This is a genomic window from Nocardia sp. alder85J (assembly GCF_020176955.2).
Taxonomy (GTDB): domain Bacteria; phylum Actinomycetota; class Actinomycetes; order Mycobacteriales; family Mycobacteriaceae; genus Nocardia.
The window spans coordinates 343,322-398,895 of the sequence record NZ_JAIUCZ020000001.1 but is presented as its reverse complement, the minus strand read 5'-3'; the positions used below and the strand labels follow the sequence as shown (position 1 = coordinate 398,895).

At 67.7% G+C, this 55,574-nt stretch carries 57 protein-coding genes, 4 tRNA genes and 3 pseudogenes (2 of these 64 running past the window's edge); 30 read left to right on the top strand and 34 right to left on the bottom strand.

The window, feature by feature from the left end; all coding sequences use genetic code 11:
• Positions 1-168 (top strand): annotated as a pseudogene (locus LBW94_RS44345) (ATP-binding cassette domain-containing protein) (its annotated part extends 174 nt beyond the left edge of the window); the annotation flags it as partial.
• Between the two features lie 15 nt (positions 169-183).
• Complete coding sequence (locus LBW94_RS01885; RefSeq protein WP_255635146.1) at positions 184-456, top strand: hypothetical protein; 273 nt, start codon at positions 184-186, stop codon at positions 454-456.
• A gap of 15 nt (positions 457-471) precedes the next feature.
• Here the strand turns inward: LBW94_RS01885 and LBW94_RS01880 are convergent, their stop codons facing one another.
• A complete protein-coding gene (locus tag LBW94_RS01880) occupies positions 472-2,895 on the bottom strand; it encodes a glycoside hydrolase family 2 TIM barrel-domain containing protein (RefSeq protein ID WP_225061812.1) in 2,424 nt (807 codons plus the stop codon).
• A 148-nt stretch (positions 2,896-3,043) separates the two neighbouring features.
• On the opposite strand from LBW94_RS01880, the gene LBW94_RS01875 reads away from it, so the two are divergent.
• The 4 genes from LBW94_RS01875 to LBW94_RS01860 all read left to right on the top strand — a co-directional run bounded on the left by LBW94_RS01875 (position 3,044) and on the right by LBW94_RS01860 (position 6,371).
• Complete coding sequence (locus LBW94_RS01875) at positions 3,044-3,646, top strand: TetR/AcrR family transcriptional regulator (RefSeq protein ID WP_225061813.1); 603 nt, start codon at positions 3,044-3,046, stop codon at positions 3,644-3,646.
• Between the two features lie 272 nt (positions 3,647-3,918).
• Entirely contained in the window at positions 3,919-4,146 is a 228-nt protein-coding gene (locus LBW94_RS01870) for a deoxyribodipyrimidine photolyase (RefSeq protein WP_225061814.1), read from the top strand.
• 87 nt (positions 4,147-4,233) lie between these two features.
• On the top strand, positions 4,234-4,872 hold the full coding sequence (locus tag LBW94_RS01865; protein WP_225061815.1) for a carbonic anhydrase: 639 nt from the start codon (positions 4,234-4,236) through the stop codon (positions 4,870-4,872).
• Positions 4,873-5,204: 332 nt separating this feature from the next.
• Positions 5,205-6,371 carry a PucR family transcriptional regulator gene (locus LBW94_RS01860; protein ID WP_225061816.1) on the top strand — a complete coding sequence of 389 codons (1,167 nt, stop codon included), beginning with the start codon at positions 5,205-5,207 and terminating at the stop codon, positions 6,369-6,371.
• On the opposite strand, the gene LBW94_RS01855 is transcribed toward LBW94_RS01860, so the two are convergent.
• Positions 6,364-7,956: a GMC oxidoreductase gene (locus LBW94_RS01855; protein ID WP_225061817.1), complete on the bottom strand. Its 1,593-nt coding sequence runs from the start codon at positions 7,954-7,956 to the stop codon at positions 6,364-6,366. The genes LBW94_RS01860 and LBW94_RS01855 overlap by 8 nt on opposite strands.
• A 1,303-nt stretch (positions 7,957-9,259) precedes the next feature.
• Between LBW94_RS01855 and LBW94_RS01850 the strand changes: the two genes are divergently transcribed.
• Entirely contained in the window at positions 9,260-10,399 is a 1,140-nt protein-coding gene (locus LBW94_RS01850) for a glutathione-independent formaldehyde dehydrogenase (protein WP_225061818.1), read from the top strand.
• A gap of 132 nt (positions 10,400-10,531) precedes the next feature.
• Positions 10,532-10,945: a GlcG/HbpS family heme-binding protein gene (locus LBW94_RS01845; protein ID WP_225061819.1), complete on the top strand. Its 414-nt coding sequence runs from the start codon at positions 10,532-10,534 to the stop codon at positions 10,943-10,945.
• A 21-nt stretch (positions 10,946-10,966) separates the two neighbouring features.
• Here the strand turns inward: LBW94_RS01845 and LBW94_RS01840 are convergent, their stop codons facing one another.
• Together LBW94_RS01840 and LBW94_RS44340 are read right to left on the bottom strand one after the other, a co-directional pair.
• Positions 10,967-11,788, bottom strand: a complete 822-nt coding sequence (locus LBW94_RS01840; RefSeq protein ID WP_225061820.1) for a PucR family transcriptional regulator — start codon at positions 11,786-11,788, stop codon at positions 10,967-10,969.
• A gap of 128 nt (positions 11,789-11,916) precedes the next feature.
• Positions 11,917-12,174 (bottom strand): annotated as a pseudogene (locus tag LBW94_RS44340) (TipAS antibiotic-recognition domain-containing protein); the annotation flags it as partial.
• On the opposite strand from LBW94_RS44340, the gene LBW94_RS01835 reads away from it, so the two are divergent.
• The gene (locus tag LBW94_RS01835) at positions 12,085-12,510 is read left to right on the top strand and encodes a hypothetical protein (protein WP_225061831.1); all 426 of its coding nucleotides are present in this window, start codon (positions 12,085-12,087) and stop codon (positions 12,508-12,510) included. The pseudogene LBW94_RS44340 and the gene LBW94_RS01835 overlap by 90 nt on opposite strands.
• A 7-nt stretch (positions 12,511-12,517) precedes the next feature.
• Here LBW94_RS01835 and LBW94_RS01830 read toward each other — a convergent pair whose 3' ends face one another.
• Entirely contained in the window at positions 12,518-14,230 is a 1,713-nt protein-coding gene (locus tag LBW94_RS01830; RefSeq protein ID WP_416276839.1) for an AMP-binding protein, read from the bottom strand.
• Positions 14,170-14,325 (bottom strand): hypothetical protein, encoded by a 156-nt coding sequence (locus tag LBW94_RS01825; protein WP_225061822.1) that lies wholly within the window; start codon positions 14,323-14,325, stop codon positions 14,170-14,172. The genes LBW94_RS01830 and LBW94_RS01825 overlap by 61 nt, the downstream gene beginning before the upstream one ends.
• A gap of 137 nt (positions 14,326-14,462) precedes the next feature.
• On the opposite strand from LBW94_RS01825, the gene LBW94_RS01820 reads away from it, so the two are divergent.
• Together LBW94_RS01820 and LBW94_RS01815 are read left to right on the top strand one after the other, a co-directional pair.
• A complete protein-coding gene (locus LBW94_RS01820; RefSeq protein WP_225061823.1) occupies positions 14,463-15,566 on the top strand; it encodes a GAF domain-containing sensor histidine kinase in 1,104 nt (367 codons plus the stop codon).
• 14 nt (positions 15,567-15,580) lie between these two features.
• Positions 15,581-16,153 carry a response regulator transcription factor gene (locus tag LBW94_RS01815; protein WP_225061824.1) on the top strand — a complete coding sequence of 191 codons (573 nt, stop codon included), beginning with the start codon at positions 15,581-15,583 and terminating at the stop codon, positions 16,151-16,153.
• A 162-nt stretch (positions 16,154-16,315) separates the two neighbouring features.
• On the opposite strand, the pseudogene LBW94_RS44335 reads toward LBW94_RS01815, so the two are convergent.
• Positions 16,316-16,458 (bottom strand): annotated as a pseudogene (locus tag LBW94_RS44335) (AMP-binding enzyme); the annotation flags it as partial.
• 167 nt (positions 16,459-16,625) lie between these two features.
• Here LBW94_RS44335 and LBW94_RS01810 point away from each other — a divergent pair.
• Positions 16,626-16,925, top strand: a complete 300-nt coding sequence (locus LBW94_RS01810) for a transposase (RefSeq protein ID WP_323137782.1) — start codon at positions 16,626-16,628, stop codon at positions 16,923-16,925.
• The gene (locus LBW94_RS01805) at positions 16,901-17,809 is read left to right on the top strand and encodes an IS3 family transposase (protein ID WP_225061830.1); all 909 of its coding nucleotides are present in this window, start codon (positions 16,901-16,903) and stop codon (positions 17,807-17,809) included. The genes LBW94_RS01810 and LBW94_RS01805 overlap by 25 nt, the downstream gene beginning before the upstream one ends.
• A 12-nt stretch (positions 17,810-17,821) precedes the next feature.
• Here LBW94_RS01805 and LBW94_RS01800 read toward each other — a convergent pair whose 3' ends face one another.
• Complete coding sequence (locus tag LBW94_RS01800; protein WP_225061826.1) at positions 17,822-18,013, bottom strand: hypothetical protein; 192 nt, start codon at positions 18,011-18,013, stop codon at positions 17,822-17,824.
• A gap of 195 nt (positions 18,014-18,208) precedes the next feature.
• On the opposite strand from LBW94_RS01800, the gene LBW94_RS01795 reads away from it, so the two are divergent.
• From LBW94_RS01795 to LBW94_RS01785, 3 genes are all read left to right on the top strand, one after another.
• Entirely contained in the window at positions 18,209-20,107 is a 1,899-nt protein-coding gene (locus tag LBW94_RS01795; RefSeq protein WP_225061827.1) for an alkyl/aryl-sulfatase, read from the top strand.
• Between the two features lie 149 nt (positions 20,108-20,256).
• Positions 20,257-20,430: a hypothetical protein gene (locus LBW94_RS01790; RefSeq protein ID WP_225061828.1), complete on the top strand. Its 174-nt coding sequence runs from the start codon at positions 20,257-20,259 to the stop codon at positions 20,428-20,430.
• Between the two features lie 37 nt (positions 20,431-20,467).
• Positions 20,468-21,386 (top strand): IS5 family transposase gene (locus tag LBW94_RS01785; RefSeq protein ID WP_266269559.1). Its coding sequence is split into 2 segments (ribosomal slippage): positions 20,468-20,835 and positions 20,834-21,386, totalling 921 coding nucleotides; the frame shifts between segments, so codons are not numbered across the junction.
• Between the two features lie 817 nt (positions 21,387-22,203).
• Here LBW94_RS01785 and LBW94_RS01780 read toward each other — a convergent pair.
• Both LBW94_RS01780 and LBW94_RS01775 read right to left on the bottom strand, forming a co-directional pair.
• Entirely contained in the window at positions 22,204-22,791 is a 588-nt protein-coding gene (locus LBW94_RS01780; protein WP_225062754.1) for a DoxX family protein, read from the bottom strand.
• A gap of 69 nt (positions 22,792-22,860) precedes the next feature.
• A complete protein-coding gene (locus LBW94_RS01775; protein ID WP_225062753.1) occupies positions 22,861-23,730 on the bottom strand; it encodes a sigma-70 family RNA polymerase sigma factor in 870 nt (289 codons plus the stop codon).
• Positions 23,731-24,137: 407 nt separating this feature from the next.
• Between LBW94_RS01775 and LBW94_RS01770 the strand changes: the two genes are divergently transcribed.
• From LBW94_RS01770 to LBW94_RS01760, 3 genes are all read left to right on the top strand, one after another.
• The gene (locus LBW94_RS01770; RefSeq protein ID WP_225062805.1) at positions 24,138-25,415 is read left to right on the top strand and encodes an IS4 family transposase; all 1,278 of its coding nucleotides are present in this window, start codon (positions 24,138-24,140) and stop codon (positions 25,413-25,415) included.
• Between the two features lie 317 nt (positions 25,416-25,732).
• Positions 25,733-26,194 carry a hypothetical protein gene (locus tag LBW94_RS01765; RefSeq protein ID WP_225062796.1) on the top strand — a complete coding sequence of 154 codons (462 nt, stop codon included), beginning with the start codon at positions 25,733-25,735 and terminating at the stop codon, positions 26,192-26,194.
• 29 nt (positions 26,195-26,223) lie between these two features.
• Positions 26,224-27,231 (top strand): IS3 family transposase, encoded by a 1,008-nt coding sequence (locus LBW94_RS01760; RefSeq protein ID WP_225062797.1) that lies wholly within the window; start codon positions 26,224-26,226, stop codon positions 27,229-27,231.
• A 314-nt stretch (positions 27,232-27,545) separates the two neighbouring features.
• On the opposite strand, the gene LBW94_RS01755 is transcribed toward LBW94_RS01760, so the two are convergent.
• From LBW94_RS01755 to LBW94_RS01740, 4 genes are all read right to left on the bottom strand, one after another.
• Positions 27,546-27,935, bottom strand: a complete 390-nt coding sequence (locus LBW94_RS01755) for a hypothetical protein (RefSeq protein ID WP_225055624.1) — start codon at positions 27,933-27,935, stop codon at positions 27,546-27,548.
• Positions 27,936-28,056: 121 nt separating this feature from the next.
• Positions 28,057-29,157: an IS630 family transposase gene (locus LBW94_RS01750; RefSeq protein WP_225055626.1), complete on the bottom strand. Its 1,101-nt coding sequence runs from the start codon at positions 29,155-29,157 to the stop codon at positions 28,057-28,059.
• Positions 29,158-29,241: 84 nt separating this feature from the next.
• Positions 29,242-30,132, bottom strand: a complete 891-nt coding sequence (locus LBW94_RS01745; RefSeq protein WP_225055641.1) for an IS5 family transposase — start codon at positions 30,130-30,132, stop codon at positions 29,242-29,244.
• A 551-nt stretch (positions 30,133-30,683) separates the two neighbouring features.
• A tRNA-Val gene (locus LBW94_RS01740) sits at positions 30,684-30,755 on the bottom strand.
• A gap of 320 nt (positions 30,756-31,075) precedes the next feature.
• Here LBW94_RS01740 and LBW94_RS01735 point away from each other — a divergent pair.
• The 3 genes from LBW94_RS01735 to LBW94_RS01725 all read left to right on the top strand — a co-directional run bounded on the left by LBW94_RS01735 (position 31,076) and on the right by LBW94_RS01725 (position 31,332).
• Positions 31,076-31,148 (top strand) — tRNA-Gly (locus LBW94_RS01735).
• Positions 31,149-31,172: 24 nt separating this feature from the next.
• Positions 31,173-31,243: transfer RNA gene (locus tag LBW94_RS01730), tRNA-Cys, on the top strand.
• 17 nt (positions 31,244-31,260) lie between these two features.
• Positions 31,261-31,332, top strand: a tRNA-Val gene (locus LBW94_RS01725).
• 183 nt (positions 31,333-31,515) lie between these two features.
• On the opposite strand, the gene LBW94_RS01720 is transcribed toward LBW94_RS01725, so the two are convergent.
• The gene (locus tag LBW94_RS01720; protein WP_225055643.1) at positions 31,516-32,139 is read right to left on the bottom strand and encodes a helix-turn-helix domain-containing protein; all 624 of its coding nucleotides are present in this window, start codon (positions 32,137-32,139) and stop codon (positions 31,516-31,518) included.
• A 237-nt stretch (positions 32,140-32,376) separates the two neighbouring features.
• Between LBW94_RS01720 and LBW94_RS01715 the strand changes: the two genes are divergently transcribed.
• Entirely contained in the window at positions 32,377-33,159 is a 783-nt protein-coding gene (locus tag LBW94_RS01715) for an IclR family transcriptional regulator (protein ID WP_225055645.1), read from the top strand.
• Positions 33,160-33,230: 71 nt separating this feature from the next.
• Here LBW94_RS01715 and LBW94_RS01710 read toward each other — a convergent pair whose 3' ends face one another.
• The 8 genes from LBW94_RS01710 to LBW94_RS01675 form a co-directional block, all read right to left on the bottom strand.
• Positions 33,231-33,650 (bottom strand): hypothetical protein, encoded by a 420-nt coding sequence (locus LBW94_RS01710; protein ID WP_266269548.1) that lies wholly within the window; start codon positions 33,648-33,650, stop codon positions 33,231-33,233.
• A 97-nt stretch (positions 33,651-33,747) separates the two neighbouring features.
• The gene (locus tag LBW94_RS01705) at positions 33,748-35,334 is read right to left on the bottom strand and encodes an acyl-CoA synthetase (protein ID WP_225055649.1); all 1,587 of its coding nucleotides are present in this window, start codon (positions 35,332-35,334) and stop codon (positions 33,748-33,750) included.
• Positions 35,335-35,365: 31 nt separating this feature from the next.
• Entirely contained in the window at positions 35,366-36,199 is an 834-nt protein-coding gene (locus LBW94_RS01700) for an SDR family NAD(P)-dependent oxidoreductase (protein ID WP_225055650.1), read from the bottom strand.
• Positions 36,196-37,077: an alpha/beta fold hydrolase gene (locus LBW94_RS01695; RefSeq protein WP_225055652.1), complete on the bottom strand. Its 882-nt coding sequence runs from the start codon at positions 37,075-37,077 to the stop codon at positions 36,196-36,198. Before LBW94_RS01695 ends, LBW94_RS01700 begins: the two co-directional genes overlap by 4 nt.
• Positions 37,078-37,105: 28 nt before the next feature.
• Positions 37,106-37,657 (bottom strand): 3-phenylpropionate/cinnamic acid dioxygenase subunit beta, encoded by a 552-nt coding sequence (locus tag LBW94_RS01690; protein ID WP_225056192.1) that lies wholly within the window; start codon positions 37,655-37,657, stop codon positions 37,106-37,108.
• Between the two features lie 74 nt (positions 37,658-37,731).
• A complete protein-coding gene (locus LBW94_RS01685; RefSeq protein ID WP_225055654.1) occupies positions 37,732-39,024 on the bottom strand; it encodes an NAD(P)/FAD-dependent oxidoreductase in 1,293 nt (430 codons plus the stop codon).
• Complete coding sequence (locus LBW94_RS01680) at positions 39,021-39,356, bottom strand: non-heme iron oxygenase ferredoxin subunit (protein WP_225056194.1); 336 nt, start codon at positions 39,354-39,356, stop codon at positions 39,021-39,023. Before LBW94_RS01680 ends, LBW94_RS01685 begins: the two co-directional genes overlap by 4 nt.
• A complete protein-coding gene (locus tag LBW94_RS01675; protein WP_225055655.1) occupies positions 39,356-40,714 on the bottom strand; it encodes an aromatic ring-hydroxylating dioxygenase subunit alpha in 1,359 nt (452 codons plus the stop codon). Before LBW94_RS01675 ends, LBW94_RS01680 begins: the two co-directional genes overlap by 1 nt.
• Positions 40,715-40,815: 101 nt before the next feature.
• Here LBW94_RS01675 and LBW94_RS01670 point away from each other — a divergent pair, with 101 nt between their 5' ends.
• Genes LBW94_RS01670 through LBW94_RS01660 form a run of 3 tightly spaced genes read left to right on the top strand, consistent with a single transcriptional unit; the run spans position 40,816 to position 42,939 of the window.
• The gene (locus LBW94_RS01670) at positions 40,816-41,802 is read left to right on the top strand and encodes a zinc-binding dehydrogenase (protein ID WP_225055657.1); all 987 of its coding nucleotides are present in this window, start codon (positions 40,816-40,818) and stop codon (positions 41,800-41,802) included.
• 28 nt (positions 41,803-41,830) lie between these two features.
• The gene (locus LBW94_RS01665) at positions 41,831-42,769 is read left to right on the top strand and encodes a 3-carboxyethylcatechol 2,3-dioxygenase (protein ID WP_225055659.1); all 939 of its coding nucleotides are present in this window, start codon (positions 41,831-41,833) and stop codon (positions 42,767-42,769) included.
• Between the two features lie 32 nt (positions 42,770-42,801).
• Positions 42,802-42,939 (top strand): hypothetical protein, encoded by a 138-nt coding sequence (locus LBW94_RS01660; RefSeq protein WP_225055661.1) that lies wholly within the window; start codon positions 42,802-42,804, stop codon positions 42,937-42,939.
• 641 nt (positions 42,940-43,580) lie between these two features.
• Here the strand turns inward: LBW94_RS01660 and LBW94_RS01655 are convergent.
• Both LBW94_RS01655 and LBW94_RS01650 read right to left on the bottom strand, forming a co-directional pair.
• Positions 43,581-44,981, bottom strand: coding sequence for a lipase family protein (locus LBW94_RS01655; protein ID WP_225055663.1), 1,401 nt, complete (start codon positions 44,979-44,981; stop codon positions 43,581-43,583).
• Between the two features lie 122 nt (positions 44,982-45,103).
• On the bottom strand, positions 45,104-45,496 hold the full coding sequence (locus LBW94_RS01650) for a CocE/NonD family hydrolase (RefSeq protein ID WP_225055664.1): 393 nt from the start codon (positions 45,494-45,496) through the stop codon (positions 45,104-45,106).
• 615 nt (positions 45,497-46,111) lie between these two features.
• Here LBW94_RS01650 and LBW94_RS01645 point away from each other — a divergent pair.
• Positions 46,112-47,287, top strand: a complete 1,176-nt coding sequence (locus tag LBW94_RS01645; protein WP_225055666.1) for an AbrB family transcriptional regulator — start codon at positions 46,112-46,114, stop codon at positions 47,285-47,287.
• 9 nt (positions 47,288-47,296) lie between these two features.
• On the opposite strand, the gene LBW94_RS01640 is transcribed toward LBW94_RS01645, so the two are convergent.
• From LBW94_RS01640 to LBW94_RS01620, 5 genes are all read right to left on the bottom strand, one after another.
• Positions 47,297-48,277, bottom strand: coding sequence for an aldo/keto reductase (locus LBW94_RS01640; protein ID WP_225055668.1), 981 nt, complete (start codon positions 48,275-48,277; stop codon positions 47,297-47,299).
• A gap of 114 nt (positions 48,278-48,391) precedes the next feature.
• Positions 48,392-49,456, bottom strand: coding sequence for a hypothetical protein (locus LBW94_RS01635; RefSeq protein WP_225055670.1), 1,065 nt, complete (start codon positions 49,454-49,456; stop codon positions 48,392-48,394).
• A 628-nt stretch (positions 49,457-50,084) separates the two neighbouring features.
• Positions 50,085-50,474: a histone-like nucleoid-structuring protein Lsr2 gene (locus tag LBW94_RS01630; protein WP_225055672.1), complete on the bottom strand. Its 390-nt coding sequence runs from the start codon at positions 50,472-50,474 to the stop codon at positions 50,085-50,087.
• Positions 50,475-50,566: 92 nt separating this feature from the next.
• Positions 50,567-50,791: a hypothetical protein gene (locus tag LBW94_RS01625; protein ID WP_225055674.1), complete on the bottom strand. Its 225-nt coding sequence runs from the start codon at positions 50,789-50,791 to the stop codon at positions 50,567-50,569.
• A 19-nt stretch (positions 50,792-50,810) separates the two neighbouring features.
• Positions 50,811-51,179 (bottom strand): hypothetical protein, encoded by a 369-nt coding sequence (locus LBW94_RS01620; protein ID WP_225055676.1) that lies wholly within the window; start codon positions 51,177-51,179, stop codon positions 50,811-50,813.
• 180 nt (positions 51,180-51,359) lie between these two features.
• Here LBW94_RS01620 and LBW94_RS01615 point away from each other — a divergent pair, with 180 nt between their 5' ends.
• Positions 51,360-52,526: a sensor histidine kinase gene (locus LBW94_RS01615; protein WP_225055678.1), complete on the top strand. Its 1,167-nt coding sequence runs from the start codon at positions 51,360-51,362 to the stop codon at positions 52,524-52,526.
• A complete protein-coding gene (locus LBW94_RS01610) occupies positions 52,514-53,158 on the top strand; it encodes a response regulator transcription factor (RefSeq protein WP_225055680.1) in 645 nt (214 codons plus the stop codon). The genes LBW94_RS01615 and LBW94_RS01610 overlap by 13 nt, the downstream gene beginning before the upstream one ends.
• Before the next feature lie 152 nt (positions 53,159-53,310).
• On the opposite strand, the gene LBW94_RS01605 is transcribed toward LBW94_RS01610, so the two are convergent.
• The 3 genes from LBW94_RS01605 to LBW94_RS01595 all read right to left on the bottom strand — a co-directional run bounded on the left by LBW94_RS01605 (position 53,311) and on the right by LBW94_RS01595 (position 54,431).
• Complete coding sequence (locus LBW94_RS01605) at positions 53,311-53,439, bottom strand: hypothetical protein (RefSeq protein ID WP_255633888.1); 129 nt, start codon at positions 53,437-53,439, stop codon at positions 53,311-53,313.
• 25 nt (positions 53,440-53,464) lie between these two features.
• On the bottom strand, positions 53,465-53,803 hold the full coding sequence (locus tag LBW94_RS01600) for a cold-shock protein (protein ID WP_225055682.1): 339 nt from the start codon (positions 53,801-53,803) through the stop codon (positions 53,465-53,467).
• Positions 53,804-53,927: 124 nt separating this feature from the next.
• Positions 53,928-54,431, bottom strand: coding sequence for a hypothetical protein (locus LBW94_RS01595; protein WP_225055684.1), 504 nt, complete (start codon positions 54,429-54,431; stop codon positions 53,928-53,930).
• Positions 54,432-54,591: 160 nt separating this feature from the next.
• Here LBW94_RS01595 and LBW94_RS01590 point away from each other — a divergent pair, with 160 nt between their 5' ends.
• Entirely contained in the window at positions 54,592-55,071 is a 480-nt protein-coding gene (locus LBW94_RS01590; RefSeq protein WP_225055686.1) for a hypothetical protein, read from the top strand.
• Positions 55,072-55,089: 18 nt separating this feature from the next.
• Here the strand turns inward: LBW94_RS01590 and LBW94_RS01585 are convergent, their stop codons facing one another.
• Positions 55,090-55,574, bottom strand: partial view of an LppP/LprE family lipoprotein gene (locus LBW94_RS01585; RefSeq protein WP_225055687.1) — the 3' portion only. 136 nt of this gene lie beyond the right edge of the window; the window shows 485 of its 621 coding nt (coding positions 137-621); its start codon lies beyond the right edge, outside the window; its stop codon occupies positions 55,090-55,092.

Below are 55,574 nucleotides of genomic sequence, written 5' to 3'. Positions count from 1 at the left end.
CTGGCCGACAACCTCCGGCTCGGCAAACCCACCGCCACCGACGACGAGATCCGCGCCGCGCTCGAAGCGGCGAACGCCTGGGAGTTCGTACGCGGCTGGGAGCACGGAATCCACACCGAGATCGGCGAACGCGGCCGCACCGTCTCCGGCGGGCAACGCCAGCGCCTCGCCATCGCCCGGGTGATGCTCAAGGATCCGGCCGTCGTCGTCCTGGACGAAGCGACCAGCGCGCTCGACGCCGCCGGTGAACGTCTCGTCCTCACCGCACTGGATCGGCTGCTGACCGGCCGGACCGCGCTGATCATCGCCCACCGCATCGCCACCGTCCGCGACTGCGACCGCATCGTCGTCGTCGACCACGGCCGCGCCGACACCGTCGGCACGCACGCGTCGCTGCTGCGGACCTCACCGACCTACCGCGGGTACTGCCACGAGCAGTCCATCGCATCCTCCTGACGACGGAGCCGCATGTCACTGTCCCGGTGTCACGGTGATGGTGACCTCGGCCGGGTCGTAGCCCACGGCGGTGGCACGCAATCCGATTTCCCCGGCGCCGCAGGGCCGTACGATCGCGAGCACCCGCCCCTGATACGCACGCCGGGTGGCGGTGTCGAAACGTTCCTCCGTGGCCGGGTCGGCGCTGCCCAGCGCGAGCAGGGTCCCCGCGCCGGTGACCTCGACGGTGATCGGGATATCGGCCGCGGTGTCCACGGCCGCGTCGCGATCGGTCACGGTCAGCGCGACATACGCGAGATCACCGGGAGTGTCGGTCACCACCGGACGCTCGGGCTCGGCCCACAGCGATCGGTCACCGGTCGCGCTGCGCAGCGTGCAGCTACCCACCGCGACGCCGTCCCGATAGGCGAGGGCGACGAGTTCGCCGGGCCGGTAGACGGTTTCGAAGGTCGCGCGGTAGCGATGCCCCGGACCGGCGGGCCGGAACCCCAGGCTGCGACCGTCCAGCCGGAGTTCGACATCGTCGGCGTCGCAATAGATCTCGATGGTGATCGGCGCATCCTCGAAGCCGGGCCAGGTCCAGCTCGCGAGGCTGTCGCTCCACGCCCACGGGGTTCCGGTGAAGGTATCCCCGTGATGTTGCGGCCGCTGCACGGCGATGTACGGGTCGGCCCGAAGCCCGAACACGATCTCCCGGTAGTAGGAGACCGGCCGCCGGTGGCCGGTGATGTCGATGTCCCCGCACCCGGCAACGAGATACGGGTAGGGCGCGGCGAACGACGGCCGCTCACCGGCCTCGCCGGCGTACTGGGGTCTGCCGATACCGACCTCGCCCAGATAGTCCCAGCCCGTCCAGGTGAAATCGCCGATCACGTGCGGGTGGCGGCGTACCAACTCCCAGTTGCCGTCGATATGGGTCGGAAAGGTCTCGGTGCCGAGAATGATCCGGCCGGGGAACAGCTCCGCGTCCAGGGCATAACGACTTTCGGAGTAGTTCATACCGGCCACATCGAGCACCGAGTACGCCTCGGCGGTCCGCTCGCCGACCAGCTCGGAGGCCGCGACCAGGTTCATCAGCTCGCCCGGATCCGCCATCAGGGTGTTGATCCCGGCACTTTCCGACAGTGTCCGCCCGGCGCGCTTCTTCAGCTCGTCCATCACGGCGAGCATGTTGTTGACCGCGTTGGTGACGAAGCGGGTGCCGTCGAGGGCCCGCAGCTGCTCGGCCAGCCGGCGCGACCAGGCCGCCCCGGCGGGGCTTCCCACCTCGGGAATCTCGTTGCCTATCGAGTACAGGACGACGCTGGGATGGTTGAAGTCCTTGTCCACCAAGGATTCCAGATCGCGTTCCCACCACTGCGCGAAACTCAGACTGTAGTCGAACGGATTCTTCGCCGAGGTCCACATGTCGAAGGCCTCGTCGACCACCAGCATGCCGAGCCGGTCGCAGGCGTCGAGCATCGCGGGGCTCATCGGGTGGTGCGACATCCGGATCGCGTTGAACCCGGCCGTTTTCAGGATCTCGACCCGGCGCCGCTCGGCGCGCGCGTAGGTCGCCGCACCCAGCGGCCCGTTGTCGTGATGGATGCAGGCGCCGCGCAGTTCGACGGTGTCCCCGTTGATCCGCAGCCCGTGCACCGGGTCCAGCCGCAGTGTCCTGATCCCGAATCCGGCACTGTCCCGGTCGATCTCGGCCCCCTCGTCGACCAGCGTGACGACACATTCGTAGAGATCGGGAGTGTCGGGGTGCCAGAGCAGCGGCGTGCCCACGTACAGCCGCCGGCGCGCGGTGGCGGGCTCGTGCGGCGCGATGGTCACCGGGGTGGTGTCGGAGGCGACCAGCGTCCCGTCCCGGTCACGGATCTCGGTGACCAGCCGGACCGTACGCAGGGTCTCGGTGTCGTTGGCGACCGCGACGGTCACCTCGACGACCGCTCGTTCGGCATCGATGTCGGGAGTGGCGACGCGCAACCCGTGCGGAGCGATCCGCACCGGCCCGCCGGTCAGCAGCCAGGTGTCGCGGTAGATCCCACCGCCGCTGTACCAGCGCGAGTCCTGACGATTGCGGGTCTCCACCCGAATCTCGTTGTCCCCGACGGGATTCAGCAGCGCGGTCACATCGATGTGGAACTGCGAATACCCGTAGGGCCGCTGACCGGCGTAGGCGCCGTTGAGGTAGACCATCGCATCTCGGTACACACCGTCGAACTCGATCAGCACCCGTTGCTCCGGCGGCACCGTGAAGGTCTTGCGGTACTCGAACACCCCACTCGGAAAGTAGCCGACGCCCCCCTCCTCACCGCCGTCGCGCGACAGCTCGGCCACCGCATCGTGCGGCACCGTCACACCACGGAACGGCACGGCCTCCCCCGCCAGCTCCGCGAACGGGTTGGGCTTCGACCTGACCTGCCAGCCGTCGTTGAAAGACGTGCGGAACACGGGACCTCACTCTCCGACATTTTCCTACCGACGGTTTATTATACCGATGGTACAGAACGTAGCGGTGCAACTGCCACGAAATTAGTCTGGTGGTAGCTTTCATTCGGGGTCGGGAGCCGTTCGGCCGGCCATCAGGCGAGGAGCAACGATGAGTGCGTCGACCACCTCGGGAACCGCGCGCCAGAGGTTCACTCCGCCACCCCCGCCACGGACCCCGAAAGCGGCCGGCACCCGGCGCCGCCTGCTGGATCTGGCCGCGCAGCTGTTCATCGAACGCGGATACAGCGCGGTGTCGATGAACGACATCGCCACCGCGGCCGACCTCACCAAAGGCGCTCTCTACGGCCACTTCCGGTCCAAGGGCCAGCTGCTGATCGAGGTGATCCGCTGGAAGCACAGCGAACGGGAACAGGAACCCGATTTCACCGCCGCACTGGCCGATCCGGAACTCGGGCTGGATCTGATGTACGACGAGCGGAGCCGCGACATCCGGCTGCTCGACGTCGACGCCGCCGCGGCCGCCCGCCACGATCCGGACATCGCCGCGGGCCTGGAGGAGATCCATCGCGAACGGCACACCTGGATCAGGGACGCGATCGCCGCGACCGCCGATCCCGACACCGGCACCTGGCTGATCTTCGCGCTCTCCCTCGGCATCGGCATGCAGGAGGCCGCCGGCACCTCGCTACCCGACCCCGACCGGTTGCACGCCGCGCTGCGCGCGATGCTGGACGCGCTGAGCGAGGACTAGCCGGAAGCACTGGGCCACCAGATTCCGAACCCCGCGCGAACCGGGACAGATGCCCGTTCACGGTAACCACTGATCACGGCACGAGGGGGGCAGCAGTTGGCTGCACGCCATGTGGTAAGCCGTCCGCGTGTGCACGGTCCGGTCCCGGCCGGTCACCGTCCCGCGAAGCTTTTCGCCGCCACCACCGACGGCAACCAGTGCCGCCGGGGTGCGTGGCGTCGATTCTGGGTACTACCTCGCAGACCACACCGTCCAGCAGAAGGAGCCGAGCCATGAACGCCTTGATGCTCGCCGCGCAGACCCACCCCGAAGCGGCCGGATTCATCCTGCGCGGAATCAAAGGGATCTTCGTCGCGATCGGCAGCATCATCGCGGCATTCGTGTGCGGCGGCATCGCCGCGGCCAAAGGCCGCAACCCGCTCGGATGGGGCATTCTGGGCCTGTTCTTCAGCATCCTCACCCTCATCGTGGTCATCGTCATCCCCAGCAAGAAATCGTGACCCGCGCACTCGCGTGACCGCTGCGGCATCGGCTGTGGGCACGCCTCCGACCATCAGTACGAACATCGCATGTGATAGATCGGACATATGCCTCGAACCAACCCGATCACCGCCTGGAAATCACTGCGCGACGGCAACGACCGGTTCGTCGCCGGCACCCTGCAACACCCCGGCCAAGGCGCCGCCGACCGCGCCGCCCTCGTCGACGGACAGCAACCCCACGTGATCCTGTTCGGCTGCGGCGACTCCCGAGTCGCCGCCGAGATCATCTTCGACCAGGGCCTCGGCGACATGTTCGTCGTCCGCACCGCCGGACACGTCCTGGACGCCTCGGTGCTCGGCTCCATCGAATACGGCGTCGCGGTCCTGGGCGTGCCACTGATCGTGGTCCTCGGCCACGACAGCTGCGGCGCCGTCCGCGCCACGATCGACGCCCTCGACGGCGGCGCGGTCCCCGGCGGATTCATCCGCAGCCTCGTCGAGCGCGTCACCCCCTCGATCCTCATGGGCCGACGTGAAGGACTCACCGGCGTCGACGAACTCGAAGCCCGCCACGTCGCCGAAACCTGCGCACTGCTGATGCAACGCTCCACGATCATCGCCACCGCCGTCACCGACGGCACCTGCGCCATCGCCGGAGTCACCTACGCCCTCGCCGACGGCCGCGCCCACCTGCGCGGCGTCATCGGCGACATCGGCGAGACCGCCACCGACATCCAGCACTGACCCACCGGCCGCGACACCGAACCGGCACAGCCCCCGCTCCGGCCTCGGGGCTGTGCCGCGCCGTGTGATCGCGCTTCGATCGCCTCGGACATCCGCACAGTCGGATCACCGGCGCCCCACCGTCCTCCTCGGCGAATGAGCCGGATCCGGCGGCGCGGCAACGACATCTGCCTGTATGCGCCGATGCGCCGGGTAATGCTTGACAGTTGGAGCCAGGATGGGGAGCGTTGAGTTTGTGCATTTGCTCAATAACGGCTCGCTCCACGGCCGTGTGCACCACGGCCGACTGCAAGAGTCGGCAGACTCCCAGCGCAGAAACCATCCGGTGCAGTATGGATTTCACGGCAGCACACAACGATTCGCGCCGGACCCCGGCACACCGGCCGCCCACACAGCCGGTACTCGACGCTCGTACGGAGGCCCGCCTGTTGTGCGAACGCTTCGTCGCCTCGATCCGGGAGGACACCACCGCCGATGAACTCGGCGAAATCGTGTACGAGGCGGCGAACCGGTGGGCCAACGCGGGCCTGACCCATCTGGAGGCGCATCGGGCATTGCAGGACGGCCTGCGTGCGGTGATCGAACAGCTCTCCGCGCAGCCGACGACGGCGCTGCTGCGGCAGTTGCGGATGATCGTGGCCGCCGCCGCGGGCTTGCCGCGCTCGGTGCTGCGCGCCTACTACCCATGGCTACAGACATATTTCGCGGCCCCGCCGGCAACGGACCGGGCGCTGGCCTGTTCGGTACTCGGCATCGGCGCGGCGCCACTGGATGCCGGTACGGCCGCGACCGAGGTCCGGACCACCACCGCCGACACCTACGAGGTCGTCGCCGTCCAACTCGCACCGGTGGCGGCCGCACCCGCCCGCGTCGCGCCGATGCGACGCCTGCTGCGGGAGTTGCGGGCCCGCCGCGGCGCGGTGCTGTCGATCGCCGCCGAATCCGGTGGCACCGTGCTGATTCCCGCCGCCGCGTACGAACCGGAGCACCACCTCGACCAGGTGCTGGGGTCGGCGGCCGCGGCCGCCGACCTCACCTTCACCGCGGCAGCGGTCCGCGCGCCGGTACCCGAACTGCCCGCCGCACGCCGGCACGCGCACGAACTCCTGGATCTCGTCGAACAATTGGACCTCGGCCCCGGGTTGTACCGCTTCGCCGACCTGGCCCTCGAACACCAACTCGCACAGGACGGGTCGGCCCGCGAGGCGATCGCCGCGGTTCTCGATCCGCTCGAGGCCGAGCCCGAACTGCTCGCCACCCTCGCCCAGCACATCGGCAGCGGCGGAATCCGCACCCAGACCGCACAGGCGCTGGGACTACACCTGGCGACGGTGACCCGCCGTATGCGGCGCATCCACGAACTCACCGGGCTCGAGCCCACGGATGTGTTCGGACTCTGGCGGCTGCGCGCCGCGCTGCTGGCCCGCACGACCCGCGCCATCCAGCCCGAACGGGATGCCCCGGCCCGGCCCCTGCCACCCGGCGGTCGCGTCAAATAACGGTGCCGACATCGGTTTTCACGATCTCGTCCAGGGCACGCTCGGCGACGGCGGCGATGGTCATCGAGGGGTTGCAGGCCGCGCAATTGCCCGGGATCAGGGCGCCGTCGAGGACATACAGCCCGCGTTGTCCGTGCACCCGGCCCACCGGATCGCACACCGGACCCATGTTCGCTCCGCCGAGTGGATGCCAGGTCGACGGCGCGACCGCGGTGGTGTCGAACAGCAGACCGGTCGGCCCCGCCGCCCGCCGCACCAGCGGACCGATCCAGCCGTTCTGCCCCACGGCGTCACCCTCGTGCGCCCACTGCAAGGTGGCGTCGTCGGCGGCGGAATCGTAGACGAAGCGGCCTCGAGCGTCGCTCACGCCGTAGCCGACGAGCATGGTGGTGCGGGCATCCAGCCCCATCGGCGGAATCGACGCCTGGATGACCGTCGCCGCCGTCCGCGGATCGTCCCAGTTCAGACTGCCGTACACGACCGGGCCGCCCTGCACGGCGCCGAAATCGGAATCCAGGCAGGTCCAGGTGTAGATGCGGTCGGCATTGGTGCCCCAGCCACCACCCAGCTCGTCCGGCAGATCCGGAATCCGGCCCTTGGCGGCGGCCCGCATCAGCAATCGGGTGGTGTTGAGGCTGCCGGCGGCAAGCACCAGCGCCGGGGTGGTGAGTACTTTGTTCTCCACGACCGTGCCCGCGATGTCGATGCGCTCGACGTGGACGATCCAGCGGCCGTCCGGCGCGCGCTCGATATCGGTCACGTGGTGCAGGGCCTCGACCCGCGCCAGGCCGGTGGCCTCGGCTGCCGCCAGATACGTCACGTCGACGGAATGCTTGCCACCGTTGTTGACTCCCAGCGCACCGTCGCCGTTGGTGTAGGACGGCTTCATCCGGCCGCGGATCTCGTCGAGCGCGTAGTTCCAGTCGATCGGCATCGGGATCTTCGACAGCGGCAGCCCGGCCCGGCGCACGTGGTCGGCGAAGACCCGGACCGCCGTGTAATTCGGGGTGCCGATCAATTCGTCGGGGGCGACCGCGATCCCGAGCATGCGCGCCACCCGCGGATAGTGCACGCGATTCATCGTTTCCCAATCCAATTCCGCCGGGAGCTGCGATTCGAATGCCTCCTTCGCGGGTTGCAGGGTCATGCCCTGATAGATCAGCGAGCCACCACCGACACCGGCCGCGCACAATGCCGTCATATTGTCGCCCAGCACGGTTTCGAGCAGGCCCGGATAGGGATCGAACCCCACGGACCGGCCGAACAGTTCCGGCGCCGACTTGTACCAGAGCATGCGTTTGTCGGGAGCCGAGGCGTGCGGAAAGGTCTCCGAATTCGGCCCGGTCGGCCAGCGCCGCCCGCGTTCGAGGACCAGCACGGGCACTCCGGCCTCGGCCAGCCGCAGGGCGGTGACGCCACCGCCGAAGCCCGAGCCGATCACGATCACCCGATGGTCCTCCCGGACCACGCGTATTCGCCCGACCCGGGCCGCGATCCCCTCGGCGGCGGCGCGTCCCGCGCCCGGCACGGCCAGTCCCGTGGCCAGGGCTGCGCCCAGGAAGGAACGACGGGTGATGACAGACATGATTCTCGACCTCCGGTACCACACTCGAGCAGATATCCGCGTGCGGCAACGGAAATGCCGCCGCACGGGACATCGTCCGCAGGGTGGAGCACACGAACGACGGTCGGGCAATTCGAACCTAGACACCTCCGATATACGTGTCAACCAGGCGAACCTACCCGGGTATGTTCCGGTGCGAGGTACCGGAAATAACGATCACCGTTTCATCACGACGCGATGTGCCCGAGTGCGCAGCGGCAGCGAAACGGATTGTCGCAACTCCCAACTCACAGAATATTTCTGTTTCCGATCGGGATCTGCCGCTAATCTCGTGACGGAGCCGGACGCGGGTGGAGATCGCCCGGTTCCGCCGATATCGTTGCGGTCCACCGTCGCCCGACGCGCACCCAGCGCCGGACCTGCCGGGCCGGGCACCCGGATACGTTGGACCGCAACATGATTCGCCGAACAACGCCGACGGGAGGATCTCGGTGACACTGCAACCGGTGACCGGCTTACCGTCGGTCGTGCGACTTACGAATATGACTGTCGGAGTGGTCCCAGCCGGGATCGAACCAGCGACATCAACGGCGTCGATATCCCGGATGGGCCGGCAGGCCGCCGGGGGGGTCGAACGGATCCATCAAACCGTGCTCGTGCGTGCCGATGCGGCCCGATTGATCGACGCCGACTCGCGCGTGCGGGCGAAAAAAGGTGCGCCGCAACAGGTCCCAGCCCGGTCGACCGCGCCGAGACCGGGTCCGAACACCGCGACATGATCTGCGCGAACGGCTTCCCGCTCGCCGTCGCGCTGTCCGCGGCCAATGTCGACGATCACCTGGTGTCACCCACACTGCTCGGCCGGGGCCGCCCCGCCACCGGCTCACCACCCTGATCACGGACGAGGGATACGACTACCCCAGCGTGTACACCGAACCGGCCATCCGATGGGAATGACGCACCGACATCCATCACGGATTCCTCGACCTCGCCGCAGCACTGATCTGCTGGCGACGACTCGGCAACCGTTGCAGGAAAGGAGCCGATCGAGCCCCGCAAATCAATAGAAAAATATCGACCCCCCTAGCGATCGTGGAGCCGAAAGAGGAGACTCCTTGGTGGAGGGAATCCCACGCCGGGAACGCGCCCACTGCTGATCGGCCGTATTGTGAAACATGGCGGTGTGCCAACGTCCCGATATGGTCGCCAATTCCGCGCGCAGTCGCGTTGTCTGCCCCGGCAGCAATGTTCATTCGGTCGGTCGCTCGCATGTCACCGCCTGCCGGGCATCAACCGGAAACGCCGCATGTGAGGGAGTGTCGAGATGAAAGCGCTGGTGTACGACGGGCCACGTGAGGTCCATGTGAAAAATGTGCCCGATGCGAGGATCGAAGAGCCGACCGATGTGCTGGTGAAGATCACCAGCACCAATATTTGCGGATCGGATCTACACATGTACGAGGGCCGCACCGATCTGGAGCCCGGGATGGTCCTCGGTCACGAGAATTTGGGGATCGTGGCAGGGGTGGGCAATGCGGTGGTCAAGGTCTCACCTGGGGATCGGGTGTGCCTGCCGTTCAACATCGGCTGCGGTTTCTGCCGAAACTGCGAGGAAGGTCTGACCGCGTTCTGCCTGACGGTACATCCGGATCCGAAGATGGCCGGCGCCGCATTCGGTTTCGCGGGGATGGGACCGTTCTGGGGCGGACAGGCGGAGTATCTGCGGGTGCCGTTCGGCGACTTCAACTGTCTGCGGCTGCCCGAGGATGCCGCGGACAAGGAAACCGACTACGTGATGCTCTCCGACATCTTTCCCACCGGATGGCACTGCACTCGCCTGGCCGACATGCAACCCGGCGATTCGATGGTGATCTACGGAGCCGGGCCGGTCGGTCTGATGGCGGCGTACTCGGCGATGATCCAGGGCGCGAGCAAGGTGATGATCGTCGACCGGCACCCCGACCGGCTGCGGCTCGCCGAGCAGATCGGGGCCGTACCCATCGACGACTCCACCGGCGACCCGGTCGAGCAGGTCCTCGATCAGACCGACGGGCACGGTGCCGACAAGGGCTGTGAATGTGTCGGGTACCAGGCGCACGACCCGCAAGGTCACGAAGACGCCGCGATGACGATGAACCGGCTCGTCGACTCGGTGCGCTTCACCGGCCACATCGGCGTGGTCGGCATCTTCCTGCCGCAGGACCGACACGGCCCCGACGAACTCGAACGCAACGGCAAAATCGCCTTCGACATGGGCAAATTCTGGTTCAAGGGGCAGAAGATCGGTACCGGACAGGCCAACGTCAAGCACTACAACCGGCAGCTGCGCGACCTGATCCACCAGGGCCGGGCCACACCGTCCTGGATCGTTTCTCACGAACTCCCGCTGGCCGAGGCCGAGTCCGGCTATCAGCATTTCGATGCCCGGGACGACGGATGGACCAAGGTCGTCATGCATCCGTGAGGCGTCCCGGACCGAGAGGAGCACAACCATGGCAACGACACTGCGGGGCAAGCGGATCGCGATATCGACCGCCGCCGGGGCGTCCCGTCGGGCGGTCGTCGAGCTGTTCGCGAAGCCCCGAGGGAGCGGGTCATGACAGTGAACCAGACCTCGGTGTCCCTCGACGATGCGCAGCGGATGATCGCCGCCGGACAGGCCAAAGCCGAGGAGATCGAGTCGCCGTCGAACATCGCGGTGGTCGATGCCGGCGGCAACCTCGTGGCCCACGTGCGCATGGATGGTGCCTGGATCGCCAGCATCGACATCTCGATCAACAAGGCGTTCACCGCGCGGGCGCTGGACATCTCGACCGAGGACCTCGCGGCCGACGCGGGTCCGGGAGGGCAGTTCTACGGGATACACGCCTCCAACGGGGGGCGCATCATGATCTTCGCCGGCGGTGTGCCGCTGCGGCGCAACGGCCGGGTCGTCGGCGCGGTCGGCGTCAGCGGTGGCACCGGAGAGCAGGACAAAGCCGTCGCCGAGGCGGCCGTGGCGGCGATGTGAGCAGTGGATTATGTCGACGGGTCAGCCCGGGGACAGCAATTGCCATGCGCGCGTTGCGGCTTGGAGATTGAATCGGATATTCACATCACGTAGGTCGAAGCCGGTGAGTTCGCGGATGCGGCCGAGGCGATAGCGCAGGGTGCTGCGATGGATGTGTAGTACGTCGGCGGAATCGTCGTAGTTGCCGCCGCATTCGAGATACTGGGCCAGGGTGTACACGAGATCCGAATGCCGGGTGACATCGTAGTCCAGGAGTGTGCCGAGCCATTCGCGTACGAAGCGATCGACCTGACCGTCGGCGTGCGCGGCGTCGACCAGACGATAGAAGCCGAGTTCTTCGAATGCCGTCGCGCCGTCCGGGATTCGCGACTTCAGCCGGATGTGGACGGCCCGGTGTGCGTCGGCGAACGAGCGCACGAAATCGCACGGCTGCTTACATCGATCGCTGATTCCGATGGTGATCGGTGTGGCGTCGAGGCGTTCGTGGATCGCGTGGTGGAAGGCGCCTGGATCCGGTCTGCGGTCGGTGATCAGCACGACCGTTCCGTTGTGGCGGCCCTGGATGTATTGCAGGCTCAGCGCCGACGCGGCGCGGCTCGCGGCGTCTGCGATCGCATCGTCGGCGCGGCCCGGGTTGTGCACCACGACAACGTAGTGCGTTCCGTGCAGGTCGTGCCCCAACGCTTCTGCGCGGGCGTAGGCACGGTCGTTGTCGGTGCCGGCGGCGAGATCGTCGACGAGCTCGCGACGTAGCCGCAGTTCGATCTCGGCGAGAGTGCGTTGATGTGCGAGTTCGAGGGCGAGCATGGTGCTGCCGTAGACCAGGGCGAGCACCTCGTGCACCCGCGTCTGCTGTTGCCAGCCTCTGTGCGGGTCTGCTTTCCCGGCGGCGACACACTGGCGCGGCGGCAGTTCGCCAGGATCGCGTCGTGAATGTACTGCGATAGTCCAGGGGCCATGTCGTCGTAGTTGAGTCCGAGTCTGCGATTGGCTCGGTACTCCTCGGCCAAGCGGCGATGTGTGTCGAAATCGCAGTCGTGGAACCAGCGTTCGAGGTGTCGGCGGTGTCGTTCTGCCAGGTCTGTGACTGCCGGATCGTCAGGTGGAGTGCCTGCGTGCATCGCGTCGGCGAGTGACTGGTGGATGTCGCGCTGTTCGGCGCGCAGAGCCAGCCAGTCCTGTTTGGTGTATCGGCTGCTTCGATGCTGTCGCTCGACGAACTCCGGCAGGCCGCCCCAACGTTGCTCGGCTTCGTCGGCGGTGTCGACGAGACGGTCGCCGCCGAAGACCTCGAGTCGTTCGGCAGGCGTGAGGGTGATACCGGCCTTACGGGCACTGAGCTCCCTGTCGATCAGCGCGACCATGGCTTGATGGCGAACAATCCGGTCGCTCAGGAGTTCATGCTGGCGCCGCAGATGATCCTCGTCGGAAAGACCGGAATCGTTGAGCTTGTGGAAACGTTCCGCACTCACGTCGCGAGCGCGTGTCCGCGGCGGTGCTGCACCACGTCGAGGACAACGAGTACCTGGCCCGGCCCGCAAGGCTCCCGACCGGTCGTCGGCTGATCAGCACTCACGCGTTCCTGCTCGCGGCGGCGTCGCCCAGGTCGAGGACTTGGACGGACTTTTCTCGCATCTCGACCTTGCGGATCTTCCCGGTGACGGTCATCGGGAAGTCGTCCACGACCAGGACGTACCGCGGGATCTTGTAATGCGCGAGTTTCCCGGTGGCGAAGGCCCGGAGGCTCTCGGCCGTCACCTCGCCCGCTCCGTCTCGGACCTTGACCCACGCACAGAGCTCTTCGCCGTACTTGACGTCCGGCACGCCGATGACCTGCGCGTCGACGATGTCGGGGTGGGTGAAGAGGAACTCCTCGATTTCGCGCGGGTAGATGTTTTCCCCGCCGCGGATGACCATGTCCTTGATCCGGCCGGTGATGTCGACGTACCCGTCGGCGTCCATGACCGCGAGGTCGCCGGTGTGCATCCACCGTGCGGCGTCGATGACCTCGGCGGTCTTCTCCGGGTCGTTCCAGTAGCCCAGCATCACCGAGTACCCGCGGGTGCACAGTTCTCCGGCCTCGCCGCGCGGCACGGTCAGGCCGGTGACCGGGTCGACCAGTTTGATCTCCAGATGCGGGTGCACCCGCCCGACCGTCGAGACGCGCAGTTCGAGGGAGTCGTCCATGCGCGTCTGGGTCGAGACGGGACTGGTCTCGGTCATGCCGTAACAGATGGTGACCTGCTCCATGCCCATCCGGGACACGACCTGCCTCATCACCTCGCTCGGGCACGGCGACCCGGCCATGATCCCGGTGCGCAGGCTCGAGAGGTCGTAGTTCGCGAAGTCCGGGTGGTTGAGCTCGGCGATGAACATCGTCGGCACGCCGTACAGCGAGGTGCATCGCTCTCGCTGCACCGCTTCGAGGGTCGCCCCGGGGTCGAAGCCCGGTGCCGGGATGACCATCGTGCAGCCGCGTGAGGTGCAGGCCAGATTGCCCATCACCATGCCGAAGCAGTGATAGAACGGCACCGGGATACACACCCTGTCCTCCGGCGTGTAGCCGCACAGCGCGCCGACGAAGTACCCGTTGTTGAGGATGTTGTGGTGCGACAGGGTCGCGCCCTTCGGGAAACCCGTCGTCCCGGAGGTGTACTGGATGTTGATCGGGTCGTCCGGGGACAAGGCCGCCTGCGCCGCCGCCAGCCGGGCCGCTTCCCCGCTTCGGCCTGCCGCCAGCAACCCGTCCCAGTCGCCGGATCCGATCAGCACCACCGCACGCAGCTGAGGACAGTTCCCGCGAACTTCCTCGATCATTCCGGCGTAGTCCGAGGTCTTGAACTCCCGCGCCGACACCAGCACCGAGATCCCGGCCTCCGTCAGCACGTACTCGAGTTCGTGCGTCCGGTAGCTCGGGTTGATGTTGACGAGGATGGCGCCGATCTTCGCCGTCGCGTACTGCAGCAGCGTCCACTCGGCCATGTTCGGTGCCCAGATCCCGACCCGGTCGCCCTTCGCCACGCCGGTCTCCAGCAGACCCAGCGCGAGGACGTCGACGTCGTCGCGCAGTTGCGCGTAGGTCCACCGCCGTCCCGTCGGCACCTCGACCAGGGCTTCCCGGTCTGGGCCCGCGGCGACGGTGCGGTCGAAGTCGTCCCCGATGGTGTCGCCGAGCAGCGGCACGTCGGAAGTGCCGGAAGCGTAGGACTGTGCCGTGCTGCTGTTCACGCCCGCTGACCTTTCACCGGAGCCGGGATCACTGGTGGGCTCGACAGCACCGGCCATGGTTCGTCCGCTGCCGGGCGGTAGACGTCGGCCCGCAGGACGACACCGTCGCGCCTGGTGGCCGGCACGTCGTGTTCGATCGTCACGTCAAGCACAGGTCGCCTCGTTCCTCGCACCGATGAGAATGACCGGACTCTGACAGACCGGCGACGACCCCGGCACACCCGAATGGGTGTAGCGGCGGAAGAATTCCGGCCGTGACAGACACCGGCGCGCAGTGTTTGATGTGGACATGCGAGCGCACCCGCTTGTCCGACTCGACGAGCAGTACACCGACCTGCTTGCCGCGCTGGACCGTGGCGAGGCGCTGCGGCGCGCCCTGGCGCTGCTCGCCGAGGGCTCGGATGTGGCCTGGACCGCCCGTCCCGACGCGGACGGTGTGCTGACACTGGAACAGGTCACCGGCGATTGGACAGGCGTGCTCCGCGCGCTGCGGGTGCCGCCCGACACGGGCTTGACCGGCAAGGTGTTCCGGGCCGGGCGCGCGGAATGGGTCGACGACTACTTCCGCAGCCAAAAAATCACCCACGACTTCGATCGCCAGATGGCCACCGAAAAGGTGCGGCGGGTGCTGGCCGTCCCGTTGCTCCGCGACGGCGAACCGCTCGGCGTCCTCGCCCTCGGCCCCCGCGAGGACGGAACGTTCGGCGACCGTGACATCGAACGCGCCTCGGCGATCGCGGCCCAGGCGGCGCTGGCGGTTTCGGTCGCCGAACGCGCCCGGCTGAGCCGGGAGATCGCGGTCCACGAGGAACGTCGGCGGATAGCGGCCGACCTGCACGACAGCGTGGGTGCGCTGTTGTTCGCCATCGGTTCCGGTATGGCCGATCTCGCCGAAGCCAACCAGACCGACCCCGAACTGCGCGCCCGGCTCGGCCGGTTGCAAAGGCAGGCTGCGGAAGCGACCGCGGCCCTGCGCGATTCGCTGCGCACGCTGCGTTCGTCGCCGGCCGCGCTCGCGCTCGGGGTCGCGCTGCGCGCGGACTGCGAGTCCTTCGCCGACCGCACCGGCCTACCCGCGGAGCTCGTCATCCTGGACGAGGAACCGCCCGAGCTCGCCCCGTCCCGATCGGACGTTCTCCTCACCGCGGTCCGCGAAGCCCTGCTGAACGTGGAAAAGCACGCGCACGCCAGCGCCGTCACAGTATCGGTGCGACGAAGTGATCCCTGGCTGACGATCGCCGTGCACGACGACGGCGTGGGCTTGCGGCCGGACTACGCGCCCGGCCTCGGACTCACCAGCACCGCCGAAGCGCTCGCCCGGTTGGGTGGTTCCGTCCGGGTCGTGTCCGATCCGGACGGGGGCACGATCTGGCGGGCCCGGCTGCCGTGCTGACCCGCATCGTGATCGTGGACGACCATCCCGTCGTCCACGACGGCGTCGCCGCGCAGTTACAGCGGTACCCGGACATGGTTGTCGTCGGCCACGCCGGCACGGGTGCGGAAGCAGTGACGGTCTGCGCCGCGGAACGGCCCGACGTCGTGCTGCTCGACCTGCGGCTGCCCGACTGTCTCGCCGCCGACGTCGTGCCCGCGGTGCACCGGGCCAGCCCGGACTGCCGCATTCTGCTGTTCACCGCATTTCCCGAACACGCCGCAGTGGCACCGACGCTGGCCGCCGGCGCCTGCGGGATCCTGGTGAAACACGCGGGCAGCAAGACGATCCGGGACGCCATCCGCAGCGTCGTCCGCACCGGGACCTTTCGGACCGGCGCGCCCGCGTCGTCGACCGCGCCGGTCACCGCCCGGGAATACGACGTGCTCCGGCTGGTCGCGGCCGGGCATACCAATCCCGAAATCGGCACCGAGCTGAACCTGTCGGTGAACACCGTGAAGACCTACCTGCGCACCGTGATGCACAAGCTCGGCGCCCGGAACCGAGTCCAGCTCATCGCCAACGCCCGCGGCCAGGGCCTGCTCTGAAGCGGTCCCTTGTAACTGTCGGACGGCTGCCGACGTGGTGACGCGGCGCAACAGGTGGCAGGCCGGCAAGGGTGAAGCCGTAGCCGGTGGCGACCCGATGATGGGACGGCGGGCCGAACGTGAGATCCAGACCGACGCGACACACCGTGACACGGGCGCCGGTCACCGCTGCCACAGCAGGTACCGCTGGATCTTGCCGCTGGGGGTGTTCGGAAGCGCGTCGATAAGTGGACCGCGCGCGGGTAGGCGTGCTTGGAGTAGTTGTCCCGCACCAACCGCTGAAGTTCCGCGGCCAGCTCGTCGTTCTCTTCGGCTTCGCCGCCGAGGCCGGCTTGTCACGGCCCTTGTCCATGGTGAAGGCGCAGTCGCTGCCGTGATATCCCTTGCCCGCAAGGGTGATCAGGGCCGCGGCTGGACCGTTCCCGGTTCGGTGGACACGAGGGCCAAAGCCGCCCGGTAGTACGGGAGTTCAGTGGTGGGATCGACGCGGCGGAGGTTCACCGATGAGTACAAGGCTCAGGCGGTAGGATTCGTTCGGGATGAAGGTCGGCCGGTGGCTGAGGTGGCACGAAATATCGGTGTCCACGAGATGACGTTGAGGAATTGGTTGAAGAAGGCGAAGGAATCCGGCGGCGATGAATCCGCCGGCCAGGATTTGACCGACTCGGAGCGGGCCGAGTTGGAGCGTTTGCGTGCGGAGAACGCGGAGTTGAAGATGCAGGTCGCGTTCGCAAAAAAAGTTGCGACCTGGTTCGCGAAAGACCAGCGGTAAAGTTCGCTGCGATCGCGGGCCGGGTCGAATCCGGAGGTTTCGGTATCGAGTTCACGTGCCGGGAGCTGGGTGTTTCCCGGCCGGGGTATTACGCGTGGCGTGGCCGTGGCGCGTCCGACCACGACCGGGAGGATGTCACGTTGACCGGACTGATCCGGGCGATATCGGAGAAACTGCGCGGTAATCCGGGCGTGCGCCGTATCCATGCAGGTCCGGCCGTGGCCGGGTGGCGGGTGTCGCGCAAGCGGGGGTGGCGGTTGATGCGGGCCGCGGGCCTGCGTGGCAGGCACCCGAAACCGTTCCGGCGGACCACGATTGCGGGTGCGAGGCCGGTCGGCGCACCGGACCTCATCGGCCGGGACTTCGTACCCGGTGACGGTGCGGGCCGTCGCTGGTGTGGCGACATCACGTACGTGAAAACCTGGTCCGGGTGGGCCTATATGGCCACGGTAATCGATCTGCACGACCGGTCGGTGATCGGGTGGGCCGTCGCCGATCATATGCGCACCGGCCTGGTCGTCGAGGCACTGGAAATGGCTCTGGGGCGTCGCCGGCCGGAGCCTGGTGTGATCTTTCACAGCGATCGCGGCGCGCAATATACTTCGCGAGAATTTGACCGATATTGCCGCCGGAACAGCGTCCACTGGCCCCTCGGCCGGACTGGATCATGCTTCGATAATGCCGTTTCGGAATCGCTGTTCGCGACCTACGAGAAGGAGTTGATCCACACTCGGCCGTGGCCGTCGGTGGAGGTGCTTCGGAAGGCGACATTCGACTGGATCGAGAACTACTACAACGTGCAACGCAGGCATTCTACGCTCAACTATTTGACACCCCGGGAATATGCCCCAGGATACAGGGAAATCAGTCAGATCGCGGTTTGATCCGGTGTCCATTCAACCGGGAACACTCCACTGCTGGCGTTCTTGCTGCCATTGCATGATCTCGTGGAAGACCTTCGTTTGCCGGCGGGCCAGGCGCAGGCCCTCGTTGCCGTCGATGGTGCGGATCTCCACAGTGGCATCCGGTGGGTTTTTCACCGGTCGTTTCCCGGTCCGGTCGCTGTTGCTGCCGGCTTTGTCGGACATCTCAGTATTGCGTCCTCTCGGATGATCATGCACGCGACCAGCGGCAGTTGAGTGCGTTTGTCGAGGGCTCCGAGGTCCGCTCTGCGTGCGGATTCGCAGGGCGTGTTCACCTCTTTCGGGTGACCCAATTGTGATTGCTGAAGGTTAGCCTGACTGTGTCGAGCGAGACATCTCTCCCCCGCGAACGGAGTCAGCATGTGCTACCGGCCCAAACCCGCGACGACGCACACCGCGCAGGTCAACCGCGATGCGGCCGCGCTCTACGACCTCGGGAACACGCAGGACTTCACCGATTCCCGCCGCGGGCTGATCGCCGAGCTGCCGGGAAACGTCACCAAGGACGACGGGACGGTGATCTTCGATCCGCAAGACTTCGACTGGATCGGCGATGAGGACCCCGCACCGGACACGGTGGACCCGAGCCTGTGGCGCCAAAGCCAGATCATTCGCCACGGTGGCCTGTACAAAGTGACCGATGGGCTCTACCAGGTACGCAACAACGACATCGCCAACCTGACCGTGGTCGAGGGCGAGGACGGACTGATCATCATCGACTGCATGGCCGGGGTCGAATCCGCGCGCCAGGGCATGGAAATGATTCGCGAGCACGTCAGCGACAAGCCCGTCGCGGCGGTGGTCTACACCCACACCCACATCGACCACTACGGCGGCGTCAAGGGCGTGGTCGGTGCCGAGGATGTCTCGTCGGGGAAGGTGCCGATCATCGCGCCCGGCCACCAGTTCGACAAGCATGCGCTCGGGGAGAACGTCATCGCCGGTAACGCCATGGCCCGACGCAGCTTCTACGCCTTCGGTGGCCTGCTGGATCTGAACGCGCACGGGCACATCACCTGCGGTCTGGGCATCGTGAGCACCGCCGGCCCGATGGTGTCCTACATTTCTCCCACGGATCTGATCACCGAGACCGGTACCAAACGGGAGATCGCGGGCATCGAGTTCGAATTCCTCTACGCCCCCGATACCGAGGCTCCGGAGGAAATGCACATCTGGATACCGCAACTCAAAGCCTTGACCTGTGCGGAAAACGCCAACCACTCACTGCACAACATCCAAACCCTGCGCGGCGCACGGACCCGCGATGCCCGCAACTTCGCCCGCTACCTCGACGAGACCCTCGAACGCTGGGGCGACGAGGCGCAGGTGCACTACGGCCCGCACACCTGGCCGGTCTGGGGCAACGAGCAGATCACCGGGTTCATCGAATCACAGCGCGATGCTTACAAATACATTCACGACCAGGCGCTGCGCTTGGCGAACAAGGGGTACACCCCGCTCGAGGCCGCCGAGGTCATCGAACTACCCGAGGAGTTGCGCCGGAACTGGGCCAACCGTGGCTATCACGGCACCCTGCACCACGATGTGCGCGCGGTATTCACCAAGGAACTGGGCATGTGGGACGGCGACCCGGTCTCACTGCACCCGCATCCCCCGGTGGAATCCGCGCACCGGTTCGTCGAATTCGCCGGAGCCGACGCCATTCTCGCCGAGGGCAAGCGCGCATTCGAGGCCGGTGACTACCGATGGGCCACCGAAATCCTGCACACACTCGTCTTCGCCGACCCGGACAACACCGCTGCCCGCGAGCTGCAAGCCGATGCCTACGAGCAGATGGGTTATCAGGCCGAGGGCCCGCAGTGGCGCGGGATCTTCCTCAGTGCGGCAAAGGAATTGCGTTTGGGCGTGCAACCGCCGCCGTACGTGACCGCCAGCCAGGACACCATCCTCGCTATGCCGGTGGAGCTCCTACTGGACTTCCTCGCCGTACAGATCATCGGCGATAAGGCTGCCGACTCCGATATCACGATCAACCTGGACTTCACCGACCTCGGCGAACAATGGACGCTGTGGATCAAGCGAGGGGTTCTCAACGCACGCCGCGGACACGCTGCCGATGCGCGTCTGACCGTCACCGGCCCCAAACAAGCCCTCACCGGTGTTCTGCTGAAACCGGCTGTAGCCGAGAGGCTCTCATCGAGCAAGGCAATCCAGCTCGACGGCGATCCGGTGGCGTTGAAGGAACTGGGTGCGGTCCTGGACGTCTTCGAGCCGACATTCCCGATCGTGACACCCTGATCCGGCCTCGAGGGTGCAATGGCGCCTGTATCTCACGCTACCTCGATCGGCTACTTGGTAACCTGGACACTGCTGGTCGTGTCGGAAATCCCACGGCAGCAGGACAATTTGTCGCCGCGCGGGCGGCGATGCGAGTCGGAGAGGGCATCATGTCGACGAGCGATGATCAAAAGCAGGCCGTTGATCCGCGCGCCAAGTGGCGCACGCTGCCTCCCGAACCCGTCCCTTCAACCGAGCAGGCCCATGTCGAGGGGAGCGCGTCGGATTACACGGTGCCCAACGTCGATCCAGGTCAGGACTTCACTCGACTCTACGGCGGCTAGGGCGTGTCTCCTAATAGATCGGTGGCGGTGCGGCAGCATGGTCGTCGTGGTTGTGGTTGGTGATCGGTTTCGGGTGTTGACGGATGCGCAGTGGGAGCTTCTGGAGTTGCTGCTGCCGAAATCCGAAGGGCGCGTGGGCCGTAACTTCAGTGACAACCGCCTGATCGTGGAGGGATTGCTGTACCGGCTGCGGGTCAGCGGGCCGTGGCGGGACCTGCCGGCGGTGTTCGGGCCGTGGCAGACGGTGTGGAAGCGCCATCGCCGCTATGCCGCTGATGGGACGTGGGACAAGGTGCTGATCGCGTTGGCCGCGCTGGCCGACGTGTCCGGTGATCTGGACTGGGTGGCGTCGATCGACACCACGATCGTGCGGGTTCACCAGCACGGTGCGAACGCCGCCCGCCACACAGGGGGCTCCCTCGAATTACACGAATCTGCTCGATGAGCCTGCCGATCACGGGATCGGCCGGTCTCGTGGCGGGCTGACGACGAAGATCCACCTGATCACCGATGGTGCCGGTCGCGGCCTGTCGGTGCTGATCACGCCCGGTCAGGCCGGCGACAGTCCCTTTCTCGGTGAGGTGCTCGACGGTGTCAGGGTGCCCCGCCTCGGCGGCGGGGCACCACGGACGAATCCGGACGCACTGCTCGGCGACAAGGCGTATTCGTCGGCAGCGAATCGGAAACTGCTGCGCCGCAGACGGATACGAGCTGTCATTCCCGAGCGTGCCGATCAGCTCGCCAATCGGAAACGCAAGGGCCGTGACGGTGGCAGGGCGCCCTCGTTCGACCGGGAGGCGTACAAGGGACGCAACGTCGTCGAACGGGCCTTCAACAAGGCCAAACAGTGGCGGGCCGTCGCCACCCGCTACGACAAGCTGGCGCTGACCTACCGTGCAGGCGTCGTCATGGCCCTCGTAGTCGAATGGCTCAAACTATTGGGAGACAAGACCTAGTGTTCTGCGCCTGAAATTCGTTGGTTAATTGTAGGATTCGGCGGTGGTGAGGACAGGGCGGCCGAGGTCGGGTCCGGATTTGGTGGTGACCGAGGCTCAGCGTCGGGAGTTGGTGCGGGGTGCGCGGGCGGCCGCGGCGAACGCCCGGTGGTCGGCCATCGCCATGCCCCGATCCCAGGTCAGGGTACGTTTCATCGGGGCGGGCATGTCGGCGTAGCGCTGGACGAGGGGGGCGAGGGTTTGGGGCCGCGGTCGGCGAGCTGCACGATCGTCAGGTGACGGGTCTTGCGGCAGACCAGAGTGGCGATCTGGCTTGTCTTGCCGCCGAGGATGAGATCGCTTTCGAGATGTCCTGCGACACTGCGGTCTTCGGCGTCTGACGGCCGCTCCTCGATCGGGCGGGCGCCGACGATCTGCGAGCACCACTGTCCCCTCACGTTGTGGTGCTTGTGGCCGGTCCCCGATGACGGGGCGGACTCATTCACCGGGAGCGGGCCACAGGCTCTGGCGCAGGCGGTGACATCCGACCCCGATGTGGCACACGCCTCGCCCATCCACGTCGATCCGGCACGCAACGCTTCGCATCGAAGGCCGTGGTCATGAACCTGCTGTCGATCGGGGCGGCGTACGGCGCCATCGTGGCAATCTTCCAGTGGGGCCGGCTGCACAATATATTCGGTGTGCGGTGATGTGGCTGCTGATGCTGCGGCGGCGGGGTGTCGCCACCTGCTCGGCGTCAGGGGGCTCGGGGTAGCCGCCGCGTCGCGCACCCGCCGCTCGGGTAATCGACCGATCGGCCGCTGGACCAGTGGTGGGGTCAATCCGCGGTGACGGCGGTCGACCGGTCGATTACCGGGCGGGCGAGGATGCTTGGTCGGTGCGGCGACCCGACGGGGCCGATCGCAGACACGATCGCCGGATGGTGTCCTGGTTGCAGGGTGGTGTACGTCAGCGGGTCTCGCCAGTCTGCGGGCCAGACGGACAACGCGATAACCACTGCCAGAAGCAAGTGGGTCGGCGCGGAGATGCTGTCGGAGAGTTTGTCGTGGTTGATTTGGTGAGTGACCATGGCACCAACCAGGATGATGATCACGATCACTGCTCCGAGGAACCTCCGCGAAGGTAGCAGCAGGAGGATGCCGCCGGCGATTTCACCGGCCCCCACGACGAATGAAAACCAGGGCGGAAAACCCCAATTGCGAAATTTCACCAGGTATGAGGGCCAACTGCCGATGCCACGGGGATAGAACTTGAGCGGGGCGAACAACACGAGCTCCAGGCCCAAAAGCCAGCACAATCCCGTGAGCAGCCAGTGTGGCACGATCGGTTCGGCAACATGTCCCATGATGGTTTTCCCCTTGGCCTGTTTGAGTGTTGGTCGGCGGCTCGCCGAAGAGCCGCTCACAGGGACTGACGAATCGGCGGCATGGAAGGTAACCAGGCGGGCGCCGAAGACCAGGTGGAGGCGCTCTGGTCAGAGGACGGTGAGCGCGAGCCGCGCGAGGTGTTCCGGTTCGCCGACAAGTTCGATGGCGACGATGCGCGTGTCCGTTACGGTGAACATGAACACGCCGAGCGGAACGCCGCCGGGTGCCCAGGCGGCGCCGGCAGCTCCGTCGATTAGCGCGAGCCGGGCACCGCGGGCTCGCCCACAGAACCGTCTCGCCAACACCGCGGCCCCGTCCAGGTCGGCCGGAGCCCCAGCCTGCCGGGCCACTGCGTCGGCACGAAAGACGACATCGGGATCGAGCAGTTCCAGCAGCGCGTCGAAGTCGCCCTCCCGTGCGGCCGTGAGGAACGCTTGCACGAGGCTGTGCTGGCGGGAGGTGTCGGGATGGGCAGCCGTGTCGGCGTTCCGGACGCGCCGCCGCGCCCTGCTCACGAGCATTTTCGTTGCCCCGACGCTGCGATCGATCAACGGGGCGATTTCAGCGTGCGGTACGGCGAAGACATCGTGCAGCACGAACGCGACCCGTTCATCGGGCGTCAGGATATCGAGCACTACCAGCAGCGCGAGACCGACCGACTCGCTCAAGACCACCTCCTGCGCGGGATCACTGTCGGAGGTCTCGAATTCGGCGCTCGATTCTACGGGGGCATCGAGCGCCTGCTCTGCCCGCGTCGCCCGCGACCGAAGCATGTCCAGACATACCCGGCCCACCACGGTCGTCAGCCAGCGACCCAAATCCCGCACCTCATCGACGTTGGAACGGCTCAACCGCAGCCATGCCTCCTGTACCGCGTCGTCGGCGTCCGCTGCCGAACCCAACATCCGCAGCGCAACCCTCCGCAGATGTGACCGCTGCGCCTCGAACCGGTCGGCCAGCCACTGATCCTCGTCCACTGTTACCTTCCTCGCTCGCCCCACGTCATACAAGACGTACCGAACCGGGCGGACGTAACCGCGCGCCCACACGCCGGCAACCACCCGTTCGTCGAACGACACCGGCGCCGACCCGCCCGTTCGATAACGGCTCTACACCCTGGTTGCCTGGCGCAACACCCCGTTCTTCACCGACGCCGAACGCGCCGCACCGGCTCCCACCGAGGCCGTGACCCGGCTCAGCGACCGCATCGACCCGGTCTCCGACCACATCTGGAACGAAGCCGCCGAACACTACAACGAAACCCAGCTCGCGATGCTGCCGCTATAGATCAATGCCACGTAGGGTAAGTGGTGCGTCCGTGTGGTTTGGTTGTGCTGTTTGATTTTTCGGGTGCTTGTGGTGGGGGTGTGGCAGTGTCTCGGGGGTGACGGACGTGGTGGTGGCGACGCCGGACATGGTGTCGCTGGGTGTGCTGGCAGGGGTTGTGGACCGGGCTCGGGTGGAGGATGCGGTCATGGTGTGCGGGGCGCGTGCGCAGCGGTCGGGCGGGAAGTTGCCTCCGCATGTGGTGGCGTATCTGACGATGGCGTTGTGCCTGTTCGGCGGCGATTCCTATGAGGAGGTCGCGGTGAAGGTGACCGGGGCGCTGACCCGGTGGGGTTGCTGGGATGCGGGCTGGTCGCCGCCGACGGCATCGGGGATCACCCAGGCGCGTAAACGGTTGGGGCCCAAGGTTCTCGAGCGGGTGTTCGAGTCGGTTGCCGCACCGGTGGCGACTCCGGCGACGCGGGGGGCGTGGCTGGCGGGGCGCCGGCTGGTGGCCATCGACGGTTTCGATGTGGACGTGGCTGACACCGAATCGAATGTGGCCGAATTCGGGTATCACGGGTCCGGGGACAACCGCTCGACCTATCCGAAAGCGCGGGTGGTCGCGTTGAGCGAGTGCGGTACGCATGTTTTTCTGGCCGCGGAGGTTACCGCGATCACTGTCGGGGAACGTGCCGCGGCTGCCCGGTTGTATCCGCGGCTGCTCGGTGACGAGATCTTGTGCGCGGACCGGGGTTTCTACTCCTTCGATGCGTGGGCGGCCGCGAAAGCCGGTGGGGCCGAACTGGTGTGGCGAGCACCGACCAATCTGCGCCTGCCGGTGGTGCGGGTACATGCGGACGGCACCTACGTGTCGGTACTCATCGATCCTGCCGTGCAGTCGAAACGGCGGCGTGCAGCGATCCTGGCCGCCGCGGCCGCGGGCGAGGACCTCGACGAAGCCGAGGACGCGCACCTGGTGCGCGTCGTGGAATACGATGTGCCCGACCGTAATCCCGACGGTGAGCTGATCGTGCTGCTGACCACCCTCACCGATCCCGCGGCCGTGCGCGCCGACCAGATCGCCGGCGCCTACCACGAGCGCTGGGAACACGAAACCGCGAACGACCAGCTGAAAACCCACCTCCGCGGCCCCGGCGCCGTACTCCGGTCGAAGTCGCCGGAATTGGTCCATCAGGAGATCTGGGCGTGGCTGACCGTCCACTACGCCATCGCCGCGGTCATGGCCCGCGCCGCCGAAGCCGCCGACCTGGACCCCGACCGAATATCGTTCATCCACGCACTCAACATCATCCGCCGCACCGCCACCGGCACGGCGGCTTTTCCCCCCTCACCGCTGGACCGACCCCGACGTGACCGCCTCGGTCGCCACTGAGATCACTACCCGGCTCAACCCACCCCGGCGCCACCGCAGCTACCCACGCAAGATCAAACGCGGACGTCACAACGCCTACCTGATAAAACGCAAGTGCGACAAAGGAATCCGACACACCGGCCCGGCCACCATCAACCTGCGACGCCTACCCGCCGCATGACAAACCACACGGACGCACCACTTACCCTACGTGGCATTGCGCTATAGATCTCCCAAGTCAACGTTTTCATCCGCCCCCTGTCTGTCAGTCTGGGATGAGACAGGGGGACGCTGTACTCCTTTGAGGTAGACCAGGGCGAGACAGGAACGATCGAGCAGTGACGATGACCTTGGCCGACCAGGCCGCCGCGACGGCGGCGGGGCAGAATGGGCCGGTGGGCAAGAAGACGGGGCGGCCGGCGCGGCGCACGTTCACCGCCGCGTACAAGGCGCGGATCCTCGCCGAATACGACGCCCTGCCAGAAGGCGGCCCGGAACGCGGCGCCTTGTTGCGGTCGGAGCGTCTCTACCATTCCCATATCGAGCATTGGCGTAAACAACAGTCGAAGGGAACTCTGTCCGCGACGACCGGGAAACCGGCGAAGGATCCGGTGACCGAGGAGTTGGAACGGCTGCGGGCGGAGAACCGGAAATTGAAATCCGATTCCACGCAGCTGGCGGCGAAGAACGAGAAACTCGAGTCACAACTGGGTAAGACCAAGGCTGCCCTGGATCTGGCGGGAAAAGCCTTCGCGCTCTTGGAACAGATCTCCGAGAGCGCGGATTCCGACGGCAAGTAGACGCCATCCTCACCCAGCAGACGCCGGGATTGGAACAGCTACTGGGTGTTTCGGCGACCTGTTCGCTGTTGGGAAGGTCTCGTGCCACCGAGTATCGGCGCCGTAATCCGATACCGCACCCGCGCCGGCAACGGCGGCCGGGTCGGCATCCGGCGCAGCTCAGCGACGCCGAGCGCGACCGGATTCTGGCGGTGCTGGACTCGCCGCGGTTCGCGGACAAAGCACCCGCGCAGGTGTGGGCGGTGCTCCTCGACGAGGGCGTCTACCTGGCCAGTGTGGCCACCATGTACCGACTACTGCGTGAGCGCGGCCAGACCGGCGAACGCCGCGCCCAAGCCATCCACCCGCCGCGCAAGAAACCCGAACTGATGGCCGACGCACCGAACCAGGTGTGGTCGTGGGACATCACGAAATTGAAAGGCCCCGCCCGCGGAATCTATTATCAACTGTATGTCATCCTCGACATCTTCTCCCGCAAGGTGATCCATTGGGAGATCTGGCCCACCGAAACCGGTGAACTCGCCAAAGAATTCATCCTCCACGCCATCGAAGCAAATAACGGCGTCATACCCGGCGCTGTCCACGCCGACCGCGGCACGTCGATGACATCGAACACCGTCGCCGGCTTGTATGCACGGCTCGGGGTCGACCAGTCCCATTCCCGGCCACACGTGTCGAACGATAACCCCTTCTCTGAAGCGAACTTCAAAACCTTGAAGTACTGCCCAGCATTTCCCGGCGCGTTCGGTTCGCTGGAAGACGCACGCCAATTCTGCGCGGCGTTCTTCCGGTACTACAATTACGAGCACCGCCATTCCGGGATCGCATGGCACACAGCAGCATCGGTACACGACGGCACCGCCGCCGGGATCCAGCAACGCCGAGCCCAGACCCTGGACCAGGCATTCACGGCTCACCCCGAACGCTTCCACGGCCGCCGACCGCTACCACCCAGGCTGCCGATCCGGGTCTGGATCAACGAACCGCCAGCCACCCTCCGAACCGACCACCCGCCACAAACCCCCTACGCAGCCTGATGTCTCATCCGGATTGACAGCTTCCGGCCTCGACATCTCCACCAAACAAGTCCCCGGCACCTACTACGCGCGAAAGTGCCTGTCCCGCAGTGCAGAATTGAACCCGTCAGGGTCCCGTGCCTCCAGGCGGGAGAGGCGCTTTCGGGCGTACGATATCGGGCGGCAGCGGCGGTTGCCCGACCCCGAGCCTGTGGCTGAGGAGCGTCGCGGCCCTCGAACCACAGCAAGATCAGGGCGTGGCGGCACTAACCGCAGTAACGATGAGCAGGGCGACGCGGTAGCGATCGACAACGGGTCCGGGGCGGCTTGCCTTGCTATGACCAGTGAAGGTGGAGGCAGATGATGAAACAGCTGGCCAAAACAACGAAACCGCCCCCGAAGGGGCGGTTCGTACGCCGGAGCGTTTGGGGTCCCCAACGTACCAATAAACGAACCAATGGAACTGCTGGTAAACGGGCGAACCGTATCGATTCGCCCAGTTCGGGAATTCGTCCGGCAACCGCAGGTCTCGTGACACGATCGGGTGGCGTGTATCCGCAGTAGTGCGGCTGCATTCGCTGAACCGGATCGATTGAATTCTTATAGGCCTGCGGCGGGTTCGGTTCGGCGACGATTTGGCCGTCTTCGCTCAGGTTCTTCTTCTCCCAATCGGCGATCAGGACGGCAAGAGCGCTAACTGCGCGCTTGTACTGTGCAGGTGTCATCGGGACGGTTTCGACCTTGGTGACTTTGATTTTGTGCTCGACCTCGTCGAAACATCATCTCGTGTCGGCACCGGTCCAGCAGGAGAATGGCAACTTTCCGGCAACTTTGTGGATAGGTTCTCTAGTGTTCTGCGCCTGAAATTCGTTGCAGATATCGTGCGAGGGAGTCGAGGATCTCTTCGGCTGTCTTGCGCCAGACGAACGGGCGTGGGTTGGTGTTCCATTGGTCGACCCAGTGGCGGAGGTCTTTCTCCAGTGCCGCAACGCTTTTGTGGACACTGCGGCGCAGCAGTTGCTGGGTGAGGAAGCCGAACCAGCGTTCGACCTGGTTGAGCCAGGACGAGCCGGTCGGGGTGAAGTGCACGTGGAACCGCGGATGCCCGGCCAGCCATTGCTGGACCAGCGGTGTCTTGTGGGTGGCGTAGTTGTCGCAGACCACGTGCACATCCAGTCCGGCAGGTACGGCCTTGTCGATGCTGGTCAGGAATGCGCGGAACTCGGCGGCCCGGTGCCGGCGGTGCAGTTCACCGATCACGGTGCCATCGGCGATGTTGAACGCGGCGAACAGGCTGGTGGTGCCGTGGCGGGCGTAGTCGTGGGTGCGGCGCTCGGGCATGCCCGGCATCATCGGCAGCACCGGCTGCGACCGGTCCAGAGCCTGGATCTGCGACTTCTCGTCCACGCACAGCACCACCGCCCGTTCGGGTGGATTATGGTACAGGCCAACAACATCCACGACCTTCTCCACGAACAACGGATCAGTGGAGATCTTGAAACCGTCGACCAGATGCGGTTTCAGCTCGAACCGCCGCCAGATCCGCCCGACCGTCGATCTCGACAGTCCGGTCCGCGCGGCCATCGAAGACCGCGACCAGTGCGTGGCATCCGAGGGCAGTTGCTCGACAGTCATCTCGACCACCTGCTGCACCTGATCCAGCAGGATCGATGGCCGCCGGCCCGGCCTCGGCTCATCGGCCAGGCCCGCCAGCCCGTACTCGATGAAACGACCCCGCCACTTACGCACCGTCATCGCTGTCACGCCCACCTCGGCCGCGACATGTGTGTTGAACGCACCCGGTACGGCGCAGGCCAGCACGATCCGGCACCGCAACGCATACGCCTGCGTCGAGGTCGCCGCCCGCGCACCCCGCACCAACTCCCGACGCTGAGCCTCGGTCACCACCAAATCCGGACCCGACCGCGGCCGCCCTGTCCTCACCACCGCCGAATCCTACAATTAACCAACGAATTTCAGGCGCAGAACACTAGGGCTTGTATCGAAGTGGTGTGGGCTGGTGGTCTGCCGTTACTGGTGTCGGAGCCATTGATTGATGGCTGCGATATGGATGGTGGCGAGGTAGCGGACGGCGAGTTTGTCGTAGCGGGTTGCGACGGCCCGGTGTTGTTTGAGCTGGTTGATGCCCCGTTCGACAGCGTTGCGGTCTCGGTAGACGACCTTGTCGAACGCTGGGGGGCGACCACCGGCGCGGCCGCGGCGGCGCCGGTTCGCGATCTGATCGGACGGGGTCGGGATCGTGACCTTGATCCCGTGGCGGCGTAGCCATTCCCGGTTACCGTGGCTGGAATACGCTTTGTCCGCCAGCACCCGCTGTGGTCGTACCCGGGCCCGTCCGCCGGCGAGTTTCGGCACCGCGATCGCGTCCAGCACCGCCGTGAACTGTGGACTGTCACCGGCCTGGCCCGGGGTGATCAGCAGCGACAGCACCCCGCAGCCCTGCTCACACGCCAGGTGCAGCTTCGCCGGCCATCCGCCTCGCGACCGGCCCAGCCCGTGATCGCCGGGCTCCGGTTCGCAGATCCCGCCGGGCGGCTCGGCCTGTCCGGCGCTGTCACGGCGGGCACCGGCGGCATGCTGATGGGCTCGCATGACCGTGGAGTCCACACTCACCTGCCAGCGGATCGAGGCGGCCTTCTCGGCGAGTGCTTGCAGTAGTTTCAGGATCAGCGCCCATACCCCGGCCCGCTGCCAGCGGCGGAACAGGCTGTACACGGCCGGCCAGGAACCGTACTCGGCCGGAACGTCGCGCCACGGCGCCCCGACTCGCACCCGCCATCGGATTCCATCGATGAGCTGCCGTTTCGTCCATGCGGGCGGGCGGCCCGCCTTCTTGCCACGGGGCAGCAACGGTTCCAGCCTCGCCCATTGGGCATCGGTCAGGTCCGCGCGCCCCGCCACCGCCCCGCCACCGCTACGCTGGTCACGAGGTCTCCGGTGTGGTCTCCGGTGTGCTTGGTCGCTCACCGATCTACCGGAGACCTCGCCTATATGCCAACGCCCCCAACCAGTTCCATCGTAGATGGAACCAGGGGTGGCACCGCTACCCGGTGCCACCCCACACTTCACTTCGATACAAGCCCTAGGTGTACTGACCTGAGAGGGTCGGGGCTGCTGCACGATTCGGTGACAGTGTCACCACCTGGTGCAGCAGCCCCGTCCGGTCACCACCGCGGTCGGCCCTCGTGGCACGGGCAGCAAAGGAAACTCGGCGCTCAGAGACGTCCCTCTGGCGGGGTGTCCCAAGCTGGTGACGTCACGCACTGGTGTGGACCCGATAGGCGGCTGCGTTGACGCCTGGCATTGGTAGCGACAGTCGCCGACGACGTCGATAAACTGCCGCGCGAGATGCAGTCTCCGCTCGGACTGCGTACGCCACAGTATGGAAATAGTTCGGATAACTCGCAAATATAACAAATCCACAGGCCCTTGACCTGCGGATTTGTTGTCTGTGGTCCCAGCTGGGATCGAACCAGCGACCTCTCGCGTGTGAGGCGAGCGCTCTCCCGCTGAGCTATGAGACCGTGCGGGTGTTCGTGATGGCTTGTGATTGCCGCTCCGAACGAGATGGAACATTAACACGCTCTACCCCTGTCGTACCAAATCGCGTCTCGACCTGGCGGTTCGCGTGCCGTAAGGGGTGGTGACAGGAGGTGGGCCCGTGGAAGTGGGGAAGGCAGCTGGGTTGAGGGCCCCGAGCTGCGGAACGACAGGGGTGTAATTCAAATTTACCCCCTCTCACCAGCCGATTTGTTGCTTGCGCGGGGGGTGGGCTAATGTTTCCTCTCGCAGCCGGATGGCACGAAAGAGCCGCCCGGGAGCCGAATCGCGGAGAGCGCGATGTGCGGATGTAGCGCAGTTGGTAGCGCATCACCTTGCCAAGGTGAGGGTCGCGGGTTCGAATCCCGTCATCCGCTCGAAAGGCCAACCCGGCCTTGGTTGGCGGTGTGGCCGAGTGGTGAGGCAACGGCCTGCAAAGCCGTGCACACGGGTTCGATTCCCGTCGCCGCCTCGAAAGAGGCACAACCTGCGCGATTAGCTCAGCGGGAGAGCGCTTCCCTGACACGGAAGAGGTCACTGGTTCAATCCCAGTATCGCGCACGAGAGAAACAGCAGGTCAGAAGCTTTTCATAAGCGACTGACCTGCTGTTTTCGTTTCGGGAACCCATCAGTGCGCCCCCACCGGGCTTCCCGGCAGCCCGCCGGTACAGGCAGCGGGACCGCGCCGACGCGTTTCCAGCGGACGGCCAGGCCCTCGTGCGCCGCATTCCGTGGCAGACGGGATCAGGCGCCGGGGGTTGTGCCGTCGCGGGTGACGGTGGAGCCGAACTGGCGGACCTGCGGGAGTGTGGTGACCATGTGGGCGACCACGCGGTCGGTCAGGCAGACATAGCGGTGCGGGGTGTCGCCGGGGAAACGGACGAAATCACCGGCGGCCAGGTCGACGGTGTCGTTGAGCGGGCCGGTGCGAATCTTGCCGGTGATCACGTAGAGGTGGTGCAGGGTCCCGGGGGCGTGCGGCTCGATCACCTGAGGTTCGCCGGCGGCGCGCTCCAGGCGCAGCACCAGGGTGCGCACGTAGCCGGAGCCGTAGGTCTCGTCGAGCATGCGCTCGAGGCGGTGACCGGCGGTGTGCCACTCGGCGTCGTCGGCGCGCTGGACATACACCGGGGTGCCCCATTCGGTGAGCAACCGGCGCACGGTCACGTCCAGTGCCGCTCCGAGCTGGGCCAGGGTATCGATCGTGGGATTGCCGAGGCCGTGTTCGATCTTCGACAGCGTCTGTTTCGACAGACCCGAGCGACGGGCAAGCTCACCGATCGACATGGCCCGTTCCAGCCGGTAACGGTGCACGTTGCGGGCCACCAGTTCGTTCTCGTCGATCCGGCCGTCACTTTTACTGTGCATATCGTCATTATTACTGATCAGTGGACCGGGCGGCGCCGCACCCCCGACGATCTTCCGGCAGCCCCCCGCGCAGGCGGGCGCCCGGCGACCTTCCGTCACTTTTAATTACCACTTCGTCATTATTGACGAACCATGCGAGCGGCTTGCATCATGGTTACCTAGAAGTGCCGATCCGGTTACTGAAGTTGACAGTCGTCGCGTCGGGCACGCTCGTGACCCCCGCAGAGGAAGTCCGCTATGACCACATCCATCGCCACGCCGGTACGTGACGATCGCGCCGCCGTCGACAAGGCCGTCAGCCTGCTGCTCGCCTTCGAGGACCAGACCGGCGCCGGGCTGGGGGTCAGCGAGTTGGCGCGGCGTGCGCAGTTGAGCAAGTCCACCGCGTTCCGGGTGCTCGGCATGCTCGAACGCAACGGCGTCGTGGAGCGGATCGGCACCGGTTATCGGCTCGGTGCCCGGCTGCACCAACTCGGCGCCTCGGTGTATTCGCCGGAGTGCGAGCGTCTGCGCGATCTGCTGCTGCCGTACCTGACGGACCTCTACGAGTCGACCCATCACACCGTGCACCTGGCCGCCCGTTACGACAGCGAGGTGGTCTACCTGGCGAAACTGTACGGGCATCGGACGGTGGCGGTCCCGTCGCGGATCGGCGGCCGGCTTCCGGCGCACTGCACCGCGGTGGGAAAGGCGTTGCTCGCGTACCGCACCGACCCGGGCGGGCCGGTCACCGAGCCACGGCGGATGACACCGCACAGCGTCACCGACCCGGTCCGCCTGGCCGATGAGCTGTCGGTCGTCCGGCGCACCGGCATCGCCTACGAGGAGCAGGAGAGCCGCCTCGGAGTGTCCTGTATGGCGGCGCCGGTGTTCGACGGCTCCAGCCGCGCGGTCGCGGCCTTCTCCATCGCCGGGCGCCACGGGCAGCTCGACACCCGGCGGCTGGAGCCGGTGCTGCGGCGCATCTGCGCGGCCGCGTCCAAGATCGCGGGGCGCGCGCAGCCGGTGCGCGTCCCCTGATCGTCGCCGGCCGCGGGGGCGTCGTTCCGCGGCCGGGTTACCCTGTCGCGCAATCGATCCGACGTCGGGTGTCAGGTGCCGGGTACCCGGTCGAGGTCCGGGTCCACGGCGGTGACCCAGGCCGGTTCGGCGACCAGCAGGCTCAGCTCCGCGCCGGGCAGGTCCACGTCGACCACGTGCCGGAACCCCGCTGCCGTCGCGGCGGTACACAGGGCGGACGCGCCGGGCGCGATGGCGATCAGGATCCGGCGGCAGCGTGGATCCGCCGACTCGATCCCGGCCACGAGCGCGCCGAGCAACTCGGTCAGCAACGGCGCGGCCGGTGCACCGATCGTGCGGGCGGACGGACCGATCCGAACCTCGACATCGTGCCGGTCCACAGGGTAGGCGGAGCGCAGCCGGCCCGCCGCGCAGCGTTGCAGCTCGACGGTCGCCGCGGTGCCGCCCGGACCGCGAACGTCGAGCAGAATCGTTGCGCGAGAGCGGTTCACAACCGTGGCCGTCCACGGTGCGGCCAGCGCCGGCGGCTCCACCGCGCGGGGGCCGGGGCGCCGGATGACCGTCGGTCACCCGCCGAAACCGCCTGCGTCACTGTCCCCCACCGATCAGCCGGTGCACCGCGCGCTTGTCGAGCTTGCCGGATGCGTTGCGCGGCACGGCAGCCACGATGCGCAACTCGCGGGGCAGCTTGTAGCGGGCGAGGGTGACGGCGGCGTGATCGCGGACGTCGTCCAGGGTCGCGGGAGTGCCCTCGCCGAAACAGGCCACCGCGACCACGGTTTCGCCCCATTCCTCGTCCGCGGCACCGACCACGGCCACGTCCACCAGCCCCGGCATGTCGGCGAGTGCGCGCTCCACCTCGGCGGGATAGATGTTCTCGCCGCCGCTGATGATCATGTCCTTCAACCGATCCACGATGTACAGGTAGCCGTCGGCGTCCAGGTAGCCGATGTCGCCGGAATGGAACCAGCCGTCCCGATCGAAGGCCGCCGCGGTGGCCTCCGGGTTGTTCCAGTATCCGGGCGTGACATTGGGACCGCGGACCACGATCTCGCCGCTGACCCCCGGTCCGACCGGCAGATTGTCGACGGGATCCACCACCTGGACCTCGGTGTGCGGCATGGCGATTCCCGCCGACCCGAGTTTCGCCAGGGTGTGCTCGGCGGGCAGGTGGGTGGCGAACGGCGCGGTCTCGGTGAGGCCCCATGCCTGTTGCAGGACCACCCCGTGCGCGGCGAACTGCTCGATCAGCGACGGTGGCACCGGCGCACCGGCCACCACCACGCTGCGCAGCCGGGACAGATCAGCCTCGGGCAGGCCGGGCACCCTGGCCAGTCCGGCCAGCATGGCGGGTACCGCGAACATCGAATTCACCTGGTACTCCACCAGATCCCGCAGCATCGCGGCGGGTTCGAAGGCGCGCCGGACGATCAGCGTGCCGCCGCGGATCAGGGTGCGCAGGGCGAGTGCGTTGAGCCCGCCGATGTGGAACAACGGGGCCACCGCATGGGTCACGTCACCGCGGCGGGTGTCCAGCCGGGTATCCACGTTCACGCCGTTCCACCAGATGTTCCCGTAGGTGAGGGTCACACCCTTGGGCAGCCCGGTGGTGCCGGAGGTGAACATCAGGATGGCCGGGTCGTCGAAGGTGCGCGGCAGCACCGTGGCCATGGGCGCGGCCACGGCGATCGGGGCGCGCCACGGCAGCCAGTCCGCCGCGGCAGCGGTCGCGGGGACCTGCGGATCGTCGTCGACCAGCAGGAAGTGCCGCAGCATCGTGCGCGTCCGGACCGAGTCCAGGATGTCGCGGTGACCGTCCTCGCAGACCGCTGCCGTCGCGCCGCTGTCCCGCAGCACGGACTCCAATTCCATTCCCGCCAGCCGGAAATTGACCGGGACGAAGACCGCGCCGAGGTGGAACCCGGCCAGCATCGTCACCAGGAAGCTGCTGCTGTTCAGGCCCAGGTACGCGACCCGGTCACCCACGCCCACACCCAGGCCGTGCAGCACCGTCGCCAACCGGGCGGCGCGGTCCTCCAACGCGGCGAAGGTGAGATCGCCACCGGCATAGCGGATCGCGATCCGCTCCGGTTGGTACCGGGAGTTCGCGCGAATCGCTCGCGCGGGGTTGATATCCACTGTGGCACCGGAATTCGGCGGATTCGCCGTGCTCATCGAAACTCCTCGTGCTCGTCGGTGAGCTGATTCAGAGGTGGTCGCCACCGGCGCTGGTGGCGAAGCCGCGCACGCCGATACCGCCGTCGACCGAGATCGCCTGTCCGGTGATCGGCCCGCTCTGCTCGCGGGAGGCGAGCAGGACGTAGGAACCGGTGAAATCGCGGGGGTCGGTGCTGGAATCGTGCAGCGGAATCTGCGGGGGTGGGGCGTCGACGGGCCGCTTCGCGAACGAGACCGCCAGTGAACGATCTTGCAGGGCAAGTGATTCCGGTCCGCGCAGGTCGGTGTTCATGCCGCCGCACGCCACCCCGTTGACGCGGACCTTGGGGGCGAGTTCGTAGGCGAGTTCCCGCATCAGGCCCAGGCAGGCGTGTTTGCTCGCGGTGTAGACCGGGCCGCCGCCGTTGACATGGAAGGAGGCGTTGGACAACGTCATCACGATGCTGCCGCGGGAGTTCACCAACTCCGGCCAGGCCGCTTCGGCGGCGAGCAGGTAGCCCTTGACGTTGATCGCGAACACCTCGTCGAAAGTGTCGGACAGTTCCTTCGCGGTCAGCCGGGTGAGCTGGCGCTGATAGTCCCAGATGCCGGCGTTGGCGACGAGGGTGTCGAGTCTGCCGAAACGGGAGACGGTTTCGGCGACCGCGGCGTGCAGTTGATCGCTGTCGCGGACGTCGGCCTCGACGGCGTGCATCCGGGACGGGTCCGCGCTGGCGGCCACCACCTCCTCGAGCCGGTTCAGGCCGCGGCCGACGATGGTGACCGCAGCACCCTCGGCGACGAACCGGTCGGCGACCGCGCGGCCGATGCCCGACCCGCCGCCGGTGATCAGGGCGACGTAGCCGTCGAGCCAGCCGGTCACGACAGATCTCCGAGGAAATCGCCGACCAGGCGCTCGAATTCGCGGGCCCGTTCCAGCTGTACCCAGTGGCCGCAGTTCCCGAAGACGTGCATTTGCACGTCGCGGATGTTGCGCAGCATGATCTGTGCGCCGTCGAGGGTGATGGTCCGGTCGTCGCGGCCCCACAGCAGCAGCGTCGGCGCCGTGATCCGGTCCAGGTCCCGCCACAGCGGATCCATGCCGTGGCGTTTACCGAACGCGGCGTTGTAGCGGTGGTAGAAGGCGATGTGGCTGTCGTCCAGCGACGCTTCGTACCGGGCCTTGACCACGTCCGCGCCGAACTGCTCGTGGTCGAACACCATCGTGCGGATGAAGTTCGCCATCTTCTTCTCGGTGGGCCCGCCGCCGTTGTAGTAGCGGAACATCTCCTTCTGCCCCTCGGTGGGGGTCGGCCCGAACGGCAGCCAGCCGCCGCCGGGAGCCATCAGCACCAATCCCGTCACGCGCTCCGGGCGGGCCTGGGCCATGGCGATCGCGGCCGCGCCGCCGAGACTGTTGCCCAGCAGATGGAATCGCCCGATGCCGAGCGCGTCCAGCACCTGATACAGGGCGTCCACGGTGATCTCGGTGATCGAGCGCTCGTCGAGGTCCGCCTCGGTGGGCCGGTAGCTGCCGCCGAAACCGGGCTGATCGGGCAGGATCACCCGGAACCGCCCGGTCAGCGCGGGCAGGTTCTGGTGGTAGTTGCTCACCCCGGAGGCGCCGGGGCCGCCGCCGTGCAGCATCACCAGGACCGGGCCGGAACCGGCCTCCGCCACGGCGATCTCGCCGAGGGAGGTGGACACGGTGTGGTGGATCAAGGAAGCATCCTGCTGCGCAGGCGATTCGGTCGCGGTCATCAATGGCCTCCGGGGCGGGAAACGGGTCTCAGAAGAAGGTGGAGATGTTCTTCGCCTGCAGGATGTTCTGGTCCAGCAGGATCGTGCGGCGGGCCACGCGCAGCCCGTCCGCGGTGCGGCGCAGGATGTCGGTGCGCTGCCCGGCGAAGACGTTCTCCTCACGTTCGAGCCGGTTGCGGTACACCAGGAATGCCGAGCGCACCAGCAGGTCGTCGACGGTGAATCCGGGGTGCTCGTCCGGATCCACATGATGGGCAACGACATTCGTCACCAGATGCCGGGTGCGCGACGGCGGATCCTCCGACCAGGCCATGCCGGAATCGAAGCGGCGGATCCGCCACGCGAGACTGTCCTTGGTCTCGTCGTAGTAGCCCGCCTCGCCGCGCGCGGCGACCGACAGCGCCTGCTGCCGGCGTAACCGGTTGGTGCGGGTGGGCATCCAGTAGTCCAGGTCGTCGGCGAGCAGGTCCAGCCAGTCGGTGAACCGGTTCTCGTCGAGCAGTTCGGCCTCGAGGTAGTACAGCTGCTCCACCTCGAAGTGGAGGTCGCGGTCGGCGTGCAGGCCGGCCCGGGACGGCATTGTCGGAGTGCTCACGGTCTCATCTGATCCCTTCTGCCGGAGGCGGTGAAGCGGTCGTGCCGCAGAGCGGCACGTCAGCCGCGCAACAGCTTTCGGAGGTCGGTGCCGGGGTCGGCGAGGCGGTCGGGGTCGACCGGGATGCCGCCGTCGGCGAGGCGGCGCGCGGCGCGCACCGCCTTCGAATCGTCCACGGCGACCGCGGCGATCACCCGCCCGTCGCGCAGGCCGAACGCCGCGAACGGTGACTCGCCCGGCACCCCGCGGTGCACGACACGGTCCGCGCCGGACATCGAACCGATCGCCTCCACGTGCCGGTGGTGCCGGTCGGTCCAGAACCACGGGATGCCGTCCACCGGCACCGGGGCACCGAGAATCGTTGCGGCCGCACGCTGTCCGTCGCGCTGCGCGGCCTCCCAGTGCTCGGTCCGGGGCAGCAGCACGCCACCGTCGCGGACCCGGGCCGGATCACCGACGGCCAGCACCGCTGGATGCGAGGTGACCTGCCGGCGGTCGACGAGGATGCCCCGATCGATGTCCAGCCCGGCGGCTGCGGCCAGCGCGGTGTCCGGCACCATGCCGACGCCGAGTACGACGGCGTCGAACGTCTGCGGCACAGCCGAATCCGCTCCGGTGAACAATCTCTGCGGCACAGCGGAATCCGGCTCGGTGAACGATGTCCGCGGCGCAACCGGGCCGGGGGCGGTGAACGTCGCCTCGATCCCGGCCGCGGTCTCCCGCAATTCGGCCACCCCGGCCCGGCGCAGCGAAATCCCCCGGGCCGTGTGCATCTCGTGCAGCCACGCGGCGATCTCCGTGCCGACCACACCGGCCAGCGGCGGGGACACCGGATCGACCAGGGTCACCTCGCACCCGAGATCGACTGCGGTCGAGGCTGTTTCGGCACCGATCAGTCCGGCGCCGACCACCAGCAGCCGGATCCCGGGGCCGAGCGCCGCGCGCAGCCGCTGCGCGTCCTCGGCGGTGCGCAGCACGTGCACGCGGTCGCTGTCGCCGCCGGGAATCGGCGGGCGGGCCGCGCGACCGCCGGTGGCGAGCACCACCCGGTCGGCGCGCACGGGACCGCCACCGGACAGTTCGACCTCCCCGGCGCCGGCCCGCAACGCGATCGCGGTGGTGCGGGTGAGCAGCCGGATCTTGTTGTCGTCGAACCACTGTGGTGGTTGCAGGGCGATCTCGGCGAGGGACTTCGATCCGGCGAGGAAGTCCTTGGACAGCGGCGGCCGATCGTAGGGGAACTCCCCCGCGTCCACCAGGGTGATCTCGCCGGTGAAACCGCCGGACCGCAGCGCGGCGACGGTGCTCACCCCGGCGATGCCGCCGCCGACCACCACGACCGAGCCGGTCACGGCGTCTGGCCCGGGTAGAGGAAGACCTCACCGTCGCGCACCTCGACCCGGTGCGGCCGGGCATCCGAGGTCGCCGGAAGGCATTGCACCGCACCGGTTCTCAAGCAGAATTTGCTGGCGTGCATGGGGCACTCGACATAGCCGCCCTCCACCCAGCCCTCGGCCAGCGAGGCCACCTCGTGCGGGCAGGTGTCGTCCAGCGCGTAGACCACGCCGTCGTCGTCGCGCAGCAGCGCGATCGCGTCCGCGGCGCCGGTGACGGACGGGTCCACGGCGATACCCTCGCCGACGGGGATGTCGTCGAGCGCGGCGACGCGAATTCCTGTGCTGATCATCGGTTTTCCTTCTCGTGCCAGGCCGGGGTGTTCATCAGGTCGCGCCAGCGGCCGTAGAAGGCGCGGCCCGCGCCGTCGCTGTACAGCTCGCTGGTCGTGCCCGGGTAGCGGCCGTCGTGCCGCTCGGAACCCATACCCATCTGGTAGTTCAACGGCACCCGGTTGGTGACGAAGCCGTGCGAGACGGCCTGCACCTCACTCCAGTTCTCGCCGTCGTCCTGTTCGAAGATGCCGCTGGGGCCGAAGGTGCGCAGGTTGTAGAGCCGTTGTGCCTCACGGACTTCCGGCGGCAGCGATTTGTCGACCACCGTCCACGCCCACACCTCCATGCGATCGGGGCCCTTCGGATGCCAGACCCGGATCGTGCCGATCACCGGCAGATAGGAGAAGTTCGGGAACACCGTGGCGTGGCCGTCGGTCATCGGGCCCTCCACCCGGGCGTCGCCGAGGCGTTCGCGCAGCGCCGCGTAATCGGTCCACTCGTGCAGCTTCGGGGTGTTGAAGCGGTTCTTCGGGTGCACCGGGAATCCGGCGCCGTGGCCGTTCGGGTCGGTGTACTGCCGCCCGGTGCGGTGCACGATCTCGGCCTTCGGATTCTTCGTCGGCGACAGCACCATCAGCGCCGACCCGTGGCTCATGTTCACGTGGTACCAGTCGGTGGCGAACTGCTCGGCCGCCAGCTTCCAGTTGCCCTCCAGCACCCACTTGTGCACGCCGCCGACCACGACCGTGCCCGCCGGGTCGCGGTCCAGCATCGCGTCCATGTACCAGGCCATGTCGCCGAGGTAGTCACGCAGCGACACCGGCTCCGGATTCCAGGTGCCGAAGATCAGGCCCCGGTACGTCTGCACGTGCGGCACCTCGACCAGGCCCCAGTCGGCGCTGTCGAACGAGTCCGGATACCCGTCCCGGTTCGGGATCGACACCAGCTTGCCGTCCAGGTCGTAGGCCCAGCCGTGATACGTGCAGGTGAAGTTGCGGGTCGCGCCGCAGTCCGCGCGCAGCACCCGGGCGCCGCGGTGCCGGCAGGAGTTCAGGTAGGCGCGGATGCGCCGCTGCTTGTCCATGGTCACGATGACCGGGTCCTCGCCCATGTACGTGGTGAAGAAGTCGCCGGGCTTGTGGAGCTGGTCGGTGTGCGCCAGGAACAGCCAGCTCGGGGCGAAAACCCGGCGCAACTCCTGGCGGTACAGCTGCTCGTCGGTGAAGATGGCCCGGTCCAGCAGCCCGGAGCCGGTGTCGACCAGCCCGGAGACATCGAGGTTGCGGTCCAGCGCGGCCGGGCGGCGCAGGACACCACACGGGGTGCCGCAGACGGCGTCACGGCCGGTGGCGGGGTCGATGGTGGACGTCATGACACCAGGGAAGCCGCGCAGGCGGGTCCCGCACCACCGGACGTGCCGCAGGACGGCACGCACACTGGGGAAATATCGGGCCGGAAGCCATCGTGAACGGCATGCTCGCTGCACAGGCACTATCCCAGAGCGCCACCGATCCGCTGTCGGGGCTGGTGGTCCACGACATCCCCCTACCGCGGCCGCAGCCCGGCTGGACGCTGGTGCGGGTCGTGGCGACCTCGTTGAACATGCACGATCTGTGGACCCTCCGCGGCGTCGGGCATCCGGCCGACCGGATCCCGATCACCCTCGGCTGCGACGCCGCCGGATACGACGCCGACGGCAATCCGGTGATCGTGCATCCGGTCATCGCCGACACCGACGCCGGTGGCGGTGACGAGACCCTGGACCCGAAACGGGCGCTGATGTCCGAGCACCACGACGGCACCTTCGCCGAATACCTCTCCGTGCCACAACGCAACCTGGTGCCGAAACCGGATTGGCTGTCCTTCGACGAGGCGGCGTGCCTGCCGGTGGCGTGGACGACCGCGTATCGAATGTTGTTCACCAAGGCCGGGATTCGCGCCGGGGACCGGGTGCTCGTGCAGGGTGCGGGCGGTGGGGTGGCGTCCGCGGCGATCACGCTCGCCGCCGCGGCCGGCGCCGTGGTGTACGCGACCAGCCGCAGCGCGGACAAGCGCGCCCAGGCCTTGACCTGGGGCGCCCACGCCGCGTTGCCGACCGGCGACCGGCTGCCGGAGAAGGTCGATGTGGTGATCGAGACCGTCGGCGCGGCCACCTGGGATCATTCGCTGCGATCGCTGCGGCCCGGCGGCGCGATCGTGGTCGCGGGCGCGACCACCGGCGGACAGCCGCCCGCGGACCTGAACCGGATCTTCTACCTGCAACAGCGCGTCCTCGGCTCCACCGGATGCACCCGCGGCGAACTGGTCGCGATGCTGCGCATGATGCAGTCCACCGGGGCACGCCCGGTGATCGATCGGACGTTGCCGCTGTCCGACATCCACAAGGGTTTCCAGCTGATGATCGACGGGGGCCTCACCGGCAAGCTCGTCGTCCACCCCACCGACGACACCGACCGGTGACCACCCCCGTTCGTCCCAGGAGCAACCGATGACCGCCGCCGCCGTGGGCCTGTCCCATTCACCGCTGATCGGCAAGAACGACCCGGAACCCGACGTCCTGGCCCGGGTCGACGAAGCCCTCACCACCGCAAAGGATTTCATCCGCGACTTCGACCCGGAACTGGTCGTACTGTTCGCACCGGACCACTACAACGGCTTCTTCTACCGGGAGATGCCGCCGTTCTGCCTGGCCACCGCCGCGCACGCGGTCGGCGACTTCGGCACCACGGCAGGACCGCTGTCGGTCGATACCGCCGCGGCAGCGGCGATCGCCCGCGGCGTCCTGGATCGCGGTGTCGACCTGACGATCTCGTCCAGGATGACCGTGGACCACGGCTTCGCACAGCCGCTGGAGATGCTGTTCGGCGGGATCGACCGGGTGCCGGTGGTGCCGGTGTTCGTCAACGGCGTCGCGACCCCGCTCGGCCCGGTCGCCCGCATCCGCGCGCTGGGCACCGCGATCGGTGCGGCCGCGGGCGAATTGGACCGCCGGGTACTGTATCTGGCCTCCGGAGGGCTGTCCCACGAACCCCCGGTCCCGGTGCTGGAGGGCGCGCCGCCGAAGGTCGCGGATGCCCTGATCGAAGGGCATCCGCCGACCCCGGAACAACGTGCCAGAGGTGAACATCGGGTGGTGCGGGCCGGCCGCGACTACGTCGCCGGGACATCGACGATGACCCCGATCAACCCGGCCTGGGACAACCAGTTGCTCGACCTGCTCGAAACCGGCGCACTCACCGCATTCGACGCGTGGACCGTCGACGGCATGGCCGAGCAGGGCGGCGGGTCCGCCCACGAGGTACGCACCTGGATCGCCGCCTACGCGGCGCTCGCCGCGACCGGCGACTACACGCTGGATTACCGCTTCTACGAGGCGATCCCGGCGTGGATCGCCGGATTCGCGGTCACCACCGCACGACAGCGCTGACGGCGCGACGCGGTACGGTCTCCGCGACCTCGATGTCGGCGGGAGGCTTGGACAACCGGATGCCCTTGCGCGGCAAGGATTCCTTCGACACCGGGCGCGACGGCGACATCCTGCGCGTCGACACCGGATCCGCGGGTGTCCCGGGCCTGTTCGAATTCACCGGGACCTGACCGACCGCCGACCGGTGGTGCCCGCCGGCTCGGCCATCCGCATCGGGGTGACCACCGTCGGCGGATGCGCCGACTCGTCATCTCGGGACACGTTGTGGCCGAATGGTGTTCATGGGCGCTGCAAATACGCGCAATGCTTCGGTGACGCGCCACCGGAAATTCTCCGGCAGCATCCGGTACCGCACGACTGCCCCCGATGCGGCGGAATTTCTCGCGCGCAAGGATCTCGTATTACCTTGCAGATCAGAATATTCGGGCTCGCTCACACCGTGACAATCACGTCGGTGGTGGTGCGTACAAATACGAGGAACCCGGCCGTCGCCAGGATGCGGCGATGCGAAAATAGTGACGCATGGTTGTTGTGGAACGGCTGCCGGCCATCGGAACAGAACCGTCGGAGTTGGCGCGGAGACCGATTGTCCGTGCGCCACAATTGCCTGCCGCGCCGTGTCGGTTGTTTCGATGCCTGCCGCGGTGACAGCCGGTTCATCGGAACAGGTCAGGTGGGCAACGGCCCGAACGCGATCCTCGTGTGTCACTCGGCGTCCCCGCGACAACGCTGCCGACCACGCGGACGGTGCGGAATGCCCTGTGCCACAGGCACACCCGCACCGTCCGCCACTACTCCGACAACCTGCCGATCACCCCTCGGGCAGCACCGGGGCGGTGACGCTCGCCCGGGTGCCGTCGAGAATGTCACGGGTGGCCTGCGGCAGCGAGGTCGTGGCGAGACCCAGCGCCGAGGCAACGGTTCGGGTGGTGCACTGCGGGCGGACCGGATCTCCGGTGAGTTGTTCGGTGAGCCAGTTCAGCGCGGCAGGAGCGCCGGTCAGCCCCAGCAGTCCGTGCTCGCTGGCCTGGTCCCGTACGTAGGTCACCGACGCTCCGGTCGCGCAGTAGTGCGCCACCGTCTCGTCCACGCCCTCGACGGGAACCATCTCGTCGTTGACGGAGTGGTAGACGAACAAGGGGATCGCCGGCGTGCTGCCGCCCAGATTCAGCTGCGCGAACGCCGACCGGACATCGGGCAGGGCCATGAAATCCCGGAACGGCATATCCAACTGGTCATTCAGATCGACGGATGGATAGGACGTGATATTCGCGGTCACGCACTGCGCACCTGCTGTCTCGAACAGCGCCCTCCCACTGGGTGTCAGGTGCGTGTCGAAGGCGGCGACCAGAGCGGGCTCGGACCGGACCAGTCCGGGGAGCACCGAAATCGGCACGCCGGCGAATACCGTGCCGATGGTTCTGCTGACGGCCTGTGCCGGGTTGGTGAGGAATCCACCCAACGCCGTTGCGCGAATGGCGAGTTCGGGGGCGTAATCGGGTTGCAGCTGGGCGGCCCAGCCGGATGCCAGCGATCCGCCGGAATAGCCCCACATCGCCGTCGGCGTCCGTGTCCCGGACAATCCCAGTGATTCGAAGCTCTGGGCTGCTCGAATGCCGTCCAGCACGGCGTATCCCGGCTGTTTCGCCGCTCCCCATTCGCTGCCCGGGCCCTCGTAATCGGGTACGGACAAGGCGAAACCCTCGGCGATGACGGCGTTGAGCGGACCGATATCGACGGCGAGTATCGCCGAGCCGACGGTATCCACCGGTCCGGAGGCCGTACCGAGGAAGCGCGACGGCGCGCACTGTGCGGTCGAGGCGTCCTCCGGAATCTGGTAGGAGACCAGGCCGTGGACCGGGCCCGCGATCGGGCGCAACACCGTGGTGACGGTCGCCATCGGCTGTCCTTGGCTGTTCGTGGTGCGATAGAGCAACTGCCACGCCTGGGCTTTGTCTGCCAGCAACGAGATCGACGACAGCGTGACCGGACGGGAGCGAAGGATCGTCCCGGGGGCCGCGGCGCCGAAGTCGGCCGGAGGCCGGTAGAACGGATCGTCGTACGGTGCCGATGCGGCCGACGACGCATCCGGCGGCGGCACGGGATCGGCATTCGCGAACCCGTTCCCGCCCAGTGTGATTCCACACGCGACGGTGTTCACGCAGATAATCGTGGCCACCGCGACTTTCGCGCGAGTCGGCAAGACGCCCATGTCTTCTCCTCAACCGTGATGCCCGTGCCGTTGCCTGGCCGGACGTGGATCGAAACCCGGCCCTCACCCTCATCGCCCGCCGGGGCCGGCCGCAATCTGCCGTTCCGCGGAGTGGCACGGGCTCACCGGAGCGAAGCAGTCTGCGGGGCAGCGGATTTCCCGGTGGTCGTCGGGACGGATCGCAGGGTGGCCGAGCCGTCGGCGCGCTCCTGCCACATCGGATCGAAGTCGCCGCCCGAACCGAAAGTGCCACGGACACTTTGGATCACCACTTGGTACCCGCGTTCGGCCAGCGGCCGCGCGATCAATGCGCCGTAGACGCCCCGCCGACCGTACGGGGTGCGGATCAACGCCGTAGGCAGCGGCGCACCGGCATGTCGCGGCGCCCACCGGTCGGCCAGCAGTTCGGCACCGTCGGGCATGGGCACCACCAGATCACGCTGGACGATCAGGTCACGAGTCAGCGGTGGGTCCAGCTTCAGGATGCGCTGGACGATATGACTGGTGAGATTCACAGGCGATGCTCTCGTCGTCGGGGGAATGCCGGTGTCACGGGCGCGAGTCGACGCCACGTGCGACCGCTGCCGTGGCGGTCACCGACGTGGATGACCTGTGCAGCGGTCATACCGTCACACTCGCGTACGCGGGAGCCGGTTGGGCAGTCGGTGTGCCGTGGTGCGGAACACGATCGCGGGTGAGCTCCGACGCGGATCAGCCATCGACGACGGCATACCGTACCGTCGGGTCCGCTCGACGAGTCCTGTCCGAGCGCAGCCCGGAGTCGTTGCGGTACTGCGGAAGTCGTGGGAATCGCAACGAACACGGTCGGTCGGCGGTGAACTGCCCGCACCCGGGCACCGCGACGATCCGAGCCCGGACACACCGTCGAGACGACCGGTCGGCTGTTCGTCGACCTTCTCAGCGACGGGATCCACATGTCCAGACGGCAGCCGGAACGCGATGTGCGTCCCGGCCGTGGCATACAGATCGACGAGCCGGAAGTTTGCTACCCGACACCACGGCGGGTGACACCGCTGCCGCCGACGACTGCGCGATGATCGGACCACCGCCCTGCCGACGGCCCACCTGCCCGACACCGACCCGGCGACTCCTGGAACGAGGTGATACCAATGGCCGCCGACGACCGGCCACCTCGCATTCCGCGGCACGGTCGGTTCTCACCGGCCGCGACGCGACGGCGAGCGGCGGGGGCACGGGGGTCGCGGCGCGAGATCCTCGTCGCCGCACGCGGCATGCTGGGCTGGGTCGTTCTCGTCGCGAGTTGCTATGGCCTTGCCGAGGCGGGCAGAGTGGTCCGGGTGCCCGCCGCGGCGCTGGCGGTGCCACTGGCAGCGGGCATCATCCTCGCGCTGGCCGGCGTCGTCCGGTCACCTCTGCCCCGGCGCGCGGGCCGGACCGCGCAGGCCCTGATGGGTGTGGTGATGGGCAGCCATCTCCAGCCCGAGGCCCTGCGGTCGCTCACCGTGACCACCCTGCCGCTGCTCGCCGTCACCGTCGCGACCATCGCCTGCTGCGGCGCCGCCGCATATTGGCTGGCCCGGACCACGGAGGTCCCTATGGCCGATGCCGTCCTGGGCATGGTTCCCGGCGGCTCGGCCGGTGTCATCTCGTGCGCCGCCGATCTCGGCGCCGACCCCCGCCGAGTGGCGTTCGCGCAATATCTGCGCGTGGCTTTCATCGCGCTCACCGCACCGCTGATCATGCAGGCCACCAGCGGCGTCCACCCCGCACCCGCCGGCCCGCCCGCCTTCGATCACTGGGTGCAACAGCCTCGAGGAATCTCGTCGGTCCTGATCCTGGCCGGGATCTGCCTCGTGGGCAGCCGGCTCGGGCAGCGAGCCCGGCTGCCGGCCCCGACGCTGCTGGGCCCGATGGCGCTCGCCGTCGTGGTCACCTTCACCCACACCTGGTCCGGATTCGCCCCGGCGGGCCCGCTACAGGATCTCCTCTTCGTGGTGATCGGGCTCGAGGTCGGCCTGCAATTCACCCGGTCGGCGATCCGCGGCGCCGTCGTGGTCCTGCCCCGGCTCTGCCTCGCGATCGTCACGGTCAGCCTCGTGTGCGCCGGATTGTCCTGGGCCGCAGCGGCTGTCGCCGGCCTCACCTTCGGCGAGGCCTATCTGGCGACCACACCGGGCGGCATCAACGCGGTCCTGGCCACCGCCGTGACCGGCCACGGCAACCTCGCGCTCATCACGACCGTGCAGAGCCTGCGGCTACTGCTGGTCCTGCTGCTCATGCCGACGCTGATCCGCCTGCTCGCCGCGCGCGCCGCGATGCGGTAGGGCGGCCGGTCAGAAGTAGGTGGGCAGACGCGGGACGTAGGGCTGTTCGAGCGCGAGGATCTCCTCCTCGGTCAGTTCGATGTCCAACGCCGCGACCGCATCGGTCAGATGATGCGGCTTGGTGGCGCCGACAATCGGCGCGGACATGACCGGATTCTTCAGCACCCAGGCCATCGCGATCTGCGCCATCGAGACACCGCGCGCATCGGCGATCTTCTGCACGGCCGCGACGATGGCCTGATCGGAATCCAGGAACAGCGGCCGACCGTACTGATCGGTTTCCGGATTGACCCGCGCGCGAGGAGTCGACCCCTCCCCCCAAGGACGAGCGACCTTACCCCCGGCCAGCGGACTCCACGGGATCGAACCCACACCCTGGTCCGCGAGCAGCCCGAACATCTCCCGCTCCTCCTCGCGGTGGATCAGGCTGTACTGGTCCTGCATGGACACGAACCGGGTCCACCCATGGATGTCCGCGGCGTGCTGCATGGTGGCGAACCGCCACGCCCACATCGACGAGGCGCCGATATACCGGGCCTTACCGGCCTTGACCACGTCGTGCAGCGCCTCCATCGTCTCCTCGACCGGCGTCTGCGGGTCGAAACGATGAATCTGGTAGAGGTCCACGTAGTCGGTCCCCAGCCGCCGCAGCGAGGCGTCGATCTGCTCCATCACGGCTTTGCGCGACAGCCCCGACCCACCCGGCCCCGGATGCATCGGCATGAACAACTTGGTGGCCAGCACCACATCCTCACGCGTGGTGTACGTCCGCATCGCCCGGCCCACGGTTTCCTCGGAGGTGCCCAGCGCGTAGATGTTCGCGGTGTCCCAGAACGTCACCCCGAGTTCCACGGCCTGCCGGAAGATCGGCGCGGCCGCATCGTCGTCCAGCACCCACGGCATCCGCTTCGCCGGATCCCCGAAGCTCATGCACCCCAACGCGATCCGGCTCACCTTCAGTCCCGAGTTCCCCAAGCGGGTGTACTGCACGGCTGACTCCTTCTCGATTGTGTCGCATACGGCATCGACTCCACGCGGGCCCGCCCACCGAGAACGTGACCAGCCCGGCCGACACTACCGGAGATCGTGTCCGGTAGGTCCGCGCTAGGGGTTCTCCCGCAGCGTCAAACCGTAGTATTCGACGTGGTGGCGACCGACGCGTTGCGAGTGGTCCGCCAGGCTGAGGCTCCTCGGGGATTCGACACCGAGATCGCGCAGGGTGGCCACGATCATCGTCGCCAGCGCGTGGCCGTCGACCTCCCCGATACCGAAATCCCCTGAGTGGTACGGGGATTCGAGCCAGTGGGTCAACACGGTGCGGCGCTCGGACTGCGGCGTCCAGCCGAAGGTGCGCGGATCGGTGATGTACTCGCCGAGCCCGCCGGTGTCGTAGACGATCTCCAGCCGTTCACCGCAGACGAGTTCGAACAGCAGTGGTCCGGCCGTACCGGGCACCAGTGCGTGGAAGGCCGGATTCAGCTCGATGCCCAGGGCATATGTCTCGGCCGGAAGGGGACGGAGGAAGTCGGCGAGAGTGCGGGAGAAGACATCCCAGTCGCCGGTACGCCAACCGCCCGGCAAGCTCAGCCCCTCGTTGGCCACGTCGTCGACGCGGGCTCCGAAGAAGCCGCCGATGGCGTAGGGCTCGCCGTGCCCCTGCCGCAGGAACCACTCTTCCACCGGGTAGGTCGGCTGGAGCAACAGTTCGGGACCATGCTCACCGGCGTGCAGCTCGAGCGTGTCGTCCGGGCCGCGCCACCGCAGGAACGGACTGCCCCACCTCGGCGCAATGTCGTAGAAGGGGCCGGGGTTCCCGTACACGCCCATGACGGACGCAGTGCCGAACTCCCCGATCAAGGCCTCTGCCACCGTCCGGAACGCCCGAGCCTCACCCACGGCACCGTCCTCGGCGAGCACCGCCGGCACAGACAGCCCCACATACTCTTCACCGTCCCGGACGAAGTCCTGCTCGAAGCGGCCCACGGGACGCAGCCGGGGTGCCCCGCCGGGCGAATCCGCCGCGCCGGACAAGAGCGGTCCGCCGTCACCGTCTCCCGAGGGCCGGCCGAGGCTCTCGATCACCCCGTGCAGCGCCGACTCACGCCAGCCACCGGTATCCGCCGCTCGCAACCGCCGAGCCAGCTCCACCACGCGCGCCTCGTCCTGCATCCGAACTCCCCCTGCCACATCGCGTTCCGTGCCTGTGCCACCGCACCATGCCACACACCACCGACATGATCGCCCCGCCGGGTTTCACGCCTCGAACCGTACGGAACTCGTTCCGGATGTACGGCGATCACGACAACTCGGTGCTGGATGAACTGGCATCCCCTCGCCACGTCGTCGAGATCCTCGACCTGCTGTCCGAGTCCGGCTGCACCACAGCGCTGCTGGCGGGCTCGTCCGAGCGCAGGGGACGGATCCAGCGGTCGCGCAATTGCTGTCGAACCCGCGGTGCCGACCGTAGCGGCAGCGGGCGACGATATTTTCCAGTGCAAACAGACCGGCGTCGTCGTCGGAGGGTTGTTCCGGCTCCGCGGTGTGGAATTGCCGGGCGCCGGCGTCGGCATCGTGTGTGACATAGGCGATCCACTCGCCGGCGAAAACTATCCTTCGATTCGCGAACACCGCCACGTTTCGGGATCGTCGAATTTCCATTCGCCGGTACTCGTGCCGTCACCTCCGCGATCCATGGACGTGACCTTCGGCGCCGGCGGGAGTACCGCCGGCGCCTTCGCTCACTTCATTCGGTCGCGACGCTGCGGGGCGCCCCCGGCGCGATGTCGCGACAGCGTCGTCAGTGCTTGGCGCTGCGGTAGGCGCTGACCAGGTCGGCGGGCAACCGGCCCCGGGTGGAGACCGTCCGGCCGTTCTGCTGCGCCCACAACCGGATCGCCGCGGTCTCGTCCCTGCTCAGCCCGCTGCCTGTGCCGCTGCCGGCATGTGCGCTGCTCCGAGCCACGCGCGCACCGCCGCCCGCCGTGCGGCGACCGCCACGCACCCGGCGCCCCGCCTCCACGTACGGCGTGATCCGCTCATAGAATTTGTCACGGTTCTTCGCACCCAGATCGATCTCGTAGTCGACACCGTCGAGCGAGAACGAAATCGTCGGATTGGGAACGAGATTCATATCGATCCGATCACCGGTCAGATCGTCATAGGTTTCTACAACCCGCTTCTGCGCCATCGGCGAACAATAACATCCGAGCCGGACGAGGCAGACACAGCCGGCGCACCGGGATGGAGGCGCCGGCTACCGGACGGGCCGGCGGAGTCCGCTCATTCCGATCGCAGTGCGACCCGGATCGAGTCGCGTCCTGCGGTCTTGCGGGTCAGCAACTCGAAGGCCTGCTCGAATTCCTCGAGCGGGAAGCTGTCGCCGAGCATGGCGGCGGTGGGGATCTCGCCGACGTCGACGAGTTCGGCGGCGGTGGCGGTGTCCAGGCCGGCACCGGCGTGCCCGGCCGGCTGCGCTACGACTCGAAACTCGTCTTCTCCGACCATCTCTCGGCGCCCCGGGTCGTCAGTGCGCGGCGATACGCCGGGCCAGCAGCAGACGCACGGCCGACACGGCCGACACCACACCCATCCCGGCCGCGGCCGTGATCGCCTGCATTCCGTGCAGGAACAACGCCGCGAACCCGGCCGCCGCACCGTTGAACAGACAGAGGAACCAGAGCACCGGCCGCGCGGCCAGCCACGATTTCACCGGCTCCACCCGCGCCACCAGCGGGCCCGTCACCAGCGACAGTCCCGCACCGGCGTACGTGAGGACGTCGTGCATCGGGCCGTGCGGTACCGCACCGGATCCGAGGCAGGCCACCAAGCCCGCGACGAAGAGCGGGCGCGGTCCCACGACCCGCCCGACGGACCCTGCGAGGGAGTTGCTCATGACCGGATTCCTTTCGAAGTGCCGCACTTCCGGAGCGGGATGCGGTGTCGGGTCCACGATGCCGCCGCCCGGCGCGCACCACGAGGGGCCGCGGTCCCGAGTCGACGGTGTAGCCCGCTACACCCCCGGAGTGCATCCAGCGCACCGGTGGACGGCCCGGCCGAGCCCTAGGCTGGGGATATGCGGGCAACTGTGCGGCAAGCGGCGCGGGCCTCGGTGCAGTTGGCCCGAGCGCTCGCGCTGGCGTTCGGCTGCTACCTGTTCGTCACGGTGCTGCTGGTGACGGTGGTCGCCACCGTGACGGTCGTCGGTGTCGGGATCGTCCCGGAGACGGTGCTGCTGATCCGGCGCCTCGCCGGCGCCAAGCGGCGCCGGACCGCGGCGTGGACCGGGCGCGACATCGCGGAGGCCTATCGCCCGGTCGCCCCGCCCTTGCGCGCGAGTCTGCGCACGGTCGCCCACGACCCGTGCACCTACGCCGATCTGCGGTGGCTGACCGCCTACTACCTCTACGGCTGGCTGGCGGTGCTCGCGGTCCCGCTGTGGCCGATCGGCCTGATCGCCGACGGTCTGTGGTGCGGGGTGTTCCGACGGCCCGCAGTGGTCCTACCGCTGATCGGCCGCCTCGCCGGCCTCGACGCCCGCTGGTCACAGGCGCTGTTGCGGCCGCCGCCGAAGGCGCGGCTGGCCGGCCGCGTCGAGGAACTCACCGCCACCCGGGCCGGTGCGATCGCCGCTCATGCCACCGAATTGCGCCGGATCGAGCGGGATCTCCACGACGGTACGCAGGCCCGGCTGGTGGCGTTGTCGATGCGGATCGGGATGGCCCGGCGGGTCCAGGACACCGACCCCGCCACCGCGCGGATCCTGCTGGACCAGGCACAGGACCAGGCCGAGCAGGCGCTGACCGAACTACGGCACGTGGTGCGCGGCATCCACCCGCCCATCCTCACCGACCGCGGGCTGTCCGGGGCGGTGCGAGCACTCGCGGCCGGCAGCGGACTGTCCGTATCGGTGGACACCGAGGGGCTCGACGAGCCGGTCCGCGCCCCCGCCGCGGTCGAAGCGGCGGCGTACCACGTGGTGGCCGAGGCACTCACGAACGCGGCGAAACACAGTGGCGCGGAACGGGCCGAGGTGTCGCTGGCCCGGACGGCCACCGGGGTACGGGTGCGGGTCCGCGACCCGGGCCGGGGCGGGGCCCGGCTTCCGGCGGCGGGAGAGGCCGGCGGCACCGGACTGCTCGGTATGCAGCGCCGGGTCGCCGCCCTCGACGGCACCTTCGTCCTGACCAGCCCCGACGGGGGCCCGACCTGCGTGGAAGCGGAGTTGCCGTGCGTGTGGTGATCGCCGAGGACAACGCCCTGCTGCGGGAGGGACTGGTCCTGCTGCTGTCGTCGGCCGGGCACGAGGTGGTGGCGGTCGCCGGCACCGGACCGGAGGTCGTGCCCGCCCTGCTCACCCACCGCCCCGACATCGCCGTACTCGATGTGCGGATGCCGCCCGCCTTCCGGGACGAGGGCCTGCGCGCCGCCCTGGAGGCCCGCGCGAAGATACCCGGCCTGCCGATCCTGGTGCTGTCCCAGTACGTCGAACAGTCTTATGCCACAGAGCTTCTCGGCGGCGGCGCCGGCGGGATCGGCTACCTGCTCAAGGACCGGGTCGGCCGGGTCGACGAATTTCTCGACGCCCTGCACCGGGTCGCCGCCGGCGGCACCGCCCTGGATCCCGAAGTGGTCGGCGAACTGCTCACCCGCCGGCGCAACTCACCAATCGACGCGCTGACCGCACGCGAACGCGAGGTCCTGGAACTCATGGCCGAGGGGCACGACAACGCGAGCATCGCACAGACGTTGTTCGTCACCGAACGTGCCGTCAGCAAGCACATCGGTAACATCTTCCTGAAACTCGATCTGCCGCCCAGCGACGGCGGGCACCGCCGGGTGCTCGCCGTCCTGGCCTACCTGAACGCCCCGTAGCGTTACCCGAGCGCGAATTCGCCTCTGGCACTTCTGCCTCTCCGCACTCGACAACACCCCCAGCCGCCGACCAGCCGAACGCCGCAGGACCGGCACCAGGGTTCATCGCGGCTGTGCCCGCGGATTGCCGGTCGGCCCTCGATACCGCGTGATCAGGACGTCCGGCGGTTCACCGCGGTGAAGACCGGCTCACCCGCCATGACTCCCGCACCGACCGCGACGAGCAGCGGCTCCCGGCCCGCGAGACCGGCGAAAACAACGATCGCACCGACGAGCAACATGCGACGGGACCCTTCGGTAGGCGATTCACGGTTCGCGGATGTCCCCGCCCGGGACCGTGCCGTCCGGCGGAGGTACGAGTTCGACCTGCGCGGCCTCGAGGCCGTGCCTGGTCTCGCAGGTCGTGTAGGTGATCCGCTGTCCGGCGGTCAGCAGCCGGTAGCCCGGTGTGCCGAGGGCGGTGTGGCGGACGAACACCGCCGCACCGCCGTCGACCGGCGCCACGAATCCGAACCCTTTGGCCTCGTCGTACCAGACCACCTCACCGCGTATCGCCCGCTTCTCGACCACGGCGGCGCCGACCGGCTGCGGCGGCGCGGCGACGAGCAGCGGCGAGGCGGCCGGTTCTCTCAGAGCTGCGGTCATGGATATCGCGCCTCCTCGCTGTTCCGTGCGCCGGTCGCCGGACATTGTGTGTGCGATGTTCCCCGACTTCCGCACGGCAAACACACCGGCAACACCCGATGTCGGCGGCCTGCGAGGGCGCTGGTCAGCGGATGGTGACGAAGATGTCCTCGGCGGTGAGCAGCCGCCGGGACAGTCCCTGCTCGTGGTGGTAGCGCAGGAAGGTGTCGACGGCCTTGCGGTTGGCCTCGAGGCCGTAGGGCCACCAGTCCTCGCCCAGCAGCGCGCGGTTCTCCGCGAACAGCGCGCTGAACCAGGGGGTGATCACGGCCATGTGCCGCTTCGCCGCATTGGCCCGATAGTGCTCCTGCACAATGTCCTTGGCCTCGCAGAACGCGCGGTAGATCGCCTCCGCCAGGCCGGGCGTCCCGGCCAGTTCCCGACGGATCGCGACCACGTGCATCATCGGGAAGATGCCGGTGCGGCGGTAGTAATCCCGTTCCACCGCTTCGTAATCCACGAACAGCCGCCGGATCAGCGGCGAGGTGTCCAGGGTGACGTCGACGCCATCGATGGTGACCCGCCCGTCGAACAGCGGTTCGGTGTGCTCGTACCGGTAGACGCCCAGCTCGAGCTTCGGATCGGTCATCACGGGACTCCTTCTCGCCACAGGTCGCTCTCCGTGACCGAGTATCCGATGAGCGAGATCAATTCGGGGACCGCGGAATTCCCCGAGGGGCGGAAGCCGTGTCGGGCCGCGCAGGACGGGTAGTTCGTCACTACTCGCAGCCCACACCCAGGAGGCTTCCATGCCGGACAGCATCGCCGGTTCGCTCATCCCCACACCGGTCCATCCCACCACGCCCGACGCCGGACTCCCCGCCGAACTCGACGCCGACGTCCTGGCACCCGCCGATCCGACTGTCTCCGAACGCATCCGGTCCGACTTCCAGGCGGCCGCCGCCACGATCGCCGCGGTGACCCTGCTGGGCATCATCGGTGTGGCACAGACCCTCGAGGGCATCTCCGCGATCACCACCACCGGTCAGTGGGACACCACCGGCTGGGGGATCGCGCACATCCTCCTCGGCGCGCTGCTGGTCGCGGCGGCCGCGGCCCTGTGCACCGGCCGCACCTGGGCACACGCGACGGCGATCGTCGTGGCCGTGGTGGCCATCGCCGCGAATCTGTCGTGGCGGATCTACGATCCGGCCTGGTCGGTCCTCATCATCGTCCTCGACGCGCTCATCATCGGCGCCGTCGTCCTCCGGCACCGCCGCACCCGCTGACCCGATACCGGCGCGGCGCTACTTCGGATCGAGGACCTCGGGCGGAAAGTCCCGGTCCGGGGTGATCGTATGACCGTCCGCCCCCAGGGTGAGCGTCACGACCACCGGACCACCCGTCGGACAGCAACTGGGGTCGCTGGCCCCCAGCCATCGGTACTGGACCCGGACACTGCGATCAGACGACCCGACCACCTGCGTATAGGCCGTCCAGTGCTTGGTCGCGGTCCCCAGGAATCCCGCGTGATCGAACAGCAGGACGTGCCACGGCGAACTGGCCGTCCCGCCCTCCGTATCGGCCAGCACCCACAGCAGCGCCGGACACGAACCGACAGGCGCGTCGGTCCCGCTGGACGCGAGAAACCCGCGCCCGCCGACACTCTCGCCGATCTTGCCCAGCGCGGCGGTCACCACCGGTGATGTCAGATCCACACATTTCCCGTTGCCCGCGGTGGCGGGCGCACCGGCCCGGGCCGGTGTCGAACCCGGCGTCCGCACGACGGCAC

What these genes read in the sequence shown, in the direction of transcription:
- LBW94_RS01855 (WP_225061817.1), bottom strand. Translation starts at nt 7,956, where the DNA reads ATGTCTGTCATCACCCGTCGTTCCTTCCTGGGCGCAGCCCTGGCCACG.
- LBW94_RS01720 (WP_225055643.1), bottom strand. Translation starts at nt 32,139, where the DNA reads ATGCACAGTAAAAGTGACGGCCGGATCGACGAGAACGAACTGGTGGCC.
- LBW94_RS01870 (WP_225061814.1), top strand. Translation starts at nt 3,919, where the DNA reads ATGAACGCCTTGATGCTCGCCGCGCAGACCCACCCCGAAGCGGCCGGA.
- LBW94_RS01875 (WP_225061813.1), top strand. Translation starts at nt 3,044, where the DNA reads ATGAGTGCGTCGACCACCTCGGGAACCGCGCGCCAGAGGTTCACTCCG.
- LBW94_RS01620 (WP_225055676.1), bottom strand. Translation starts at nt 51,179, where the DNA reads ATGAGCAACTCCCTCGCAGGGTCCGTCGGGCGGGTCGTGGGACCGCGC.
- LBW94_RS01850 (WP_225061818.1), top strand. Translation starts at nt 9,260, where the DNA reads ATGAAAGCGCTGGTGTACGACGGGCCACGTGAGGTCCATGTGAAAAAT.
- LBW94_RS01660 (WP_225055661.1), top strand. Translation starts at nt 42,802, where the DNA reads ATGTCGGCGGGAGGCTTGGACAACCGGATGCCCTTGCGCGGCAAGGAT.
- LBW94_RS01630 (WP_225055672.1), bottom strand. Translation starts at nt 50,474, where the DNA reads ATGGCGCAGAAGCGGGTTGTAGAAACCTATGACGATCTGACCGGTGAT.
- LBW94_RS01865 (WP_225061815.1), top strand. Translation starts at nt 4,234, where the DNA reads ATGCCTCGAACCAACCCGATCACCGCCTGGAAATCACTGCGCGACGGC.
- LBW94_RS01845 (WP_225061819.1), top strand. Translation starts at nt 10,532, where the DNA reads ATGACAGTGAACCAGACCTCGGTGTCCCTCGACGATGCGCAGCGGATG.
- LBW94_RS01860 (WP_225061816.1), top strand. Translation starts at nt 5,205, where the DNA reads ATGGATTTCACGGCAGCACACAACGATTCGCGCCGGACCCCGGCACAC.
- LBW94_RS01615 (WP_225055678.1), top strand. Translation starts at nt 51,360, where the DNA reads ATGCGGGCAACTGTGCGGCAAGCGGCGCGGGCCTCGGTGCAGTTGGCC.
- LBW94_RS01820 (WP_225061823.1), top strand. Translation starts at nt 14,463, where the DNA reads ATGCGAGCGCACCCGCTTGTCCGACTCGACGAGCAGTACACCGACCTG.
- LBW94_RS01695 (WP_225055652.1), bottom strand. Translation starts at nt 37,077, where the DNA reads ATGACCGCGACCGAATCGCCTGCGCAGCAGGATGCTTCCTTGATCCAC.
- LBW94_RS01790 (WP_225061828.1), top strand. Translation starts at nt 20,257, where the DNA reads ATGTCGACGAGCGATGATCAAAAGCAGGCCGTTGATCCGCGCGCCAAG.
- LBW94_RS01690 (WP_225056192.1), bottom strand. Translation starts at nt 37,657, where the DNA reads ATGCCGTCCCGGGCCGGCCTGCACGCCGACCGCGACCTCCACTTCGAG.
- LBW94_RS01670 (WP_225055657.1), top strand. Translation starts at nt 40,816, where the DNA reads ATGCTCGCTGCACAGGCACTATCCCAGAGCGCCACCGATCCGCTGTCG.
- LBW94_RS01755 (WP_225055624.1), bottom strand. Translation starts at nt 27,935, where the DNA reads ATGACACCTGCACAGTACAAGCGCGCAGTTAGCGCTCTTGCCGTCCTG.
- LBW94_RS01715 (WP_225055645.1), top strand. Translation starts at nt 32,377, where the DNA reads ATGACCACATCCATCGCCACGCCGGTACGTGACGATCGCGCCGCCGTC.
- LBW94_RS01675 (WP_225055655.1), bottom strand. Translation starts at nt 40,714, where the DNA reads ATGACGTCCACCATCGACCCCGCCACCGGCCGTGACGCCGTCTGCGGC.
- LBW94_RS01655 (WP_225055663.1), bottom strand. Translation starts at nt 44,981, where the DNA reads ATGGGCGTCTTGCCGACTCGCGCGAAAGTCGCGGTGGCCACGATTATC.
- LBW94_RS01595 (WP_225055684.1), bottom strand. Translation starts at nt 54,431, where the DNA reads ATGACCGATCCGAAGCTCGAGCTGGGCGTCTACCGGTACGAGCACACC.
- LBW94_RS01830 (WP_416276839.1), bottom strand. Translation starts at nt 14,230, where the DNA reads ATGGCCGGTGCTGTCGAGCCCACCAGTGATCCCGGCTCCGGTGAAAGG.
- LBW94_RS01795 (WP_225061827.1), top strand. Translation starts at nt 18,209, where the DNA reads ATGTGCTACCGGCCCAAACCCGCGACGACGCACACCGCGCAGGTCAAC.
- LBW94_RS01665 (WP_225055659.1), top strand. Translation starts at nt 41,831, where the DNA reads ATGACCGCCGCCGCCGTGGGCCTGTCCCATTCACCGCTGATCGGCAAG.
- LBW94_RS01705 (WP_225055649.1), bottom strand. Translation starts at nt 35,334, where the DNA reads ATGAGCACGGCGAATCCGCCGAATTCCGGTGCCACAGTGGATATCAAC.
- LBW94_RS01605 (WP_255633888.1), bottom strand. Translation starts at nt 53,439, where the DNA reads ATGTTGCTCGTCGGTGCGATCGTTGTTTTCGCCGGTCTCGCGGGCCGG.
- LBW94_RS01590 (WP_225055686.1), top strand. Translation starts at nt 54,592, where the DNA reads ATGCCGGACAGCATCGCCGGTTCGCTCATCCCCACACCGGTCCATCCC.
- LBW94_RS01600 (WP_225055682.1), bottom strand. Translation starts at nt 53,803, where the DNA reads ATGACCGCAGCTCTGAGAGAACCGGCCGCCTCGCCGCTGCTCGTCGCC.
- LBW94_RS01625 (WP_225055674.1), bottom strand. Translation starts at nt 50,791, where the DNA reads ATGGTCGGAGAAGACGAGTTTCGAGTCGTAGCGCAGCCGGCCGGGCAC.
- LBW94_RS01885 (WP_255635146.1), top strand. Translation starts at nt 184, where the DNA reads ATGCTCAAGGATCCGGCCGTCGTCGTCCTGGACGAAGCGACCAGCGCG.
- LBW94_RS01800 (WP_225061826.1), bottom strand. Translation starts at nt 18,013, where the DNA reads ATGTCCGACAAAGCCGGCAGCAACAGCGACCGGACCGGGAAACGACCG.
- LBW94_RS01635 (WP_225055670.1), bottom strand. Translation starts at nt 49,456, where the DNA reads ATGCAGGACGAGGCGCGCGTGGTGGAGCTGGCTCGGCGGTTGCGAGCG.
- LBW94_RS01645 (WP_225055666.1), top strand. Translation starts at nt 46,112, where the DNA reads ATGGCCGCCGACGACCGGCCACCTCGCATTCCGCGGCACGGTCGGTTC.